The following is a 56328-nucleotide window of genomic DNA, read 5'->3' as shown; positions in this document are numbered from 1 at the left end:
AGGTTGAACCCGCCGAACACCAGCGACAGCACGCAGACCGCGAGCAGCACGCCGAACCCGATGTACCAGAGCTTCTTCCGGCCGACGATGTCGGCGCTCGCGGTGCCGGTGGTGAGCCGGGTCCAGCCCGACGTCCGCTCGGGGGCCGTCATGCTCCCGCTCCCTTCCCGCTGGTGGCACGCTGCCCGACGGCGGGTTTGTCCCGCCGGTGCCGGGCACCGATCCGGTCGACCGCCGCGAGCCCGGACAGGCCGGGCCTGCCCAGCGACTTCGACCGGGAGATCAGCACGACCAGCGGGAACGTCACCAGGAAGACCACGACCAGGTCGAGGACGGTGGACATGCCGAGGGTGAAGGCGAACCCGCGGACCTCACCGACGGCCAGGATGTAGAGCACGGCCGCGGCCAGGAAGCTGACCGCGTCGGCCGTGAGGATCGTCCGTCTGGCCCGTTCCCACGAGCGCGGGACCGCCGAGCGGAACGTCCGGCCCTCCCGCATCTCGTCCTTCAGGCGTTCGAAGAAGATCACGAACGAGTCCGCGGTGATGCCGATCGCGATGATGAAGCCGGCGACGCCCGCGAGATCGAGGGTGAACCCGATCCACCGCCCGAGCAGGATCAGGACGGCGTACACGACCACGCCGGACAGGACCAGCGACAGGATCGTCAGCAGCCCGAGCAGCCGGTAGTAGAACAGGCAGTAGACGAAGACCAGGGCGAGGCCGACCGCACCGGCGATCAGTCCGGCCTCCAACGAGGCCAGGCCGAGCGTCGCGGACACGGTCTGTGCGGTGCCCGGGTCGAAGGCCAGCGGCAGCGAGCCGTATCGCAGGGTCTGCGCCAGGTCCTGGGCGCGTTCCTGGTTGAACTGCCCGCTGATCTGGGTCTGGCCGTAGATCGGCTGGTTGATCGAGGGCGCGGACACCACGTCGCCGTCGAGGACGAACGCGACGTTCTTCCCGACGTTGGCGGTCGTGTACTGGCCCCACGTCTCGGCGCCCTGCGGCTTGAAGGTCAGGCCGACCGCCCAGCCGGCGGCGCCCTGGCTCTGCTGCGGCTGCGCGGACGCGATCTCGGTGCCCTCGAGGAAGGACGGGCCGAGGATGTACTTGGTCGTGCCGTCCTCACCGCAGGTGACCAGCGGCTGGGCCGGGTCGTCGTAGCCCTGCAGCGGATCCGGGCCCGCGCAGTTCAGCGCGAGCAGTGCCTGCACCTGGGTGGCCTGGTCGCTGCTCTGCCGGGTCGCGCGCAGCTGCTCGACCTCGGCGGCGACCCGCGGGTCGGTCGGGGTCGCGGCGCCGGTCGGGCCCGGGGGTTCGGGCGCGGGCGGCGGGTCCTGCAGCGGGGAGCTCTGCGCCACCGGGGCGACGGCGCGGCTCTGCTCGCCGGCCGCCCCCATCCCCTGCGGCTGCGGTGCCGCGGGAGCCTGGCCCGCCGGCGCCCCGGCCGGTTCCTGGCCGGGCTGCGCGCCGGGGGCGGGCTGGCCGCCGGGCGCCGGCTGCTGCTGCGCGGCCGGGTCCGCGGGGATCGGTCCCTCGACGACCTCGCGGAACCGCAGCTGGGCGGTCTGGCCGAGCGACCGGGCCTGCTCGCCCTGGTCGCCGGGGACGGTGATGACGATGTTGCTGCCGTCCAGCTGGACCTCGGCGCCGCTGACACCGAGCCCGTTGACGCGCTGCTCGATGATCGACTCGGCCTGGACCAGCTGGTCGCGCGGCGGCGGCTGCCCGTCGACGGCGCGGGCGGTGAGCGTGACGCGGGTTCCGCCCTGCAGGTCGATGCCCAGCTTCGGCGTGAGGTTCCCGCCCCCGGTGAAGAGCACCAGGGTGTAGAGGATCACGACGATGCCCAGGAAGGCGGTCAGGTAGCGCCAGGGGCGCACACGCTGCTGCCCCGACGACGTTGCCACGTGGTGTTCTCCCGAATCCGACTCGCGAGGCGGCCTCGGCCGGCCTGCCTCACGGCCTGCTCACCCGGCCAGGCCGGCCCGGGTGCCGGGCCCGGCCGTGGCGCCGGGGCCGCCGGAGCGGGCCTCGGGGCCCGCTCCCGACGTGCTCAGTGGATCGTCGGCTTGTTCTCCGACTGCTCAGACTGCTCGGTCTTCTCGGACGGTGCCGTCTCGGCCTGCTCGTCGGCGGGCTCGTCGGCGGCGACCTTCTCCCGGATCGCGGCGCGCAGCCACGTGGTGACCACACCGTCGGCGATCTCGAGGTCGATCGTGTCCTCGTACGAGGCGTCGACGATCGTGCCCCGCAGCCCGGACGTGGTGACGACGACGTCGCCGTCCTCCAGCGCCTGCTGCATCGCCTGCGTCTCCGCCATCTGCCTGCGCTGCTTGCGGCCGTTCAGGAACAGCGGCACGAACAGCAGCAGGATGATGAGGAAGGGCAGCAGGGACAGCAGGCCCGAACCACCGGCCTCCTGCGCAAGGTTCAGATCCATCGTGCGGGTTCTCCGTCTCGTCTCGTAATCGTGAGTGTGCCAGCCGGGGCGGACACCGACGGGCGGGGCCCTCCCGGGCCTGGACCGCTCGTCGCGGTGCACCGGGGCCGAGCGGCGCCCCGGGCGCCCGGCCCGCGAGGTAACGGGCCGGATGCCCGGATCGTTCCGGCGGCGTGTTCGCCGGACACCGGGGCTCCGCGCGCCGTCCGGGTGCTCCCGCGCGGTGTGCGGACGGTCCAGCATGCCCCCGGCGGCCCCGGACGTGTGCCCGATCCGTTCGGTCCGTCCGGATCCTCCCATGCGACCGCCGGACCCGGACGCCCGCTCTCACCCACACGCCGTAGCGGACCGGCACGGAGCCGGCCCGGAGCCGGCCCGGCCGGTGCCGGGAGGACCGGCGGGACCGTCAGAAGAGCGGGTCGATGCGGTGCCCGGCCGGGGCGTCGGCCGGCGGGGTGAGCCCGAGGTGCGTCCAGGCGAGCGGGGTCGCGACCCGGCCGCGCGGGGTGCGGGCGAGCATCCCGGCCCGCACCAGGTACGGCTCGCAGACCTCCTCGACGGTGCCCGCGTCCTCCCCCACCGCGACGGCGAGCGTGGAGACGCCGACCGGCCCGCCGTGGAACGAGCGGACCAGCGCGGACAGCACGGCGCGGTCGAGGCGGTCGAGGCCGAGCTCGTCGACGTCGTAGACGGCGAGGGCGGCGCGGGCGACCTCGCGGTGGATGACGCCGTCGGCCCGGACCTCCGCGAAGTCCCGCACCCGGCGCAGCAGCCGGTTCGCGACCCGCGGGGTGCCCCGGCAGCGCCCGGCGATCTCCTCCGCACCGTCGGCACGCAGGTCGATGCCGAGGATCCCCGCGGCGCGGTGCAGGACGTGCTCGAGCTCGAGGTCCTCGTAGAACTCCATGTGCCCGGTGAAGCCGAACCGGTCGCGCAACGGCCCGGTCAGCGACCCGGCCCGCGTGGTGGCCCCGACCAGGGTGAAGGGGGCGACGTCGAGCGGGATCGACGTCGCACCCGGTCCCTTGCCGACGACGACGTCGACCCGGAAGTCCTCCATCGCCAGGTACAGCATCTCCTCGGCGGGCCGGGCCGTGCGGTGGATCTCGTCGATGAACAGGACGTCGCCCGGCACGAGGTTGGACAGCATCGCCGCGAGATCGCCCGCGCGTTCCAGCGCGGGCCCGGAGGTGAGCCGGATCGAGGCGCCCAGCTCCTGGGCGACGATCATCGCGAGGCTGGTCTTGCCGAGGCCGGGCGGACCGGAGAGCAGGATGTGGTCCGGTGGGTCGCCGCGACGGCGTGCGCCCTCCAGCACGAGCTCGAGCTGCTCGCGGACCCGCGGCTGCCCGACGAACTCGTCCAGCGACCGCGGGCGCAGCGACGCCTCGACGTCGGCCTCCCCCGGCTGCGCGACGGCGTCGATCTCGCGGACCCGGTCGAACGCGTCGGCGTACGGGTCCGCCGCGGGCTCCGGCTCCGGTGTCACCGCGACCGGCCCAGCGACGACAGCGCCGTGCGCAGCAGCCCGCTCGCGGAGGTGTCGGGCTGCTCGGCCAGCACCCCGTCGACGGCCTGCTCGGCCGGTCGCTGCGGGAACCCGAGCCCGAGCAGCGCCTCGACGACCTGCTCCCGCACGCCGAGGACCGGCGACGGCGCCGCCGCGGAGGTGGCCCCGGCCGGGGCGGCGGCGGGTGCGGTCACCTTGTCGCGCAGCTCCACGACCAGCCGCTCGGCGCTCTTCCGCCCGACGCCCGGGATCCGGGTGAGGACGGCGAGGTCCCCGTCGGCGAGGGCGCGGCGCAGCGTGTCCGGCTCCAGCACGGCGATGGTGGCGAGCGCCAGCCGCGGCCCGATGCCCGAGACCGTCTGCAGGAGGAGGAAGAGCTCGCGCTCCTCGGTGTCGGCGAACCCGAACAGGGTCAGCGACTCCTCACGCACCACCAGGGTGGTGGCGAGCCGGGTCTCCTCGCCCCGGCGGAGCCCGCCGAGCGTCGACGGCGTGGCGTGCACCGCGAGCCCGACCCCGCCCACCTCGACGACGACGTGGTCGAGCCCGATCTCCAGGACCGGGCCGCGCACCGAGTGGATCACCGAGGGGTCCCCTTCCAGGAGTTCGTCCGCCGCGGGACGCTACCGGGGGCCTCCGGGGCGCCCGGCGCGGCCGTACCGCGCCGCGCACCGCCGGGTCCCCCACGGGCCGGGCGGGCCGCCGGGCCGCCGGGCCGCCCCGTGGACGCCTGCCAGGCACCGCCGGACCGCTCGGCCGCCGCCCGGGCCGCGGCCCACTGGGCGGCCGCCGTCGGTGCGGCACCGTCGTCGGCGGCCTGCGCCTGGGCCAGCCGGGCCCGGTGGGTCGCCGCCAGCTCGTCGGCCCGTGCCCGGGCCTGCGCCATCCGGTCGAGCATCGGCGAGCGCCAGCAGTGGCAGATCGCGAGCGCCAGGGCGTCCGCCGCGTCGGCGGGCTTCGGCGGTGTGTCCAGGCCCAGCACCTTGGTCACCATCGTCGTCACCTGGGCCTTCCCGGCACGGCCCTCGCCGGTCACCGCGGCCTTGACCTCGCTGGGGGTGTGGAACGCGACCGGCAGCCCCGCGCGCGCCGCGACCAGCGCGACGACGCCGCTGGCCTGCGCGGTGCCCATCACCGTGCGGACGTTGTGCTGGCTGAACACCCGCTCGACGGCGATCACGTCCGGCCGGTGGCGGGCGATCCAGCGCTCCACCTCGTCGGCCACGGTCAGCAGCCGGCGCTCCAGCGCGAGGTCGGTCCCGCTGCGCACGACCCCGACGTCGACGAACGAGACCGAGCGCCCCTCCCCCGACTCGACGACACCGATCCCGCACCGGGTCAGGCCGGGGTCGACCCCGAGCACCCGCACCGCGTCACACCCTTCCCGCACGTCCGTTCGAACCCCGCACGCTACCGGCCGTCCGCCGGCAGCCCGGCCGGGGCGCGCCGCGACTCGCCCGTCCGTGCCCGGCCCGCCGGTGGGAAAGACCCGGATGGCAGGGTGCGCGGGTGACGTCCTTCCTCCGCCGGTCCGCGCTCGTCTGGGCGGCGGTCCTGCTGGTGGTCCTGGTGGGTGCGTTCCGCCCGGAGACGCCGGTGATCGGGTTCGCCGGGTCGTTCGTCACCGGGCAGTACCCGCTGCACGCCGCGATCGCGGCCGTCCTCGGCATCCTGATCGGGCTGGCGGCGCGCAAGGCCGGGGCCCCGGTCGTCGGCTGGGCGACGGCGACGGTCGCCCTCGCCGTCACCGTCGGGATGGTGACGGTGCTCGCCGCGCAGGGCCGCGCCGCGGCCGGGGAGGGCGTGCGGCTGGACTGGACGTCCGCGCTCACCGGGATCGGGCAGCCGTCCGGGAACCCGGACCGCACCGTCGAGTACGCGCCGGGCCGCTCGATGGACCTCTACCTGCCCGCCGGGCCGGGCCCGCACCCGACGATGGTGTGGACGCACGGCGGCAGCTGGACCAGCGGCGACCGCACCGACCGGACGGCGATGCACCGCTGGCTGGCCGACCGCGGCTGGGCGGTCGCGGCGATCGACTACCGGTTCCCGCCGCCCGAGCCGATCGGCCGGGAGCAGCAGCGCGACGTGGCCTGCGCCGTCGACCGGATCCGGTCCGGCGCCGAGGGCGAGCTCGATCCGGGCAGGCTGGTCCTCGGCGGGCAGTCCGCGGGCGCCACGCTGGCCCTCGGCGCCGCGTCGGGCCTGCTCGACGGCACGCTCGCCTGCTCGGAGGCCCCTGCGGCGTTCGGCGGGACCGGTCCGGCCGACGCCCCGCCGCCGGCGCCGGGGCCGCCGCCGGTGGGCGTCGTCGCGTTCCACCCGCCGGTCGACCTCACCCTGATCGACCCCGGCCTGCAGCAGACCCTGCTCGGCGGTGCCGCCGCCGACGCCCCGGGCCTGCTGCGGCTGCTCTCCCCCGCCGAGCAGGTGCGCCCCGAGCTGCCGCCGACCCTGATCCTCCTGGGCTCCGCCGACCACTACGTGTTCCCGGACCGGGTCGTCGCCTACGACGCCGAGCTGCGCGCCGCCGGCGTGCCCGGCCGCCTGGTCACCGTCCCCTACGCCGACCACGTCTTCGACCGTCCCTTCGGCAGTCCGGGCGCCCAGCTCGCCCGGGAGGCCGTGCTCCGGTTCCTCACGGACCCGGACTGACCCGCCGATGGCCGGGACCCGGATCGAGATCGTCGCGCTGCTGGTCTCGCCCCAGCACGCGTACGAGGGACGGCCGTCCGACGGGCCCCGCCCGGACCCGGAGCCGCTGCGCCGCACGGAGGTGACCGTCCGCGCGGGGCACGGCATCGTCGGCGACCGCTACGCCGGCCGGCCCGCGCACCGCCGGGCCGCCGTGACCCTGTTCGCGGCCGAGGCCCTCGACCACACCGGTGCGCTCCTGGGCGTCGAGGCGACACCGGAGGCGGCCCGGCGGAACGTCGTGCTGCGCGGCGCCGACGTCGACGCCCTCGACGCCGTGGGCCGGGACGGCCACGGCGCGCTGGTCGCACTCGACTCCGGTGCGGGTCCGGTCCGGTTCCGGGTGCACCGGCCGGCTCGCCCGTGCCGCTGGATGGACACGGCGATCGGCGACGGCGCGTGGGCGGCGTTGCGCGAGCGGGGCGGGGTGCGCTGCGAGCCCCTCGACGACGGCGTCCTCCGCGTCGGCGGGGCCGTCCTGACCGTCCTCGAACCGGCTGCGGCCTGACGCGACGGCCGGCACCACCCGACGCCGTCGCGCGACCGCCCACCGGGGCCGTGGCACCGCCCGTCGGCGGGCGTAACGGCAGGCCGGGGCGCGGCGAGCCGGAACCCGACGTCCCCGACGGGAGGTACCCGATGTCGCCGGTCCTCGCCCCGCACCGCCCCGCCGACCACCGGCGGGCCGCCCCCGGCATCCGGATCGTGATGCTGCTCGGCCTGCCCGGTGGCCGCCCGGCGTGGACCACACGCTCGGCGCGGATCACCGGCCTGCTGCTCACCCTCGCCGGGATCGAGGCCGACGGCGTGACGCTGCCCGTCCCGCTCGCCGACCGGCACGCGCTGCGGGCCTGGGCCCGCTCCGCGGAACCGGCCCTGCTGGCCGCGGCCGCACCGGAGCACGGGTCCCGGGCGGTGTTCGCCGTCGACCTCGACGACGTCGACGTCCTCGCCGCCGCCGGGCGGGCGCTCGCCGACCTGCTGCGCCGGGAGCGGGCGCCGATGCTGCGGTGCGGCCACCACGCCGGCGACCCCGTCACCGGTGCGCTGCACCGCGAGGCGCTGCGGCAGGACGTCGCGGCCGAGCAGCTCGTCGCCGAGCTGGGGCGGGCGGCCCGCCTGCTCGCACCCGCCCACCTGCGGCCCCGTGCCCCGGAGTTCGCCGGGTCGTGACCGGTCAGTGCGCGGCGGCGTCCCAGCTGCGGCCGTAGCCGACCGACACCTCGAGCGGCACCGAGAGGTCGGCGGCGGCCGCCATCTCCCGCCGGACCAGCGCCTCGCAGGTCTCGCGCTCGCCGTCGGCCACCTCGAGCACGAGCTCGTCGTGGACCTGCAGCAGCATCCGGCTCCGCAGTCCCTCGGCCGACAGTGCCCGGCGCACCCCGAGCATCGCCACCTTGATGATGTCCGCGGCACTGCCCTGGATCGGCGCGTTGAGCGCCATCCGCTCGGCCATCTCCCGGCGCTGGCGGTTGTCGCTGGTCAGGTCGGGCAGGTAGCGGCGACGGCCGAGGATGGTCGCGGTGTAGCCGTCCTTGCGGGCCTGGTCGACGACGCCCGCCAGGTAGTCGCGCACCCCGCCGAACCCGGCGAAGTAGTCGTCCATCAGGCCCTTGGCCTCGTCGGTGGAGATCCGCAGCTGCCCGGACAGGCCGTAGGCCGACAACCCGTAGGCCAGGCCGTAGTTCATCGCCTTGATCTTGGCGCGCTGCTCGACCGACACCCCGGCCGCCTCGACGCCGAACACCCGGGCCGCGGTCTCGGCGTGGAAGTCGTGCTGCGAGCGGAAGGCCTCGATCAGCGCCTCGTCCTCGGACAGGTGCGCCATGATCCGCATCTCGATCTGGCTGTAGTCCGCGGTCATCAGCTCCGCGTAGGCCCCGCCCTCCGGCCCGGTCCCGACGACGAACGCGTCCCGGATGCGGCGGCCGGCCGCGGTGCGGATCGGCACGTTCTGCAGGTTCGGGTCGGTCGACGAGAGCCGGCCGGTCGCCGCGATCGTCTGCGAGTAGGTGGTGTGGATGCGGCCGTCGTCGGCGACGGACTTGATCAGCCCGTCGACGGTGACCTTCAGCCGGGTCGCGTCCCGGTGCTGCAGCAGGAACTGCAGGAACTCGTGACCGGTCTGCTCGTAGAGGCTCTGCAGCGCGTCCGCGTCGGTGGTGTAGCCGGTCTTGGTGCGCTTGGTCTTCGGCATCTCCAGCTCGTCGAACAGCACCACCTGGAGCTGCTTCGGCGACCCGAGGTTGATCTCCTTGCCGATCACCCGGTACGCGTTCTGCGCGGCCTCGCGGACCTGGCCGCCGAAGTCGGACTCCAGGTCCGAGAGCGTCTCGGAGTCGACCGCGATCCCGGCCGCCTCGCAGTCGGCGAGGACGAACGCCAGCGGGAGCTCCAGGTCGGCGAGGAGCTCGGTGCCGCCCCGCTCGGCGAGCTCGGTGTCGAGGGCGTCGGCCAGCTCGGCGATCGCCGACGCGGCCAACATCTCCTGCTGCGCGGCCTGCGCGTCCGCCTCGTCGGCCCCGCCGAGCAGGGACAGCTGCCCGTCGGCCGGCTCCTCGGTGCGCAGCTCGCGGCGCAGGTAGCGCAGTGCCAGGTCGGCCAGGTCGAAGGTCCGCTGCCCCGGCCGCGCCAGGTACGCGGCGAGCGCGGTGTCGCTGGTCAGCCCGGCCAGCGACCAGCCGCGGGACCGCAGCGCGTGCAGGACGGCCTTCACGTCGTGCGCGGCCTTGGGCACGTCGGCGTCGGCGAGCCAGTCGCCGAGTGCGGCCTCGTCGTCCGGGGTGAGACCGGCGAGACCGAGGTAGCCGGCCCGGGGGACGCCCGCCGTCGCCCCGGCCGCGCGCTGCTCGACCGTCGGCTCCCCGACCGCCAGCACGATCCCCGCGACGTCGCGGCCCGCGACCGGCCCGGCGACCCCGGCGAAGCTCAGCGCGATCCGCCGCCCGTCGCGGGCGTGGGCGTCGAGCCAGGACCGCACCGACCCCGGCTCGACGACCTCCGCGGAGATCTCGAAGCCCTCCTCGGCCTCCGGCTCGGCCGACGACAGCGTGGAGAACAGGCGCTCGCGCAGCACCCGGAACTCGAGCTCGTCGAACAGGCGGTGCACCGCGTCGCGGTCCCAGGCGCGCACCTCGAGCTGCTCCGGGCCCGCACCGAGGTCGACGTCGCGGACCAGCTCGGTGAGCTGCCGGTTCAGCAGCACGTTGGCCAGGTTGGCCCGCAGGTTGTCGCCTGCCTTGCCCTTCACCTCGTCGACCCGGTCGGTCAGCTCGGCGAGCGAGCCGAACTCGCGGACCCACTTCGCCGCCGTCTTCTCACCGACCCCCGGGATCGAGGGCAGGTTGTCCGACGGGTCGCCGCGCAACGCCGCGAAGTCGGGGTACTGGGTCGGGGTCAGCCCGTAGCGCTTGTCGACCTCGGCCGGGTCGATCCGGCCCAGGTCGGACACGCCGCGCTTCGGGTAGAGCACCGTGACGTCCTCGGTGACCAGCTGGAACGCGTCCCGGTCGCCGGTGGTGATGAGCACCTGGAAGCCCTGGCCCTCGGCCTGCGTCGCGAGGGTGGCGATGAGGTCGTCGGCCTCGAAGCCGTCGACCGCGAACACCGGGATGTTCAGCGCACCCAGGACCTCCTTGATGAGGTCGATCTGGCCGCGGAAGTCGTCCGGCGTGGTCGTCCGGTTCGCCTTGTAGTCGGCGAACCGCTCGGAGCGGAACGTCTTCCGGGAGACGTCGAACGCCACCGCCAGGTGCGTCGGCTCCTCGTCGCGCAGCAGGTTGATCAGCATCGAGGTGAAGCCGTAGACCGCGTTCGTGGTCTGCCCGGTGCCGGTGCGGAAGTTCTCCGCGGGCAACGCGAAGAACGCCCGGTAGGCCAGGGAGTGACCGTCGAGCAGCAGCAGGCGCGGCCGGTCCGGGGCCTTCCTGCCGGACGATCCCGGGGCCTTCTGCTGCGCCCCCTTCTTCGGGGTGCTCTCCGTCGCGGTGCTCATCGGCGGCGAGTGTAGAACCGACCCCCGACAACGAACGCGGCCGCGCCCGGTACGGGCACGGCCGCGGCTCGTGTAGTGCGGTGACCGGTGGCGCTCAGTCCACCTCGGCCATGACCTCGTCGGAGGCCTCGAAGTTCGACCAGACGTTCTGCACGTCGTCGGAGTCCTCGAGCGCCTCGATCAGGCGGATGATCTTCCGCGCGCCGTCGACGTCGACCTCGACGTTCATCGACGCCCGGAACTCCTGGTCCGCCGAGTCGTAGTCGATCCCGTTCTCCTGCAGCGCGGTGCGCACCGCGACGACGTCGGTGGCCTCGGAGAGGACCTCCCAGCTGTCGCCGAGGTCGCTGACCTCCTCGGCCCCGGCGTCGAGGACGGCCATCAGCACGTCGTCCTCGGACAGGTCGCCCTTGGGGAGCACGACGACGCCCCGCCGGGTGAAGAGGTAGGCCACCGAGTTGGGGTCGGCCATGGTCCCGCCGTTGCGGGTCATCGCCGTCCGGACCTCGGTCGCGGCCCGGTTCTTGTTGTCGGTCAGGCACTCGATCAGCACCGCGACGCCGTTCGGGCCGTAGCCCTCGTAGGTGATCGCCTGGTAGTCGGCGCCCCCCGCGTCCGCACCCGAGCCGCGCTTGACCGCACGGTCGATGTTGTCGTTCGGGACCGAGCTCTTCTTCGCCTTCTGGATCGCGTCGTAGAGCGTCGGGTTGGCGTCCGGGTCACCACCACCGGTGCGGGCCGCGACCTCGATGTTCTTGATCAGCTTGGCGAACATCTTGCCGCGGCGGGCGTCGATCACGGCCTTCTTGTGCTTGGTCGTCGCCCACTTGGAGTGGCCGCTCATCGGCTCGTCTGCCCACCTCTCGTGCTCGGGCCGCGCGCAGCCCGCGCGTGGCCGGGGCAGGCCCCGGGCGGGCAGCGCGAGCTGGGACCACCGGACCTGCGGGAACCCCACGATGCTACCGGCGGCACACCGCACCGCCCGGTCCGGCCCGCCGGGACCGCCGGGCCCGCACCGGCGCTCGTCCGGCGATCATGCGGGTCCCCGGGCCGCGCCGTCGTCGCGGCGGGATTACCGTGGAGGCTTGTCGACCACCGTTGTCACCCGGCTGGGTGGTCGCACCGGAGAGGAGCGGGCACGTGCTCGGAGCAGTGGTGGGAAAGGCCGCGGGCCTGGTGGCGAGCGGTCTGGCCGGAGCCGTCGCGTACGACGGCGTGAAGCGGGTCGCCCGCTCCGGCGCGGTCCGCGAGGCCGCCGTGACGGTGACCGGCTGGGGCCTGCGCGGCGCCCGCGCCGCCGAGACCGGCGCCGAGAAGGCCCGGCTGGCGACGGCCGACATCGTCAGCGAGGCGCGCGGCCGGATCGGCGAGGAGGCCCCCGCACCCGGCGACGGGCACGGCCACGAGCACTGAGCCGATCACCGAGTCGAGCACCGAGTCGAGCGAGGCGAGCATCCTGAGCACCGACCCCACCGGCCCGGACCTCACCGTCCTCAGCGACGCCGCCGGGCGCGTGCGCTTCGCCGCGCCCGCGCTGCGGGGCCGGGTCGCCCTGGCCGTCGCCGTCGAGGACGAGCTCGACCACGTCACCGGCGTCCGCCAGGTGCACGCCTACCCCCGCACCGGCAACGTGGTCGTCTGGTACCGGGCCGGGTGCGACCGGACCGAGCTGACCGAGGCGATCGGCAAGGGGCTCGGCGCCGACCCGGGGGCGACCGCGGCCCGCACCCCGCGCTCGGCGGACACGCACAACGGTGAGCTCGCCCGGCTCGTCGTCGGCGGGGTCGCACTGGCCGCGCTCGGGTTCCGCCGCTACGGCCTGCGCCGGCCACCGGTGCTCGGCACCGCCGGCCGGACCGTGGCCACCGGCGTCACGATCTTCACCGGCTACCCGTTCCTGCGCGGCGCCCTGCGCTCGCTGACCGGGGGCCGCGGCGCGGGGACCGACGCGCTGGTGTCCGCCGCCACCGTCGCCAGCCTCGTGCTGCGGGAGAACGTCGTCGCGCTCACCGTGCTGTGGCTGCTCAACATCGGCGAGTACCTGCAGGACCTGACCCTGCGCCGGTCCCGGCGGGCGATCTCCGAGCTGCTCACCGGTGCCACCACGACCACTTGGACCCGCCTCACCGACGGGACCGAGATCGAGATCGACATCGCCGACCTCGTGCTCGGCGACGAGGTCGTGGTCCACGAGCGGATCGTGCTGCCGGTCGACGGCGAGGTCGTCGACGGCGAGGGGGTCGTCGACCAGGCCGCCATCACCGGCGAGCAGCTGCCGGTCGCCGTCGCACCCGGCACCACCCTGCACGCCGGCTCGGTGCTGCTGCGCGGCCGGATCGTCGTCCGCGCGACGGCGGTCGGCCAGGACACCGCGATCGGCCGGATCATCGACCGGGTCGAGCAGGCCCAGGGCGACCGGGCGCCGATCCAGACGGTCGGCGAGAACTTCTCCCGCCGGTTCGTGCCGGCGTCGTTCCTGCTGGCCGGGCTCACCCTGCTCGTCACCCGGGACGTGCGGCGCGCCATGACGATGCTGCTGGTCGCCTGCCCGTGCGCGGTGGGGCTGTCGACGCCGACCGCGATCAGCGCCGCCATCGGCAACGGCGCCCGCCGCGGCATCCTGATCAAGGGTGGCGCCCACCTGGAGGCGGCGGGCCGGGTCGACGCGATCGTCTTCGACAAGACCGGCACCCTGACCCAGGGCCGCCCGGTCGTCACCAACGTCATCTCCTTCCACGACGACTGGACCCCCGAGCAGGTCCTGGCCTACTCGGCGTCCTCGGAGATCCACTCCCGGCACCCGCTGGCGCAGGCGGTCATCCGCTCCACCGAGGAGCGCCGGATCGAGATCCCGCCGCACGAGGAGTGCGAGGTGCTCGTCGGGCAGGGCATGCGGGTGCAGGCCGACGGCCGGGTGCTGCTGATCGGGTCCCGCGAGCTCCTGCGCGCCCAGGGTGTCGCCGTCGGGCGCAAGCCGGCCGACTGGGTGCGCAGGCTGCAGCGGGCCAGCGAGACACCGCTGCTGCTCGCGGTCGACGGGGCCCTCGTCGGGCTGGTCTCGCTGCGGGACACGGTCCGGCCGGAGGCCCGCGCGGTGCTGGAGCGGCTGCGCGCCGACGGCGTGGCACGGATCGTGATGCTGACCGGCGACCACCCGCGGACCGCGCAGGCGGTGGCCGAGGAGCTCGGCATCGACGAGTACCGCGCCGAGGTCATGCCCGAGCAGAAGCAGGACGTCGTGCGCGCGCTCCAGGAGGAGGGGCACACCGTCGCCATGATCGGCGACGGCACCAACGACGCCCCGGCGCTCGCGCTCGCCGACATCGGGATCGCGATGGGCGTCGCCGGGACCGACGTGGCGGTCGAGACGGCCGACGTCGCGCTCGCCGCCGACGACCTGGAGGCGCTGCTCGACCTGCGCGACCTGGGCCGTCGCTCGATCACCCTGATCCGGCAGAACTACGGCATGTCGATCGCGGTGAACGCGGCCGGTCTCGTGGTCTCCGCGGGCGGCGCGCTGTCCCCGGTGGTGGCGGCGATCCTGCACAACGCGTCGAGCGTCGCCGTCGTCGGGAACAGCTCCCGCCTCATCCGCTACCGGATCCCGGCCGGCGCCCCCGGTGCGGTGGCGGCTCCCGGGCCGGAGCCCGGCCGGGCCGCCTGACCGGCGCGCTCGGCCCGCTCCCGGATCCCGCGCAGCATCCGCCGCGTCATCACGGCGCTGACCGGCACGAGCGCCTCGGCGCCGAGCCGGGCGGCGGCGCCGCCCCCGGCGTAGCGCTCGCGGACCACCAGCCGGGTCCCGCCGGGCTCGGTCCGGAGGACGAACGCCCAGGAGAACCGCGGCGACGCCGCTCCGGGGCCCTCGGCCAGGACCAGGTGCGCCCGGGGACGCAGCGCGGCGACCCGGAGCGGCGTCCCCGGAGCGAGCCGGACCGGGTCGCCGACGGCGAGGTCCTGCCAGCACTGCTCGATCCGCTCGGCGCTGTGGACGTCCAGCCCGAACAGGTTCTCCACCGCGTCGTAGGAGTAGAAGCCGCCGCGGTCCTGCCCGATCTGCACCAGCCAGGGCCACACCCGCTCCGGCGGCGCCGCGATCGAGATCGCGCGGGTGACGCTCACCGGCGCGTCGGCCACGAGCCCGTCCCCGGGCAGCGGTGTCACCCTCTCGGCGGGGGTGACCCCGAGGGTGCGAGCCGCGAGGCGCCCGAGCGCGAGCCCGGCCACCACTCCCATCGCCGTGCGAGTCGTCATGGCCCGACCGTGCGCGACGGGACGGGCACGCGGCAGGGTCCTCCGTCCCGCCGCCGGACGCGGGACGCGCCCCTCCGCGGATCCTGAGAAACGGCTGTCCGGGCGGCGGTACGCGCTGTGCCGGAGGGAGCACCGGGCCCCCGCTCGTCGCCGGGGCGGGGCCGGAGACCGGTCGGGCGTCCAGGAACGGGGCCGGTCGCCGGCCCGCTCCCTACCGTCGTACCCGGTCGCGCCGCGGTCGCTCCCCCTCGATCCCGCGGCGCACCCCCCGAGGGCGGCGGACGCCCCGGGCCCCCGACACGGAAACGAACCATGCTGCGACTTCGACCCGCGCTGCCCCCGCGCGCTCCCCGCGCCCGTCCCACCCGCGCCGCGCCGGCCGGCGCGGCCGTCCCGGCCCTGGCCCCCGCCGCGGGCACGGGCCGGGTGGCGCTGCACGTCCTGCTGGCGGCGCTGCCGCTGCTGGCGATCTCGGCGCACGTGTTCGACCTGGTCCCGATGCAGCTCTCGGCGGCGCTGCTCGTCGTCCCCCTGGCGACGGCCGTGGCCGTGCTGACCCTGTTCGACCCGCATCCCGCCGACCGGATCGTCGCGCACGGCCTGGCGTGGGGCGTGGTCGCCTGCGCGGTCTACGACGTGTTCCGGCTCGACACCGTGTACATGCTCGGCCTCTGGGGCGACTTCATCCCCACCATGGGCACGTGGATCACCGGGCGCCCCGGTGACACGGCCGGCGGCGCCGTCGTGGGGTACCTGTGGCGGTACATCGGCGACGGCGGCGGCATCGGGCTGACCTTCTTCGTCGTCGCGTCGGCGTGCGGGCTGCACCGGCTCTCGCGGGCGCGGGTGGTGCTCGCCGCGGTCGGTTTCGCGGTGGCGCCGGTCTGGGCCGGGCTGGTCGGCACCGTCGCGCTGGCCCCGCGCGGCGAGGAGCTGATGTTCCCGCTGACCCCGGTCACGGTGTCGTTGTCCCTGGTCGGGCACCTGATCTTCGGCCTGGTGCTGGGGCTGGGGTTCTGGCACTCGCGGGCGGTGCAGTCGCACTGGCCGTGGCCCACGCCTGCCCTCCCGGCCCGGCTGAGGACGACGACAGGTGCACCCGGGGCGGACGCCACGCCGCCGCCGGCGCCCCGGGTCCCGCTCCCGCGTGTCCCGGTTCCCCACCTCCCGGCGCCGGACGCTGCGGTCCCGGACGCCCCGGCGCACCGGTCCCCCGCGCCGCAGGCATCGGGCCCACACCGTCGGGTGGCACGACCGGCGGAGGACGCCGGGCCGGGCGTGTTCGTACCCCGGCAGCGGACGTCGTCGACCCCACCCGCGGCGCGGACCCTCGATCCCGACACCTGGGAGCAGTGGCACCGCAGGCTGGAGTCGACCCAGCCGGGGCGCCGGGCCCACGGCCGCCGGGAGCCCGAGCCGGTGCGGCGCGGACCGGCGTGACGACCACCCCGCCACCCCGCCGGCCGTGCCCGGCGGGGTCAGGCGGGTCAGGCGGCGGGACGCACCGCCTCGCGGCCCGGAGCCACCGCGCCGGGCCGGAAGAACGCGTGGGAAGCGGGATGGAACAGCAGCGCCAGTGCGGCCAGCACCTCGGCGACGTGCAGCAGCCGTAGCCCCGCCGCCGCGAGCTCGGTCCCGGACGCGGTCACCAGGAACTCCCCCACCGACCCGCCGGCGAGCAGCGCTCCCGCCGGCTCGACGACCAGGGACAGCGTTCCCAGCACACCGAGCACGGCGACGACGGTCCAGCGGATCCCGTCGCGGCCGCTGCGCAGCTGGACCACGAGCACGGCGAGGACCAGGTAGATCCCGGCACGCGCGGCGATCTCCCCGCCGGTGGGCGGCACCTCCACGCCGAGCCGCACGAGGGTCTCCGCGAGACCGGCGAGGACGGCTCCCAGCCAGAGCGCGACGCTCAGGGTGACGACGGACGGCGGCACCGGTCGCGTCGCACGGGATGCGTCGACGGCGAACGTGCTCATGGGACCTCCTCGGGACGGCCCGTCCAGCCTCGTCCCGTCCGGCCCCGCGGCCCACACGGCGCTCCCCCGGCCGCGGTGGGGGACAGCCCCACCCCGGGTCAGGCGGCGCGCACCATCCCGACGAACAGATCGTGTACCCGGCCGTCGCCGGTCAGCTCCGGGTGGAACGACGTCGCCAGCACCGGGCCCTGCCGCACGGCGACGGCGCGGCCCGCGGCCTCCCCCGCCTCCGAGACGTGCGGGACGGTGGCCAGGACCTCGACGTCGCTGCCGGTCTTCTCGACCCAGGGGGCGCGGATGAACACCGCGTGCACCCCTCCGCCGGGGAGCCCGTCGAACTCCAGGTCGGTCTCGAACGAGTCGACCTGCCGGCCGAACGCGTTGCGCCGGACGACGACGTCGAGCCCGCCCAGCTGGTGCTGGTCCGGGCGGCCGTCGAGGATCTCGTCGGCCAGCAGGATCATCCCGGCACAGGAGCCGTAGGCGGGAAGCCCGGCCCGGAGCCGGGCACGCAGCGGGTCGAGCAGCTCGAACGCGTCCAGGAGCTTCGACATCGTCGTCGACTCCCCGCCCGGCAGGACGATCCCGTCGAGGGCGTCCAGCTCGGCCGCGCGACGGACCGGCAGCGCGCGCGCACCGGCCGCGGTGAGCGCGGCGACGTGCTCGCGGACGTTGCCCTGCAGGGCCAGCACACCGATGGTCGGGGAGGACATGTCCCGAGAATAACCCGGCCTTACCTGCGGTAACCGGCCGTCCGGGCGTGAGTCGCGGCACCGGCACGACTCCGTCCGGTGGTGCCGCCCGCCCGGTGCGACGGCGGATCCTGGACCGGCGGGGGGACGGCGCGGGGAGGCACGACGATGGACATCGGTCGCACGGTCCGGGTGTTCCGGGCCGAACCCCTGGTCGCTCCCGGCACCGGTCCGCCGGGGCCGGAACCGGTCGCGCGGACCGGCGTGGTCCCGGACGAGCGGGAGCCGCGCCCGGCGGAGCGGACCGAGGCCGTGCCGGTGGCCGCCGGGGCCGTGCCGCCGGCCGGGTGAGTGCGCCCGACGTCGCCGGCGTCGTCCCCGGATGGCGGACCTGGCGGGTCCGCGACCCCGCACCGGTGCGGCTGTGGTCTCCGGTGCACATCGCCACGGAGTGGCCGCCGGACGCGCCGCTGGACGCCGTCTGCGAGCTGGACGGCCACCGGGCGCCCGACCCGGGGTGCACCTGCGGGCTCTACGCCGCGCGGCGCCCCGCGGACGTCGGCGGGCTCGGGTTCGGCGGCCCGACGGTGCTCGGCTGCGTCGCGCTGTGGGGCACCGTGGTCGAGGGCGAGCGCGGGTGGCGGGCCGGCACCGGACGGCCGGTGGTCCTGTTCTGCGGACCCGCCCTGCCGGAGGCGGAGCGGACCGTGCTCGCGTCGGTCTACCGGATCCCGGTGCACCGCCTGCCGCTGCCCGTCGCCCCGGCCGTCGGGGTGCCCGGGATCGTCGAGGCGGCCGAGCGCGTCCGCAGCGCGGCCGCACGCACCCCGCCCGACCCGGCGGCGCTGGACGACGCGTCGCGCGGGTTCGTCGCCGCGGTCCCGCGTCCCGGGGTGGTGCTCCGGCGCCCCCGCAGGCGGTTCGCGGTCGGGTCCGCGGTGGCCGCCGCGGTCGCCGTCTCCGCCCTGCTGGTCCCGCAGCCGGAGCCCGCGACGCCCCCGGCCGGACCTGCCGCCCCCGCCCCGGGCACGGCGGTGCCCGGCACGGGGACGCCCTGAGCGGCCGGCCTCAGCCCGCGTCGACCTCGCCCTCGCGCGCCTGCTTCGCCGCGGCGGCCCGCAGCGCGTCGGCGACGGCCGGGGCCACGCTCTGGTCGAAGACGCTCGGCACGATGAACGACGGGTTCGGCTCGGCGACGACGTCGGCGATCGCCTCCGCCGCGGCCAGCATCATGCCGTCGGTGATGTCGTGCGCCTGGGCGTCGAGCAGGCCGCGGAACACGCCGGGGAACGCGAGCACGTTGTTGATCTGGTTCGGGTAGTCCGACCGCCCGGTGGCGACGACCGCGGCGTGCTGCATCGCGACCGTCGGGTCGACCTCGGGGTCGGGGTTGGCGAGCGCGAAGACGATCGAGTCGGAGTTCATCGTCGCCAGCTCCTCGGCACCGAAGAGGTTCGGCGCGCTGACCCCGATGAACACGTCCGCCCCGACGAGCGCGTCGGCCAGCGACCCCTGCTTGCCGTCGCGGTTGGTCTGCGCGGCGATCGAGCGGAGGTTGTCGTCGAGACCGGCGCGGTCGGGGTGGACGATGCCGTCGACGTCGACGGCGACCACGTCGGCGGTCTCCTCGGAGCCGAGCAGCCGGATGATCGCCGACCCGGCCGCGCCGACGCCGCAGACGACGACGCGGACGTCGGAGAACTTCTTGCCGACCACACGCAGCGCGTTGCGCAGCGCGCCGAGCACGACGACGGCGGTGCCGTGCTGGTCGTCGTGGAACACCGGGATGTCGAGCAGCTCCCGCAGCCGGCTCTCGATCTCGAAGCAGCGGGGCGCGGCGATGTCCTCCAGGTTGATGCCGCCGTAGCCGGGGGCGATCAGCTGGACGGTGCGGATGATCTCCTCGGTGTCCTGGGTGTCCAGACACACCGGCCAGGCGTCCACGTTGGCGAACTGCTTGAACAGCGCCGCCTTGCCCTCCATCACCGGCATCGCCGCGGCGGCGCCGATGTTGCCCAGCCCGAGCACCGCGGAGCCGTCGGTGACGACGGCGACGGTGTTCCGCTTGATCGTCAGCCGGCGGGCGTCGGACGGGTTGTCCGCGATCGCCATCGACACCCGCGCGACGCCAGGGGTGTAGGCGCGGGACAGGTCGTCACGGGTGCGGAGGTTGACCTTGGACCGCACCTCGATCTTCCCGCCGAGGTGCAGCAGGAACGTCCGGTCCGAGACCTTGCGCACGGAGAACCCGTCGAGCGCGTCGATCGAGGCCTTGATCTCCTCGACGTGCTCGGTGTTGCGCGCGTTGACCGAGATGTCGACGACGAGATGCTCGGTGCGTGCCTCGACGACGTCGAAGGCGGTCACGACCCCGCCGACCTGACCGACCGCGGCGGTCAGGTCACCGGCGGAGGTGGGGTGGGCAGGGGCGTCGACGCGTGCGGTGATCGCGTAACCGGGACCGGGAATGGACACGGGGCCGGACAGTACCGCCGGCCGTGTGGTTACCGGCGCGTCAACCGTGTGACGACGCGCGTCACGCGTCCTTGCGCGATCCCGGCACCGGGTGTGTGATCCAGGACACAGGAACGGGAGGTGGTCGCCGTGGCGGTCAAACCCGGCCGGGCCCGGGCCCGGACGACGCGGCTCGCCGCCGTCACGACCCCGGCCCGGGTGCGCAACGTGGCACTCGTCGGGCCGTCGGGCGGTGGGAAGACGACGCTCGCCGAGGCGCTGCTGGCCCACGCCGGCACCATCGACGCGCCGGGCAGCGTCGCCGAGGGCAGCACCACCCTCGACCACGACCCGGCCGCCGTGCGCCGGGGGCGGTCGGTCGGGATCGCGGTCGCGCCGCTGCTCTGGGACGGCGAGACCGTCAACCTGATCGACACCCCCGGGGACGACGACTTCCGCGGCGGCCTGCGCGCCGGCCTGCGCGCCGCCGACGCCGCGCTCTTCGTCGTACCGGCCACCGAGGGGCGGGACGGCGAGCTGGAACCGGGCACGGTCGCGCTGTGGGAGGAGTGCGCCGCGATCGGCATCCCGCGCGCCGTGGCGGTCACCCGCTGCGACACCGCCCGCTCCGACGTCGAGGCCACCGTGGCGGCCTGCCGGAGCTCGTTCGGCGAGGGTGTGCTGCCGTGCCACCTCCCGCTGCGTGACGCCGGCGGGGCGATGACGGGCCTGTACGGGGTGCTCTCCGGCGAGCCGGGTGGCGCGGCCCCGCCCGGTGCGGACGACGCCAGGACCACCCTGATCGAGGCGATCATCGAACAGTCCGAGGACGAGGACCTGATGGACCGCTACGTCGGCGGGGCGGACCTCGACGTCGCGACGCTGATCGACGACCTGGAGACCGCGGTCGCCCGCGGCACGCTCCACCCCGTCGTCCCGGTCTGCGCGACCGCGGGCACCGGGCTCGGGTCGCTGCTGGAGATCCTCACCCGGGGTTTCCCGGCACCTCCGGAGCGGACACCGCCCGCGGTCGTCGAACCGGGCGGGCCCACCCTGACCGCCGACCCGTCCGGCCCGCTCGCGGCGGAGGTCGTGCACACCGGGGCCGATCCCTACGTCGGGCGGGTCTGCCTGGTCCGGGTGTTCTCCGGGACGCTCCGTCCGGAGTCGACGGTCCACGTCGGGAGCCCCGCGCCGGGCCCGGGCACCGGCCCGGCGCCCGGCCACGAGCCCGACGAGCGGATCGGTCACGTGTACTCCCCGCTGGGCGCCGCGCTGCAGGAGACCTCCGCCTGCGTCGCCGGCGACCTGTGCGCACTGACCCGGCTGGAGGCCGCGGTCGGCGACACGCTGTCGGACCCCGCGGACCCGATCCACCTGACGCCCTGGGAACGGCCGGCGCCGCTGCTGCCGGTGGGGCTGGTCCCCCACACCCGCGCGGACGAGGACGCCGTCGCCCGCGGTCTCGCCCGGCTGGTCGCGACCGATCCGGGGCTGCGCCTGGAGCGCGATCCCGAGACGCACCAGACCGTGCTGTGGTGCACCGGCGAGGCGCACGCCGACGTGGCCCTCGGCCGGCTCCGCGACGCCGGGGCCGACGTCGACGTCGAGGAGGTCCGGGTGGCGTTCCGGGTGACCTTCGCCCGGGCCGCGCGGGTGACCGGCCGGCACGTCAAGCAGTCCGGCGGGCACGGCCAGTACGCGGTGTGCCACGTCGACGTCGCGCCGCTGCCCGCCGGCTCCGGGATCGGGTTCACCTCGGCGGTCGTCGGCGGCGCCGTCCCCACGCAGTACGTGTCGAGCGTGGAGAAGGGCATCCGGGCCCAGGCGGAGCGCGGCCTGCCGGTGGGCGACGGCGGCGCGACGCACCCGGTCGTCGACTTCCGGGCGACGCTGGCCGACGGCAAGGCGCACAGCGTGGACTCCTCCGACGCCGCGTTCCAGACCGCCGGGGCCCTGGCACTGCGCGCCGCGGCGGAGAGCTGCGGGCTGCGCGTGCTCGAACCGATCGACGAGGTGCGGATCCGGATCAACGACGAGCGCCTGGGTGCCGTCCTCGGCGACCTCGCGGCGCGCCGGGGCAAGGTGCTCGGCACCGATCCGGACGGGGCCGGGCACACCCTCGTCCGTGCGGAGGTCCCGCGCACCGAGCTCCTGCGGCACGCGGTCGACCTGCGCGCGCTCACCTCCGGCGCCGCGACGGTGACGCGGGCGTTCGCACGCTGGGCCGAGCGCCCGGCCTGACCGGCCGGTTCAGTCGGTGCTGCGCGGAAGCTGGTCGTCCCGCGTGTCGGCGACCGCCATCTTCGCCGCGGAGTCGGTCGGCGCCCGCCCGCCGAGCGCCGCGAGCGCGGCCTCGTTGCCGACGTCGGCCCCGGCCCTCTCGGACAGGAGCCAGCGCACCTCGAGCAGGTCGCAATAGGCCTGCACCTCGGAGCCGACCCCGCCCAGCGCCTCGTGCGCGGCCCGCATCCCCGGCTCCAGGCAGTGGTCGGCCCAGCTGCGCGCGGCGACCCGCTCGGAGACGTCCTGCCCCGTCCGCCCGCGCATCCACTCCCGGTGCGCGTTGAGGTCGCCGAGCAGGATCCGGGCCTGCCCCTCCCCCACCTCGACGCCGGTGAGCCGGCGCAGCAGCGTGCAGTGGAAGGTCCGGTCGCCGACGGAGACCTGCAGCCGGGACCGGCCGTCGCCGACCGGGCGCAGCGAGACCTCGTCGACGGCGAACCCGAGGTCGTTGAGCTCGCGGATCACGCCTTCGATCCGGTAGCGGTCACCGAAGGCGAACACCGGGGTGGTGTGCAGTGCGTCCCACAGCTGCCGGTAGCGGTCCGGCAGTGCGGTGGCCTCGTCGATCAGCTGCGGGACGATCTCCGGCGGGCGGTCCAGGGACTCCGCGAGATCGATCATCCCGGCGGCGACGTTCTCGACGAGGATCGACAGGTCGAGCTCGCGCTGCCCGTCCGACAGGCCGGTCGGGTGCACCTCGCTGGTCTCGGCGTCGACCAGGGAGGCCTGCAGGGTCTGGCCGTCCCGGACGAAGAGCGTGTTGTTCAGCGAGCAGTCGCCCCAGAACACGCCGTGCCGGTGTAGGTCGACGAGCAGCGAGATCATCGCGTCGAACAGCCGGGCGCGGTGCCGGGGCCGGTTCGGCGGCAGCCGCATGATCAGCCGCCGGTACTGCCAGGATCCGGTGAGGTAGCGGGTCACGAGGATCGCGGTCTCGTGCGCGGGCTGGTTCACGAACCCGGCCGGCTTCACCGCGGGCAGGCACTCGTCCTCCAGGTGGCGCAGCACCTCGTACTCCCGGCGCGCGATCCGCTCGGGGAGGTCCTTCAGCGCCCACAGCGCCCCGTCGGCCTCGACGAAGCGGACCAGGTGCCTGCTGGTGCCGACCTCGATGTCGCGCAACGGGACCTCGGTCTCGTCCCACTCCGCGAGCGGGAGCTCCCAGGGCAGCCCGATCAGCCCGGGACCGGGGGTGCGCAGCACCACCTCGGGCGGCCGCTCCGCGCCGGGGCGGGCCATTCAGGACACCCCCCGGGCCGGACGCCGGTCCGCGGGCGGCGCCGTCGATCCCCGGATGACCAGCCGGGTCGGGACCGTGACGACCGGCTCGACCGGCTCGCCCGCGATCCCGGCGAGCGCCGACCGCGCGGCCACGGCGCCCTGCTCGGCGGCCGGCTGGGCCACCGTGGACAGGTCGGTGAGCGCGGCGAGCGGGTGGTCGTCGATGCCGATCACCGAGACGTCCTCGGGCACGCGCAGGCCGGCCCGCCGCAGCGTGCCGACGGCACCGAGGGCCACCTCGTCGGAGTGGGCGTAGACGGCCGTCGGCGGCTCGGGCAGGCCCAGCAGCTCCCCCATCGCGCGGGCACCTCCCTCCGGGCTCCAGGGCACCGTCGCGACCAGCCCCGGGTCGGCCGGGACACCCGCGTCGGCGAGCGCCCGCCGGTACGCCGACGAGCGCCCCGCCGGCTGGACCGGGTCCAGCTCCGGATCGGTCGTCACGATCATCCCGATCCGCCGGTGCCCGAGGTGCAGCAGGTGGTCCACGGCCTGCCGGCCCGCCGCGTACTCGTCGATCGACACCGACGGGTGGCTGCCGATCCGGGTTCCTGCCGAGACGATCCCGACACCGATCCGGTCCAGCCGTCCGCGCTCGCGCTCGTCCACACCGAACCCGAGCAGGACGACGGCGTCGGCCCGCCGGCGGGCCGGCAGCTCGTCGAAGAACGCGCGCCGCGACTCCGTGTCCCCGAGCCGGTAGAGCAGGACGTCGGTCGCGGCGGCGCGGGCCACCTCGGACAGTCCCTCCAGCGCGGCGCCGAACCACCACCGCGCCAGGTGCGGGACGACGACCGCGATCCGCCCGGTGCGGCCGCGCGCGAGTCCGGACGCCTCCGGTGACACGACGTACTCCAGGGCGCGGGCGGCCGCCCACACGCGGGCCCGAGTGGCCTCGGCGACGTGCGGGTGGTCGCTGAGCGCACGCGACGCGGTCGCCGGCGACACGCCTGCCAGCCGGGCCACGTCGGCCAGGTTGACCGGTCCGGACACCGGACATGTATGACGAATACTGCAAGCGATTGCAAGCCCGGATGTTACCGGTCCGAGCTGGACCGAATCAGACCCGTCGGCCAGGATCGGGCACCGACCTGCGGCAACGGTGTGACCCTTGACACGATCGTGTCGCTGGCGCACAGTCTGTTTGCAAACGCTTCCAACGCCGTCGGCGGCATCGCGGTACGAACACAGGAGTTCGGAGTTGACCATGCGTCACGCACGGTGGAGAAGGGTGCTGGCCGCCGGTGTGGCCGCAGCCGCACTCGTCGGCCTGGCCGGCTGCGGGGGTGCACCCGCGGGCCCACCCGTCCTGAACTGGTACATCAACCCCGACGACGGCGGGCAGGCCGAGATCGCGGCCGCCTGCACCGCGGCGTCGAACGGGGCGTACCGGATCGAGGTCTCGACCCTGCCGCGCCAGTCCTCCGAGCAACGGCAGCAGCTGATCCGGCGGCTCGCCGCCAACGACAGCTCGATCGACATCATGTCGATCGACCCGCCCTACATCCCCGAGTTCGCCGAGGCCGGCTTCCTCGCCCCCGTCCCGCAGGACGTCGCGCAGCGCACCACGGCAGGCGTCGTGAACTCGGCGAAGGAGGGCGCGAGCTGGAACGGCGAGCTCGTGACGGTCCCGTTCTGGGCCAACACCCAGCTGCTCTGGTACCGCACGTCGCAGGTCGCGGCCACCGGTCTCGACATGTCGAAGCCCGTCACCTGGGACCAGGTGATCGCCGCGGCGCAGCGGCAGAACTCGACGATCGCCGCGCAGGGCATCCGCGCCGAGTCGCTCACCGTGTGGCTGAACGCGCTGGTGGAGTCGGGCGGCGGGGAGATCGTCACCAACCCGTCCCCTGAGGACCCCGAGGGGGTCGAGCTGGGGCTGGACTCGCCGGCCGCGACGAAGGCCGCCGAGATCATGAAGAACGTCTCCGCCGTCGGCGGGCCGGGCTTCTCGACCGCGTCGGAGGACGAGAACTCCAACGCGTTCCAGGCCGGTGACGCGATGTTCCAGGTGAACTGGCCGTTCGTCTGGGGCAAGGTGAAGAGCGCCGTCGAGGACGGCACCGTCGACCAGGCCACACTGGACGACTTCGGGTGGGCGATCTACCCGCAGGTCACCGCCGGCACCCGGCCGGCCCCGCCGTACGGCGGGATCAACCTGGGCGTCGGCGCGTTCAGCCCGCACGTCGACCTGGCCTACGACGCCACCGAGTGCATCGTGTCCGAGGAGAACCAGAAGCAGTACTTCCTCACCAACGGCAACCCCGCGGCCAAGACGTCGGTGTTCACCGACCCCGAGGTCGTGGAGGAGTTCCCGATGGCGCCGGTGATCGCGCAGTCGCTGCAGCAGGCGAAGCCCCGCCCGCAGACCGCGTACTACAGCGAGGTCTCGGAGTCGATCCAGCGCAACTACCACCCGACCGCGGGCATCGACCCGCCCGGCGTCGGCCCGGCGACCGCCGCCCTGATCAAGGCGGTCCTGGCGAAGGAGGAACTGCTGTGACCACGACGTCGGTGAAGCCCGGCACCGGGGACACCGCGGCCTCCCCGGCCGGTCGCGACCCGAGCGACCGGGCCCGGTCCGAGCAGCGGCTCGGCTGGATGCTGGCCGGCCCCGCGTTCGCCGTCATGCTGCTGGTCACCGCGTACCCGATCGTGCAGGCGGTCTGGTACTCGCTGTTCGACTACCGGCTGACCGACCCGGACAACATCTCGTTCGTCGGGCTGAACAACTACGCGGTGATCCTGACCGACGAGATCTGGTGGATCTCGTTCGGCGTCACCGTGTTCATCACCGTGGTCACGGTCGCGGTCGAGCTGGTGCTGGGCTTCGCCCTCGCCCTGGTGATGATGAACGCGCTCAAGGCCATCCGGCCGGTGCTGCGGGCCGCGATCCTCATCCCGTACGCCGTGATCACGGTCGTCTCGGCGTTCGCCTGGCAGTACGCGTTCTCGCTGGACTCCGGGTTCGTGAACTCGTGGTTCGACTGGGTGCCCGGCGTCGCCGCGGACACCGACTGGTTCGGCGGGACGTTCTCGTCGCTGTTCGTGATCTGCCTGGCGGAGATCTGGAAGACGACGCCCTTCATCTCGCTGCTGCTGCTGGCCGGCCTCGCCCAGGTGCCGGACGTCCTGCAGGAGGCCGCCCGCGTCGACGGCGCGACCTGGTGGCAGCGGATGTGGAAGGTGACCATCCCGAACATGAAGGCCGCCATCATGGTGGCCCTGCTGTTCCGCACCCTGGACGCGTTCCGGGTGTTCGACACGGTCTTCGTGATGACGAACGGCGCCAACGACACCGAGACGGTCTCGTTCCTGGCGTACCGGCAGACGATCGCCCGGGTGGAGATCGGGCTCGGCTCCGCGGTGTCGGTGCTGCTGTTCCTGTCGGTGGTCGTCATCTGCGTCGGATTCATCAAGGGCTTCAAGGTCGACCTGTCCCAGGCCCGAGGGGAGAAGTGATGTCCACCCGCGAGAAGGTCCTGTGGATCGTCGCCGGTGTCGCGATCGTGGTCTACGCGCTGTTCCCGGTGGGCTGGATCGTGTCGCTGTCGCTGAAGTCGTCCGACGACATCGCGAACGGCCAGTTCCTCCCGACGGCGCTGTCCTGGGAGAACTACGAGCAGATCCTGGTCGGTGACGCCGCCGAGCTGTTCCTGCCCGCGCTGCGGAACTCGTTCGGCATCGTGCTGATCGCGACGTTCATCGCCTGCGTGCTGTCGATGTTCGCCGCCTACGCGATCGCCCGGCTCGACTTCAGCGGCAAGAAGCTGATCCTCTCCACCGCACTCGCGGTGGCGATCTTCCCGGTCATCTCGATCGTCACGCCGCTGTTCAACCTGTGGCGCCAGATCGGGCTCTACGACACCTGGCCCGGCCTGATCATCCCCTACCTGTCGCTGACCCTGCCGCTGTCGATCTGGACGATGTCGGCGTTCTTCCGCGAGATCCCGTGGGAGATGGAGCAGGCCGCGCAGGTGGACGGGGCGACGACCTGGCAGGCGTTCCGGAAGGTGATCGTCCCGCTGGCGACACCCGGCGTGTTCACGACGGCGATCATCGCGTTCTTCATCGCCTGGAACGACTTCGCCTACGGGATCTCGCTGACCTCCACCAGCGCGTCCCGCCCCGTGCCCGCGGCACTGGGGCTGTTCTCCGGCGCCTCCCAGTTCGAGTCGCCGAACGGCCCGATCGCGGCCGCGGCGGTGATCGTGACCATCCCCGTCGTCGTCCTCGTCCTGATCTTCCAGCGGCGGATCGTCGCCGGTCTGACCAACGGCGCCGTCAAGGGCTGAGAACCCCGTACTCAGGAGAAAGGAACCGACCGGCCATGGCGTCGATCGAGATGAAGAACATCGTCAAGAAGTACGGGGACGGCTTCCCGGCCGTGAACGACGTGAGCATGGACATCGCCGACGGCGAGTTCATGATCCTCGTCGGCCCGTCCGGCTGCGGGAAGTCGACCCTGCTCCGCATGATCGTGGGCCTGGAGGACATCAGCTCCGGGGACATGGTCATCAACGGCACCCGGGTCAACGAGAAGGCCCCGCGCGACCGGAACCTGTCGATGGTGTTCCAGAACTACGCGCTCTACCCGCACCTGTCGGTCTTCGAGAACATCGCGTTCCCGCTGCGCCTGGCCAGGGCGCCCGAGGACGAGGTGCAGAAGAAGGTGAACGACGCCGCGGGCGTCCTGGAGCTGCACGAGCACCTGCAGCGCAAGCCGGCCAACCTGTCCGGCGGCCAGCGCCAGCGCGTCGCGATGGGCCGCGCGATCGTCCGGGACGCGGACGCGTTCCTCTTCGACGAGCCGCTGTCCAACCTGGACGCCAAGCTGCGCGGCCAGATGCGGACCGAGATCGCCCGGCTGCAGCGCCGCCTCGGCATCACCACGGTCTACGTCACGCACGACCAGACCGAGGCGATGACCCTCGGCGACCGGGTCTGCGTGCTGCGCAAGGGCGTCATCCAGCAGGTCGCCTCGCCGCGCGAGCTCTACGAGCAGCCGGTCAACCTGTTCGTCGCCGGCTTCATCGGGTCGCCCCCGATGAACTTCCTCCCCGCGACGGTCTCCGGGAACACCCTGGAGACACCGTTCGGGCCGATCGAGCTCGACGCCGCCCGCGCCGGGAAGGTGCAGGGCAAGGAGCTGGTGCTGGTGGGGATCCGGCCGGAGTACTTCGAGGACGCGTCGCTGGTCGACGACGCCAAGAAGCACGTCGGCTCGACCTTCACCGCGAAGGTCGACGTCACCGAGTGGCTGGGCGACTCGCAGTTCGCCTACATCCCGTACGAGGCGCCCGCCGAGGTCGACGCGAAGCTCAAGGAGCTGTCCCGCGAGCTCGACTCCGACCAGCTGCGGACCCAGGCGATCGTGTCGATCGACTCGACGAGCCGGATCCGGGAGGGCCGGGAGGCCGAGTTCTGGCTGGACGCGCGGAAGATCCACGTGTTCGACCCGGAGTCCGGCGAGAACCTCACCCGCGACTCCGACGCCGGTGCCGAGCTGACCCGGATCGCGGCCGAGGACCGCGCGGAGCAGGTGGCCCAGGCCCGGGGCGAGGCCTCCTGACGGGTCAGAGGGCGCGGACGGTCCGGCGGTAGCGGGTTCCGGCGACACCGGTCAGCGTCTGCGCCATCACCGCGAACACGAACCGCTGGGTCGGGTACGCCGCCAGCCACGCCAGCCGTCCGGCGAGCCCGTGCGGGCGGAACCGGAGGGTCTGCTCGTAGCGGCTGGTCAGGCGTCCGGTCGGGCGGACCCGCAGCTCCAGGTGTGCGGTGCCCGGCAGCCGGGACGCCGCGCGCAGCACCAGCCGGGCACCGGGCTCGACGGTCTCGATCACCCAGCGGTCCAGCGGTTCCCCGGTGACCAGGCGGGGCGGGCCGGTGGAGTGCCGGCGCGGCAGGTTCCCCGGTCCACCCGCGAGCACGTCGAGGACCCCGGTCAGGGTCGCCGTGCCGGGGACGGTGTACCAGCCGTGCTCGCCGCCCAGGGTCTCGACGACCGACCACACCGCCGCGGCCGGGGCGTCGACCTCCTGGGTGTCGGTCGTCTCCCAGGACACCGGCCCGCTGCCGGGGGCGTCGGCGGGGCCGGGACCGGCGTCGCCGACGCCGTCGAGCGCGCGGCGGACCGCCGTCCGGTACGGCGTGTGACCACCGGGCGGCGGGCCGATCAGGGCGTCGAGGGCGGCGATGTCGCCGGGGTCGGCGACGAGCTCGTGCCGCATGGACTCGACGAGCGGCTCGGCGAGCCCGCGGGCGACCGGGGTGAGCGCGGCGACGGCACGGGCGGTGAGCCGCGGCGCGGACAGCGGCACCGGCAGCGGGAACGGCCGCACCAGCCCGGCCTCGGCGGCGTAGCCGCTCATGAGGCCGCGGTAGGTGAGGACGTCCGGTCCACCGATGTCGAAGGCCCGGTCCACGTCGTCCGGCAGGTCGAGGCAGCCGGCGAGGGCGTGCAGCACGTCGTCGACGGCGACCGGCTGGATCCGGTTCCACGCCCGGTCCGGCAGCGGCAGCACCGGCGGGCCGCCCATCGCGGTCTCGGTGAGGTGGCGGATCATCTCGAAGCTCGCCGACCCGGTGCCGACCACGATCCCGGCCCGCAGGACGGCCGCGGGCACCGGTCCGGCCAGCAGGATGTCGCCGACCTCGCGGCGGGACCGCAGGTGCGTCGAGACGCGGCGGGCGTCGTCATCGGGCTGCAGCCCGCCCAGGTACACGATCCGGCGGACGCCCGCGGCGGCGGCGCCGTCGGCCAGCGCGTGCGCCGCCGCCCGGTCGCGGTCGGCGTAGCCGGGGCCGTCCATGGCGTGCACCAGGTGGACGACGGCGTCGGTCCCCGTGCAGGCACGGGTCACGTCGGCGGGGTCCTGGGCGTCCCCCGGGACGACGTCGACCCGCCCGGCCCACGGGTGCGCCGCGACCCGGCCCGGGGTGCGGGCCAGGACGCGGACGTCGTGACCGGCGTCGAGCAGGCGCGGGACGAGACGCGAACCGATGTAGCCGGTGGCGCCGACGACGAGGACGTGCATGCCGACGATCCTCGCCGCAGCAGGCCCACCGCGCGCGGTGGGGCCGCACCGGTGGCCCGCTCAGGGCAGGCCGGCGAGGCGGAGGACGGCCGTCGTCCCGGCGGCGAGCACCACGACCAGCACGAACGGCACCCGGCGCCAGATCGCGACGGCGGCCACCGCGACGCCGGCGGGCCGGGCCCAGCCGGCGAACTCCGCGCCCTCGAACCAGGTGCCGGTCGCGACGAGCGCGACCAGCAGCGCCACGGCGCCGAGCTCGACGAGCCGGACCGTCCGGCCGGAGAAGCCGACCCGGCCGTGCAGGAGCAGCGGGAGCAGCCGCATCGCGAAGGTGCCACCGGCCAGGACGAGCAGCGCGGTCGCGGTCATCGCCCACCACCGGGGACGGGCTCCTCGGCCGGACGCCCGGCCGCCCCGGCCCCGAGCAGCCCGGCGAGCACCGGGACACCCGCCGGAAGGAACGGCGCGCACGCCAGCGAGACGGCCGCGGCGGCACCCGCGACCCGTACGGCGTCGATCCGGCGCAGCATCGGGACGAGCATCGCGAGCAGCGCCGCCGGGAACGCCGCGTCCAGGCCGAACGCCGACGGGTCCGGCACCACGGCCCCCAGCAGCAGGCCACCGGCGGTGCCGAGCTGCCAGCACCCGTACTTGATCACACCGAGCGTCCAGAACGCCCGGCGTGCCCGCCCCTCGGATCCCGTGGTCCGGGCCAGGACGAACGCCGTCGACTCGTCGGTGATCACGTGCGCGGCCGGGACGCGGGACCAGCCGCCGCCGACGTGGCGGGCCAGCGCCAGCCCGAACGGCAGGTGCCGCAGGTTCAGCACGAGCCCGGCCGCGACGGCCGCCCAGATCCCGCCCCCGGCCGCCAGCACCCCGGTGACCAGCAGCTGCGCGCCACCGGCGAAGACCAGGGCCGACATCGCCATCGTCATGGCGGGCGACAGGCCCGCCGCCGGGGCGAGCGCACCGAACGACACCCCGACGACGCCGACCGCGACCGAGATCGTGACGGCGTCGCGGAGGTCCGACCGGGACTCCGCGCGCCGTGTTCGCTGCACCGAACGCATGGCCGCTACAGTGAACGCACTGCACGCCGTTCGTCAAGCCGAACGTGAGGACCGATGGAACGAACGCCACCACTGGCGGCGATCGCCGCCGCCATCCGCCGGGAACGCGAGCGCCTGGGGATCTCCTCGGCCGAGCTCGCGCGCCGCGCCGGGATCGCGAAGTCGACGTTGTCGCAGCTCGAGGCGGGGACGGGGAACCCGAGCGTGGAGACGCTGTGGGCGATCGCCGTCGTCGCCGGGGTGCCGTTCAGCACGCTGGTGGAGCCACCGTCGTCGCCGGTGCGGGTGGTCCGGTCCGGCGAGCGGCGCCTGATCCGCTCCGAGGACTCGCCGTTCGCCGCGGCCCTGCTGTCGCCCTGCCCACCGGGCGCCCGGCGGGACCTGCACGTGGTCACGTCCGGGCCGGGTGAGCCCCGCGAGGCGCACGCCCACTCCCCCGGGACGGTCGAGCACCTGATCGTCTCCGCGGGCCGGTGGCACGTCGGGCCGGCCGGCGAGGAGGTCGAGCTCGACCCCGGTGACTACGTCACCTTCCCCGCCGACCGGCCCCACGGCTACCGCGCCCTGACCGAGGGGGCGGCCGCCGTCCTGGTCATGGAGTACCGGTGATCAGGTCCCGCTCGGGCCGCGGGTCGCCGCCCCGGGCGCCCGGTCCGGGGTCCCCTCGGTGATCCGGTTCAGCAGACCGTCGACGAGCCCCTCGTCGTTGCCCGGGGCACCCCCGCCGGGCTCGGTCTCGGGCAGCGGGTACTGACGGACCCAGTCGACCTCCATCAGCGACGGCTTGACGTCGCCGCCGCCCTTCGGGAACCAGTCGAGCTGGATGGTCAGGTGCATCGGGCCGGGCGGCAGGATCGACGTGTCGTCGGTGTGCCACCACTCCTTGCCGTCGACGAACGCGGTGATCCCGTCCGGCCGCCACTCGACCGCCCAGTTGTGCCACTGCGTCGCGTCGATGTCGACCGAGCCCTGCACCTGGCTGTTGTCCTCGCCGTAGTGCAGGAACAGCTCGGTCTTCTGCCGGGTGTGGTCGGTCATCTCCATGAAGTCGACCTCGCCGCCGACCGGGAAGTTCTCGGCGGTCGGCCAGAGCAGGAGCAGCGCGTTGTACGACGGGTCCGACGCGGGAGCCCGCACCCGGCCCTCCCAGCGGCCGTACTTCTGGCTGCCCTCGGACCAGGCCATCCCGCCGGTGGTGCCCTCGGCGTCGCCGTTGATGGTGAGAATGCCGTCCTTCACCGACGCCGCCTCCGGGGAGCGACGGCCCTCGCCGCCGTGCCCCTCGCCGTCATACATGTTCCAGCCCTGGATGGTGTCGCCGTCGAAGTCGTCGACCTTGTTCGGCTGTCCCCAGTTCCGCGCGACGGCCGCACTGCTCTCGGCACCCGGGAACGCCGCGGCCGGAGGGGCGTTCGGGTCGGCCGGGGCGGGCGGGGCCGCCGGAGCGGGCGGAGCCGCCGGAGCGGCCGCGGCGCCACCGGTCCCGCAGTCGGCGGGATCGGAGCCGGCCTGGTCGTCGCCGCCCTGGTCACCGGACTTCTGGTCGGCCGGGGCTCCCTGGTCGCCGCCCGAACCGCTGTCGCCGCCGGAGGCCTGGTCACCGCCGCCCGAGCCCTGATCACCGCCCGCGCCGCCGTCGTCACCGGAAGCGCCGTCCCCGCCGGAGCCACTGTCCCCACCGGAAGCCTGGTCGCCGCCCGAGCCGCCGTCGCCACCCGAACCGCTGTCACCGCCGGAACCACTGTCGCCACCGGAACCGCTGTCGCCACCGCTGTCGCCGCCCGAGCCCTGGTCGCCACCCGAACCGCCGCTGTCGCCGCCGGAGTCGTCGCCGTCCGGACCGTCCGCCTCGGGCCGGGCCGGCGCGCCGGGAGCGGAGGCACCTGGCGCGGACACCCCGGGCGCAGCAGCCGAGCCGGCCGGACCGGGAGCAGCGTCGGGAACCGCAACGCCGGGAGCGACCCGTCCGGGCCCCTCTCCCGCCGCGGGAGCTCCGGGACCGCCGGCGGGCGCACCCGGCGCGACCGGCGACGCACCACCGGCAGCGGCGCCCTCACCGGACCCGGAGCCGCCACCCGAGCCGCCGTCATCCCCCGAGCTGCTGTCACCACCCGAGCCGTCGTCGCCACCCGAGCCGCCGTCACCGCCGGAGCTCCCCTGAGCCGAGTCCCCACCGGAGCCGCCGGAGCCCGAGTCACCGCCGGAACCGGAGTCGTCCCCGGACCCGGGGGCGCCGGGCTTCCCCGACCCGGCGCCCCCGTCGTCCCCGGAACCAGAACCGGAACCGGAGCTCCCCGATCCGGATCCGCCCGACCCCGGGTCCCCCGATCCCGAGCCGCCCGATCCGGGCGCACCGCCCGGGGCGGGGCACTCCACGGCCGCCGTCGTCGCGCCCGGTCGATCGGTCGTCCCGGTGTCGGCGAACGCCGCGGCCGGGATGCTGATCATCATCGCGGCGGCGACCGCCGCGACTCGCACAGAGCGTCCCATCAGGCTCCTCCGCCCCAGTGGTCTCGTGATTCGCATAGGAACGTAATCGCCACACAGTCACCACGCGCCCCGAGGTCATCACATCGAGTAGGCAAGCCTGCCCGCGAGTGAGTGCAGAACGTGCCCGAATCGGACACACCCCGCGACCGAGTGACGGAGTTGTTCACTCGGCCGGGTGTTCACCCCGCAACGGTCAGGTCGGAGCGGGCTCGGATCCGCCGGGAGAGACGCCCCGGGAACGACGAGAGCCCCGCCCGGCGTGGTGCCGGACGGGGCTCGTCGAGACGGTGCGGAGGACTACCAGCCGCGGGAGGCGTAGCGCTGGTCCTCCGGGATGTCCGGGATGTTGATGCCGACCATCGCCTCGCCCAGGCCGCGGGAGACCTTGGCGATCATGTCCGGGTCGTCGTGGAAGGTCGTGGCCTTCACGATCGCCGACGCACGCTGCGACGGGTTGCCGGACTTGAAGATGCCCGAGCCCACGAACACGCCCTCGGCGCCGAGCTGCATCATCATCGCCGCGTCGGCCGGGGTGGCGATGCCGCCCGCGGTGAACAGCACGACCGGCAGCTTGCCGGAACGCGCGACCTCGGCGACCAGCTCGACCGGGGCCCGCAGCTCCTTGGCCGCGATGTAGAGCTCGGCGGCGTCCAGCGACGCGAGCCGGCCGATCTCGGCGCGGATGGACCGCATGTGCCGGGTCGCCTCGACGACGTTGCCGGTGCCGGCCTCGCCCTTCGAGCGGATCATCGCCGCGCCCTCGGAGATCCGGCGCAGCGCCTCACCGAGGTTGGTGGCGCCGCAGACGAACGGCACCGTGTAGGCCCACTTGTCGATGTGGTGCGCCTCGTCGGCGGGCGTGAGGACCTCGGACTCGTCGATGTAGTCGACACCCAGCGACTGGATGACCTGCGCCTCGACGAAGTGCCCGATCCGCGCCTTGGCCATGACCGGGATGGACACCGCCTCGACGATGCCGGAGATCATGTCCGGGTCGGACATGCGGGCGACGCCGCCGTTCGCGCGGATGTCGGCGGGAACGCGCTCGAGGGCCATCACGGCCACCGCGCCGGCGTCCTCGGCGATCTTCGCCTGCTCCGGGGTGACCACGTCCATGATCACGCCGCCCTTGAGCATCTCGGCCATACCGCGCTTGACCCGCGCGGTGCCGTGCTGCGGACCGGCGTCGTCCAAGGTGTTATCGGCTGCGGACACGGGTGATCGGAGCTCCTCACATGACAGTCGGGTAACGCGCCGAGTCTACGTCAGAGACGTGCGGACCGGCCGCCGGTTCCGGGTCGGCGATCTCGAAGTACACCGGCTCCGGGGCGGTCCCGTACAGGCGCAGCCGGCGCACCATCCGGCGCGACCGCAGTGCCCGGGTGTCGCGGACGGCGTCGTTGTGCACCCGGCGCGCCAGGATCACCAGCTGCTGGGCGTCGCCGAGCTCCGCCTCCAGCGCCGGCGCCAGCCGCCCCGGCCCGACGACGGCGAGTTGCCTGGTCAGCGTGTTCTCCGCCGTCTCACGGGCGACCCGGCTCCCGGCGGGGTCGCGGCCGTCGGCGGCCGGGGCGGAACCCGCCGCAGCGGCCGTCGCGGCGTGGCGCAACCCGGGGGGCGCGGCCGGCCCGAGTGCGTCGGCGACCCGCAGCGCGACCGCCGCGCGTCCGTCGAGGGCCGTGCCGAGCCCGGCCCGGGCGGCGTCGACGCGGACGTGCAGCCGGTGCAGCCGGGCGACACGTGTCCGGCACCACACGGTGAGGGCCGCCACGACCAGCACCGTCGCGACCACCAGCGTCCACAGCAGCGGGCTCACGACGGCGCGCTCCCCCACCGGGCCGGGACGGACCGGCCGCCGCCGTCCGGCGCGGGCGGCGCTGCGGCGAGCGCCGCCCGGTACACCCGCAGCACGTCCTGCGTGACCACGCCCCAGTCGTACCGCGCGGCCCGGGACCGTCCGGCGGCGGCCGACGCGGCGCGGGCCGCGTCGTCGTCGAGGAGGCCGGCCAGTGCACGGCCGAGGGCGGCCGCGTCCCCGGCCGGGACGAGCCGGCCGGCGCCGCCGAGCACCGGGCGGAACGACTCGATGTCGCCGGCGACGACCGGGGTGCCCGCGGCCATCGCCTCGGTGAGCACCATGCCGAAGCTCTCCCCGCCCCGGTGCGGCGCGCAGAACACCTCCGACGCGCGCAGCGCCGCCGCCTTGGTGGTCTCGTCGACGGGGCCGAGCAGGTCGATGCGGTCGGCCAGACCGGGCCCGGCGGCGCGGAGCAGGGCGTCGCCGTCGCCGCGCCCGACGACGAGCAGCCGCAGACCGGGCCGGTCCGCGGCCAGCGGGCGCAGGGCGTCGAGCAGCACCGGCATGCCCTTGCGGGGCTCGTCGTAGCGCCCGACGAACCCGATCCGGCGGCCGGGCGGGAGGCCGGGGACGAGGTCGTCGAGGGCGGGGCCGTCGGCGAACCGCGCGACGTCGACGCCGTTGGGGATCTCCGTCGCGTCGCCGCCGAGGTGCTCGACCTGCACCCGCCGCGCGGTGGCCGACACCGCGATCCGGGCCGTCACCTTCTCCATCAGGGGGCGCAGGAGCCCGCCGAACGCGGCCAGCGCGCGGGAGCGCTCGGTGGAGGTGTGGAAGGTCGCGACGATGGGGCCGCGGGCGGCGAGCAGGGCGAGCACCGACACCGAGATCGTCGTGGGTTCGTGCAGGTGCAGGACGTCGAAGTCGTGCTCGGCCAGCCAGCGCCGGGCGCGCAGGTGGGTGCGCGGGCCGAACGTGACGCGGGCGACCGAGCCGTTGTAGGGGACGCCCAGCGCCCGGCCCACCGGGGTCACGAACTCCGGCGCCGGGCCGGCCGACGGCGCCAGCACGTGCACCCGGTGCCCTCTGGCCCGCAGCGCGGCCGCGAGGTCGAGGACGTGGTGCTGCACTCCCCCGGGCACGTCCAGGGAGTACGGGCAGACCATCCCGATCCGCAGCGCCGTCATGCCCGCACGCCCCGGATCGGCTGGAGCATGTGCCAGTCCTCCGGGCGCCGGGCGATCAGCTCACCGAACGCGTCCGCCAGTGCCTGCACCGCCTTCGCCTCGGCGGCCCGGTCGGGGACCGGGATCTCGGGGCCGACGTGCACGCCCCACGCGTCACCCGCGAACACCGCGTACGCCGGGTGCAGGGCGGCGCCGGTCGCGCGGGCCAGCCGGGCCGGCCCGGCGGGGAGGCGGGCGGGGCGGCCGAGGAACGAGACCTCGACGCCGGTCCCGGACAGGTCGCGGTCGGCGACCAGGCACACGACACCGCCCGAGCGCAGGCGCGCGGTCAGCGCCCGGTGCGCCGTCCGCGGGTCGTCCGCCGTCACCACTTCGAAGCCGAGCGAGCGGCGGTAGTCGAGGAACCGCCGGAACAGCGACTCGGGGCGCAGCCGCTGCACGACCGTCGTGATGGCGGGCTCCAGCCCGAGCCGGGCGAGCTCGCGCACCATGTAGACGCCCGCGACGTCCCAGTTGCCGGAGTGCGGCAGCGCGTAGAGCACGCCGCGACCGGCCCGCAGCGTTTCCAGCGAGGGCCCGATGCCGTGCACGTGGGGGTGCATCGCGTCGTGCACCGCGTCCGGGTCGAGCGACGGCAGCGCGAACGCCTCCCGCCAGTAACGGGCGTAGCTCCGCATCCCCCTGGCGACCAGGTCGTCGAGCTCGGCGGGGGTCGCACCGGGGCGGACCCTGGCCAGGTTCTGCCGCAGCCGTCGCACCCCCGGGCCGTCGCGCCGGGTCGCGAGGTCGGCGGCGGCGTCGGACACCCGCCCGACGACGCCGGCCGGCAGCCGCCCGGCCACCGCCCAGCCCGCCGCGTACCCGGCCCCCGCCAGCGCCTCCCGGACCCGCTCGACCGCGCCGGGATCGGCGGCGTCAGGCACGCGGCACCTCGCGGGAGCTCCGCCGCACGGCCAGGATCCGCTGGCCCAGGGTCACCACCGTCCCGATCGCCAGCACGAGCAGCGCGACGGTCAGCGCGTACGGCACACCCAGCCCGGCCAGGAACGCGCCGAGCAGTCCGAGGATCAGCCGCTCCGCCCGCTCGACCAGCCCACCCTCGGCGGTGAGCCCGACCGACTCGGCGCGGGCCTTCACGTACGACACGATCTGCCCGCCGACGAGGGCGACCAGCGCGGCACCCGCCGCGATCGGCTCGTCCCCCGCGGTCAGCGCCCACCAGGCGAGTCCCGCGAAGAGGGCACCGTCGACCATCCGGTCACAGGTGGAGTCGAGCACGGCCCCGAACGGGGTGCCGTGGCCGCGGGCGCGGGCCATCGCCCCGTCGATCAGGTCGGTCAGCACGAACAGCGTGACCAGCACCGATCCGATGACGAGCCATCCGGCGGGCAGGAACCCCACCGAGCACGCGACGGCGCCGACGGTGCCGAGCACCGTCACCGTGTCCGGGCTGACGCCACGCGCGACGAGTGCGCGCCCCACCGGGTCGGTGAGCCGGTTGACGTGCCCGCGGGCGAACAGATTGAGCATCGTGGGCGACGTACTCCCTCACGGACGGGCCGATGCGACCAGCCTAGTCGGCCCCGGGGGTCGCGCGCCGTGGTGGTTCCCACGCCGCGGCGAGCTGCGACCGGGTCTCCGCGAGCAGCTGCGGGATCACCTTCGTCTGACCGACGACCGCGATGAAGTTCGCGTCGCCGCCCCACCGCGGCACGACGTGCTGGTGGATGTGCTCGGCGAGCGACCCGCCCGCCACGTGGCCGAGGTTCAGCCCGACGTTGAACGCGTGCGGCGCCGCGACCTTCTTCATCGTCACCACGGCCTGGCGGGTGAAGTCCATCAGCTCCGCCGTCTCGGAGTCGGTGAGCTCCTCCAGATCCGCGACGTGCCGGTACGGCAGCACCATCAGGTGCCCCGGGTTGTACGGGTGCAGGTTGAGCAGCGCGAACACCTCGGCACCGCGGGCGACGACGAGGTTGTCCGCGTCCGCATCGGCCTCCGTGCCGGTCCCGGCGCCGTCGCCGGGCTCACCGATCGTCTCGCCCCGGCCGATCCGGCAGAACGGACAGCCGGTGTCCGAGGCGCCCTTGATGTAGGCCAGCCGGTGCGGGGTCCAGAGCCGGGCGAACCCGTCGGGCGTCCCGACCCCCTCCTGCGGGACCCACTCCTGCTCCATGGGCCGATCCTATGGGTCGGTGGCCGGGACGCGGTCCGGGGTTCGGGCGGGGGTTCAGGCGGGCTGGAAGGACTCCGCGCCGGGCGAGGTGTTGGTCCGCGACCGCACCCACGCGACGATCGACCGGACGGCGTCGTCGACCGGCACGCCGTTGGTCTGCGAGCCGTCGCGGAACCGGAAGCTGACCGCGCCCGCCTCCACGTCGCGGCCGCCCGCGAGGAGCAGGAACGGCACCTTCTGCAGGGTGTGGGTGCGGATCTTCTTCTGCATGCGGTCGTCGCCGGCGTCGACGTCGATCCGGATGCCCTCCGCACGCAGCCGCGCCGCGATCTCGCGGACGTAGTCCTCCTGGGTGTCGGTCACCGGGATGCCGACGACCTGCACCGGGGCCAGCCAGGCCGGGAACGCGCCGGCGTAGTGCTCGGTGAGCACCCCGAAGAACCGCTCGATCGAGCCGAACAGCGCACGGTGGATCATCACCGGGCCCTGCCGGGAACCGTCGCCTGCGGTGTACTCCAGCTCGAACCGGTCCGGCAGCATCAGGTCGACCTGGATGGTCGACATCTGCCAGTAGCGGCCGATCGCGTCGCGGGCCTGCACGGAGATCTTCGGCGCGTAGAACGCGGCGCCGCCCGGGTCGTCGCGGAGCTCCAGCCCGAAGTTCCCGGCGGCCTCCCGCAGCGCGTCGGTGGCCTCCTCCCAGAGCTCGTCGGAGCCGATCGACTTCTCCGGGTTGCGGGTGGAGAGCTCCAGGTAGAAGTCGTCGAGGCCGTAGTCGCGCAGCAGGTCCAGCACGAACTGCAGCAGCGAGCGGATCTCGTCCTGCATCTGGTCGCGGGTGCAGTAGATGTGCGCGTCGTCCTGGGTGAAGCCGCGGGCCCGGGTGAGGCCGTGCACGACGCCGGACTTCTCGTAGCGGTAGACGGTGCCGAACTCGAACAGCCGCAGCGGCAGCTCCCGGTACGACCGCCCGCGCGACGCGAAGATCAGGTTGTGCATCGGGCAGTTCATCGGCTTGAGGTAGTAGTCGACCGCCGGCCGCTTGAGCTGCCCCTCGGCGTCGTACTCGGCGTCGAGCTGCATGGGCGGGTACATGCCGTCGGCGTACCAGTCGAGGTGCCCGGACAGCTCGAACAGCTGTCCCTTGGTGGCGTGCGGGGTGTAGACGAACTCGTAGCCCGCCGCCGCGTGCCGCTCCCGGGAGAGGTCCTCCAGCTCCTTGCGGACGACGCCGCCCTTCGGGTGGAAGACCGGCAGGCCCGAGCCGATCTCGTCCGGGAAGCTGAACAGGTCCAGCTCGGAGCCGAGGCGCCGGTGGTCGCGGCGCTCGGCCTCGGCGACCCGCTCCAGGTAGGCGTCCTGCGCCTCCTGCGACTCCCACGCGGTGCCGTAGATGCGCTGCAGCTGCGCGTTGCGCTGGTCCCCGCGCCAGTACGCGGCCGCGGACCGGGTGAGGGTGAAGGCCGGGACGAACTTCGTGGTCGGCAGGTGCGGGCCGCGGCACAGGTCGGACCAGACGACGTCGCCGGTGTGGGCGTGCACGTTGTCGTAGACGGTCAGCTCGCCCGAGGAGTCGACCTCCATGACCTCGGAGTCGTCGCTGCCCTTGAGGTCGACCAGCTCCAGCTTGTAGGGCTCGTCCGCCAGCTCGGCACGGGCCTCGTCCCGGTCGGCGAACCGGCGCCGGGAGAACTTCTGCCCCGCCTTCACGATCTTCTTCATCGCCGACTCGATCTTCTTCAGATCCTCGGGGGTGAAGGGGGTGTCGACGTCGAAGTCGTAGTAGAAGCCGTCGGTGACCGGCGGGCCGATGCCCAGCCGGGCCTTCGGGAACAGCTGCTGGACGGCCTGGGCCAGCACGTGCGCCGCCGAGTGCCGGATGACGCTGCGGCCCTCGTCGGTGTTCGCCGCGACCGCGACGACCTCGGTGTCGGCCTCGGGTGCCCAGGCCAGGTCGCGCAGGGTCCCGCCGGCGTCGCGGACGACGACGATCGCCTCCGGGCCGCTGGTCGGCAGCCCGCCCTCCCGGATGCGCGCACCGGCGGTCGTCCCGGCCGGCACCCGGATCGGGGCGGACGCGGGCGGGGCGGGCGGTGCGGACACGGTGCGGCCTCCAGGGCTGTCACGATCGGTGGGCTCCCCGGGGAGCCCGGTGGAGTGGCGTCGATGCTAGTAGGGCGCTGCGACCGGGTTCCGCGGGCGGTGACGTTCGGCGGGAGCGGTCCCGCGGGAAGACGCACGGCGCGGGTGGCGTTGGGCCGACCGTGGTCCCCCTCTCCGTGCTCGATCTCGTCCCCGTGTCCGACGGCTCGTCCGCCACCGACGCGCTGGCCCACAGCACCCGGCTGGTGCAGCGTGCCGAGGAGCTCGGCTTCACGCGCTACTGGGTGGCCGAGCACCACGCGATGCCGGGGATCGCGAGCTCGTCGCCACCGGTCCTGATCGCGCACCTGGCCGGGGCGACCGAGCGGATCCGGGTCGGCTCGGGCGGGGTGATGCTGCCCAACCACCGGCCCCTCGTCGTCGCCGAGCAGTTCGGGACGCTGGAGGCGCTGCACCCGGACCGCATCGACCTCGGTCTCGGGCGCGCGCCGGGCACCGACCCGGCGACGGCCGCGGCGCTGCGCGGGATCGACGCCGCGCAGCTGAACGCCCCCGACGACTTCCCCGACCAGCTCGTCGAGCTGGCCTCGTACTTCCGGGGCGACGCCGACGTGCTCGCGGTGCCCGCGAAGGGCAACGCGCCGTCGCTGTGGCTGCTCGGCTCCTCCGGCTACTCGGCGAAGGTCGCGGGCATGCTGGGGCTGCCGTTCGCGTTCGCGCACCACTTCTCGGCCCGCAACACGATGCCGGCACTCGAGCTGTACCGGGAGCACTTCCGGCCCTCGGCGATGCTGTCCGAGCCGTACTCGATGATCGCCGCATCGGTGTTCTGCGCCCCGACCGGCGACGCCGCCCGCGAGCTCGCCCTGCCCTCCGCGCTGCAGTTCCTGCACCTGCGGCTCGGTGACCCGCGCGAGCTGCCCGGCCCCGAGGAGGTCGCCGCCTTCGAGTGGACGGACGCGGCGCGCGCGTTCGTCGAGCAGCGGCAGGCCGACCAGATCATCGGGGATCCGGCGACGGTGCGGGCCGGGGTCGAGGAGCTGGTGTCGCGCACCGGCGTCGACGAGCTGATGGTGACGACGGCGACCTACCGCGGCGAGGACCGGCTGCGGTCCTACGAACTGCTGGCCGACGCCGTCGGCGTGCCGGGGGCCACGACCGCGGCGTGAGCACGGCATCATCGGGCCCATGACCGACACCGCCGCCCGGTTCCGGTCCGCGATCGAGGCCGGTGACCCGGACACCGCCGTGGACCTGTGCACCGACGACGTCGAGTTCCGCTCCCCCGTCGTCCACCGTCCCTACCGGGGTCGCGCGCCGCTGCGCGCCGTCCTCGGCGCGGTCGTCACGGTGTTCGAGGGCTTCCACTACGTCGGGGAGTTCGCCGGCGAGGACGGGCACGTCCTCGAGTTCGCCGCGACCGTGGGCGACCGCGAGGTGCAGGGCGTCGATCTCCTCCGGTTCGACGACGACGGCCGCGTCCGGGAGCTCACCGTCCTGGTCCGGCCGCTGTCCGCCGCCGAGGCGCTGCGTGACCGGATGGGCCCGCTCCTCGGCGGGTGACCGTGCGAGTCCGGCGCCGGGTGCAGCTCACCGTGTCCGGACGCCCGGTGGTCCGGTGGCCGCGTGCGTGCGCGGCCGTCCGGCCCGCGGGGCCCGGCGCGTCGTCGCAGTCAGACGTCCGTTGCCCGACGGAGTGATCGACGGCGTCGTCCTGGTCCACCCGGCGCAGGCACGATGGTGCGAGCGGCGGACACCGGCCGAGGCGTTCGGTCACGCGCTGCCGCACCACCCTGATGACGTGCCGACATTCGAGTGACGTCGATCAGGTGGGCACATCGCAACCCGCCGGTAACTCGTTCACCCGGCGAGCACGCACGTGCCCGGACCCCGTGACCGACGGCCCCCACCGGCCGGAACCGTGAGAGGAGAGGCGGTTGACCGCAGGCCCGCCCCCGCCCCCGCGGTCCCGACGCTCCGCCGACGAGTCCGATCCGTACGGTTTCGCCCGATCCGTCCGCACCGAGGAACGCCCGGGAGGACGGCACGGCAGTGACCAGGTCGCCCGGGAGGACTCGGGCCGCCCGCCCCGGCACGGTCCCCCTGCACCGTCCGGCGGGCCCACGTCCGGTGGCGCCGGGCGGCACGGGCGTCCGTCCGAGGGGCCGCAGTCCTTCGAGGACGTCGTGCGCGGCAGCGGGAACGGCTCCGGGCGGCGCGCGGCGGGCGACCGTCCCGCCCCCCGTGCCGACGAGGGCCCGGCCGGCGCGGGCGCGGCGGACTCCGCGCGGACGTCCCGCCGCCGTCCCGACGGCGACGGACCCGACGGCGCACCGGCGCGGACCGGCGCGGCCGACGGAGCCGCTCCGACCACCGGCACCAGCGGTACGACCAAGGTGGGCCTGCGGGTGCGCGGCGGGACGGTGCCGCGTGACCCTGGCACCGCGTCCCCGCCGCCGCCCGCGCCCGGCCAGGGATCGGGGCCGGTCCGCCGGCCGGCGACACCGCCGCCCGGACCCGCCGCGCCGCCGCCCGCCCGGCCCGGCCCGGCCGCAGCGGGCCCCGCTGCGCCGGCCGGTCCCGCACCCGCGGGCCCCGCGCCCACCGGACCCGCGCCCACGGGTCCCGCACCCAGCGGTCCGGCGGGCGCCGGTCCGGCACCCGCGCGCGGCCCGCGCACGCCCGGCGCCCCCGTGCCCCCCGAGCGCCGCGAGCCCGCCGTCCCCGACACCGGACGCCACGGCAGCGGCCCGGTCCCCCGCGGCGGTCCGCCGGCACCCGGTACCGCATCGTCCGGCCCGGTCACCCGTGGTGCGGCGGCCCCCGCACCGCCCGTTCCCGGGGCACCGCAGACAGCTGGCGGACCCGGCGGACCGTCCGCGCCCGCCCCCGGCCGACCCGGCCACGGTGCGCCCGGTCCGGGCACGCCCGGTCCCGGTGCGTCCGGCACCGGAGCAGTGGTGCCCGGCGCGGGCGCCCCGGCCGAGCCTCCCGCCCCGCGCACCGGACGCCGCCGCCGTCCCGAGCCCGAGACCACCCCCGGCGACGACGCCGGCCCCGTCACCCCGGCCGGGTCCGGACCGCCCGGCGACGACCGGGTTCCGCACGACCGGGACGAGCCGGACCACCGGCGCGACGGGGACGACGCGACGGCGCTCGTCGCCGCCGACGTACTCCCCGGCGCGCCGCGCCGCCGTCGCCGCGCCGAACCGGCCGGACCGCTGGAGAAGGCGCTCGCGGTCGTCGGGCCGCGGGTCGACACCGTGCGCCGCCGGCTCGGCATCCTCGACTCCGAGCAGCGCGCCGCGCTCACCCCGGAGGAGCGCCGCACCCGCCGCCGCACGCAGGTCCGCTGGTCGCTGATCGGCACCGCCGCGTCGGTCGTGCTGCTCCCGCTGCTGGTGCTGGGGATCGGCTGGCTGGTCTTCCCGATCCCCACCACCGACGAGGCCGTCCAGAACCAGATCGCGACCGTGTCCTACGCCGACGGCGGCCAGCTCGCCCGGCTGGTCCCCGAGCAGGGCAACCGGATCAAGGTCGGGATGGACGCGATCCCGCCGCACGTCCGGGAGGCCGTGCTCGCCGCGGAGGACCGGAGCTTCTACTCGAACCCCGGGTTCGACATCACCGGCATCCTGCGGGCGGCGCTCAACCAGGTCCTCGGCGGTGCGGGCGGCGGATCGACGATCACCCAGCAGTACGTCAAGAACACGCTGGTCGGCAACGACGCGACGTACTGGCGGAAGTACAAGGAACTGATCGTCTCGCTGAAGGTGTCCGGGCAGAAGTCGAAGGACGAGATCCTCAACGACTACCTGAACGCGATCTACTTCGGACGCGGCGCGTACGGCATCGAGTCCGCCAGCCTCGCCTACTACGGCAAGCCCGCCGCCCAGCTGACCCCCAGCGAGGGCGCGCTGCTCGCCGGGATCATCCAGTCGCCGTCGAACTGGGACCCGGAGAACTCCCGGGAGAAGGCGGAGTCGCGCTGGAACTTCGTGCTCGACGGCATGGCCCAGCAGGGCTGGATCTCCCGGGCCGACCGGCAGGCGGCCGTCTTCCCGGAGACGATCCCGGCGGAGAACACGTCGCGCTCGTCGTCGCTGACCGACGAGCGCGGGCACGTCCTCAACGCCGTCCGCTCCGAGCTGGGCTCGCTGGGCATCTCCGAGCAGGCGTTCGCACAGGGCGGCCTGCAGGTCACGACGACGATCGACCCGCAACGCCAGCAGCAGCTCACCGACGCGGTCCGCGCCCGGATGGAGGGCCAGCCCGAGGTGCTGCGGTCCGGCGCGGTCGCGATCGACCCGCGCACCGGCGGCATCGTCGGCTACTACGGTGGCGCCAACGGCGCCGGTCTCGACTACGCCCAGGTCATGAAGCAGCCGGGCTCGACGTTCAAGCCGTTCGCGGTGCTCGCCGGGCTGCTGGAGGACCCGCCGGTCGGCCTCGGCACCCAGTTCGACGGCTCCGAGCGACCGGGCCTGCGCAACGCCGACGGGGCGAACTGCCCGCGCTGCGACCTCAAGCAGGCCATGACGATCTCCAACAACGTCGTCTTCACCAAGCTCGCCGGTGAGGTCGGCCCGCAGAAGGTCGCCGACGCGGCCCGGCTCGCCGGGATCACCGCCCCCCTGGAGAACCCGGACGCCCGGCTGCCGCTCGGCAACAAGGAGGTGACCCCGGTCCAGCTGGCGTCGGCGTACGCGACGATCGCCGCCGGCGGGGTCTGGCACGCGCCGCACCTGGTGTCGCGGGTCGTCGACTCCGACGGCCGCGTCCTCTACGAGTACTCCCCCGGCGAGGGCGAGCAGCGCTTCCCCGAGCAGGTCGCCCGCAACGTCTCCGAGGCCATGATGGACGTCGTCTCCAACGACGACCTCACGCTGCCGGGCGGCCAGCAGGCGGCCGCGAAGACGGGGACCGTCCAGTCCCGCTTCGAGGGCCAGAACAACGACGCCTGGTTCGCCGGCTTCACCCCCGAGCTCGCCACGTCGGTCTGGGTCGGGACGGACCGCAACGACCCGATCCAGGACGCCACCGGCGCACCGATCAGCGGCAAGGACCTGCCCGGCTCGATGTGGCAGGAGTTCATGGCGAGCGCGGTGCGCAGCACCGAGGTCGTCGACTTCCCGACCTTCCGCGCTCTCGGCGACGAGCCGTCGGAGCTGGCCCCGAACGAGCCGACCGCCACCCCGACGCCCGCACCGACCAGCAGCAGCGCGCCGCCGTCGCCGACTCCGGAGCCGCAGGAGCAGGCGCCGCCGCCACCGGTCCAGGAGGCGCCGCCCCCGGAGCCGACCAGCACCCCGGAGCAGACGGTGGACCCGCTGTTCGGGTCCGACGGCGACAGCCGTCCCGGCGAGGACGCCGGCCAGGACGGCGAACCCACCTTCGGCTGACCGGCGGCGAGGCGAGCGGGGCGAGGCAGGCAGGGCGAGGCGCACGGCACCGTGACGGAGCCTGCCCGGACCTCCGTGACCGGGCTACCGTGGATCCGTGACCGGACACCATCACTTCGAGGTGGTGGCCTGGCGGGCGGACCGCAGGCTCACCCTCTACGTGCCCGGGATCGAGGCGTCCACCACCGTCGACGACCCCCGCGCGGCGGAGGACGCGGTCCGCGACCTGATCGCCGACCTGACCGGCGTCGACCCGGGCGAGATCACCTGCGACATCCGGCTCGGGCGGCCCTGGCGTTCCGGCATCTGACCGGGCCGGGTCACGACGGCGGCACGAGTGTCCGCGCCGACACCTCCTGCACCGCGGCCGTCAGGGCGTCGAGCACCTCGGTGCTCAGCTTCCAGTGCTGCCAGTAGAGCGGCACGTCGAGATGGCGTTCCCGGTCGAGCAGGACGAGGCGTCCGGCGTCGGCGGCCGCCCGCGCCGGGGCGTCGGTGAACATGCCCCAGCCCAGGCCGGCCCGCACGGCGTCGTGGTAGCCGTCGGCGGCCGGCACCCGGTGCGCCGGCCCGGTGCACGGGCGATGGGTCAGCCGGCGCACGAAGCGGGTCTGCAGCCGGTCCTTCGGACCGAAGTCGACACGCGGCGCAACCGGGAACGCCTCGGCCGGGTCGCGCCCGGCGAACCACCGGTCGTAGACCGGGCGGGCGGCGACCGGGCGGTACCGGGTGGCACCGATCGGACGGACCGCGCAGCCCTGGACCGGGGTCGCCGACGTCGTCACCGCCCCGACGACCGCGCCCTCCCGCAGGAGCTCCGCGGTGTGCTCCTCGTCGTCGACGTGCAGGTCGAGCCGCATGCCGTGGCGCTGCGCGAGGGGCACCACGGCGTGCAGGAACCAGTGCGTGAGCGAGTCGGCGTTCACCGCGATCGGGAGGTGCACGCCCCCGCCTGCGTCGTCGCCGAACGACCGGGACACCTCGCCCTCCAGCACCGCGACCTGCCGGGCGAGCCGCAGGAGGGTGCGGCCCGCCTCCGTGGGGACGCACGGGCGCGACCGTCGCACCAGGACCTGGCGGGTCTGGCGCTCCAGCGCCTTGATCCGTTGCGACACCGCGGACGGCGTGATCGACATCAGCTCGGCGGCCGCCTCGAAGCTGCCCTCCTCGACGACGGCGCTGAGCGTCGCGAGCCGGTCCCGGTCGTACATGAGCACAGCTTAAGTTCCTGACCGATCCTGAACGAGATCGTGGATCCGGCTGGTCCCTGCCTACGGTCGCCCGGTGAGTGTGGTGGTGGGGTTCGGTACCGGGTTGTCCCTGATCGCGGCGATCGGCGCGCAGAACGCGTTCGTGCTGCGCCAGGGCCTGCGCCGCGAGCACGTCCCGGCGGTCGTGGTGTTCTGCGTCCTGGCCGACCTGGTGCTGGTGACGGCGGCGGTGGCGGGTGTCGGTCTGGCGCTGTCGGGTGTGCCGGGGCTGGCCGAGGTGGTGCGCTGGGGCGGGGTCGTCTACCTGGTCGCCTACGGGCTGCTCGCCGCCCGGCGGGCGGTGCGGCCGGGCACGCTCACGGCCGACGCCCGCGGCGGGGCGCGGCGCCTCGCCCCGGTGCTCGGCAGCGCGGCGGCCCTGACCTTCCTCAACCCGCACATGCTGCTCGACCTGCTGGTCCTCGGCTCACTGGCCGCCGCGCACGGCGACGACGGACGGTGGGCCTTCGCCGCCGGGGTGATGGCGGCCAGCCTGACCTGGTTCGCCGGGCTCGGGTTCGGGGCCGCCCGGCTGGCCGGGCTGTTCGCGCGACCGGTGGCCTGGCGGGTGCTCGACGGCGTCGTGGCCACCGTGATGCTGGGGCTCGCCGCCGGTCTGGCCCTGACCTGACCGGGCCCGGCCTGGCACGATGCCGTCGTGGACGATGCCGGTCGGGAACCGGCCGTGTTCGTGCCGGCGCGGCCGCCCGCCGCGCTGCGCCCGTACGTCACCCGCTACCTCGGCTACCGCGAGCACGCGTCCCGCCCGCTGCGCCGCAGGCAGGCCCCGGCCGACGCGGTCGCGCTGATCCTCGGCTTCCATCCGCTGGCCCTGTCCGGCCCGGCGGTCGGTGCGGGGAGTGCGGCGGCGTTCGTGGGAGGGCTCAGCGACACCTGGGTGCTCACCGAGTTCACCGGCCCCCAGGCCGGGGTCCAGGTGGACCTCACACCGCTGGGGATGTTCACCGTGCTCGGCGGTCGTCCGGTCGCGGGTGGCGCGGTCCCCGCGCTCGACGAGCTCGACGACCCGGTGCTGGCCGCGCTCCCCGGCAGGCTCGCCGAGCTGCCCACCTGGTCGGCGCGGTTCGCCCTGGTGACCGGGGTGCTGGCGGGACGGCTGCTCGACGGGCGGGCCCGCCGTCCGGCTCCCGAGGTCGCGCACGCCTGGGGCCGGCTGCACCGCACCCGCGGCGCGGTCACCGTCCGCGCGCTCGCCGCGGAGACCGGCTGGAGCCGCCGGCACCTGCAGGACCGGTTCGGCACCCAGATCGGGCTGACCCCGCGCACCGCGGGGCGGGTGCTGCGGTTCGCGGGCGCCGCCCGGCTCGTCGGCGGGTCCACGACGCCGCTGGCCGAGGTCGCCGCGGCCTGCGGCTACGCCGACCAGCCCCACCTGAGCCGGGAGTTCCGGGCGCTGGCCGGGACGACGCCGTCGGCGTACCGCAGGGAGTGGGAGTTCCCGTTCGTCCACGACACCGCGGCCGGACCGGTGCAGGATCGTGCGCCATGAGCATCCACACCACGCTGCGCTACGACGACCCGCGGGCCGCCATCGACTTCCTCACCGGCGCGCTCGGCTTCCGCGAGCTGCGGTGCCACACCGACGACGCCGGCCGGATCGCCCACGCCGAGCTCGCCTGGGACGACCACGGCGACACCGGCGTGCTCGCACTCGGCACCCGCCGGGTGGACGACCCGTTCGACACCGGACGCGCCGTCACCTACCTGACCTGCGACGATCCCGACGCACTGCACGACAGGGCGGTCGCGGCCGGCGCCACGGTCGTCATGGGCCTCACCGACCAGGACTACGGTTCCCGGGAGTTCGCCGTCACCGACGCGGAGGGCAACGTGTGGTCGCTGGGGACCTACCGGATGGGCACGTGACCGGCCTCCCGCGTCACCCCGACCCGGCCGACCCGCTGCCCTGGCTGCGGGAGATCTGCCGGGCGCTGCCCGGGGTGACGGAGAAGGTCAGCTACGGGTCGCCGTCGTGGTTCGTGCAGCGGATGTTCGTGACCTACGCCGACCACCACCACGGACACCCGCACGTCGCGTTCTGGTGTGCGGCACCGCCCGGCGTGCAGGAGGACCTGGTCGACACCGACCCGGCCCGGTTCTTCCGGCCCGCCTACGTCGGGCACCGGGGCTGGCTGGGCGTCGTACTCGACGGCACCGGTGACGACGCCGCCGAGCTCGACGAGATCACCGGCATCGTCACCGACGCCTACCGCTGCGTCGCCCCGAAACGGCGGCTCGCCGAGCTCGACGGCGTCTGAGACCCGGTCAGGCCCCCGCGCCGGCCCCCGCCGCGACACCGGCCGACGGCTGCGGCGCCGACGCGGGCGCCGCCGCCCGGCGGGCGCGGAGCTTCGTCAGCAGGCTCGACCCCGGCCGCTCGGCCAGCGCCGAGGTGAACCGGTCGAGGAAGATCGCCACGATGACGACGGCGAGCCCGCCCTCGATGCCCGACGCGATGTCGAGCTGGGTCACCGCCGACACCACGACGGTCCCGAGCCCGTCCGCACCGGCCAGACCGGCGACGACGACCATCGACAGCGCCAGCATGATCACCTGGTTGACACCGGCCATGATCGAGGGCAGTGCCATCGGCAGCTGCACCTCGCGCAGGATCTGACGGGGGTGCGCGCCGAACGCGTGGGCGGCCTCCACCACCTCGGAGTCGACACCGCGGATGCCGAGCTCGGTCAGCCGCACCGCCGGAGCGATCGAGAACACGATCGTCGCGACGATGCCGGGGACCACCCCGATGCCGAACAGCAGCACCACCGGGATCAGGTAGACGAAGGCCGGGATCGTCTGCATGGTGTCGAGCACCGGGCGCAGTACCCGGCTGGCCGCCCGGCTGCGCGCGGCCCAGATGCCCAGCGGGACGCCGATCGCGACCGCGATCAGCGCCGCGACCAGCACCAGGCCGAACGTCTCCATCGTCTCGGTCCAGAGGTCGAACGACGAGACCAGTGCGAAGCCGAGCAGCGTGAACACCGCGAAGCCCCAGCCCCGCACGAGCAGCGCGAGCGCGACCAGGAGCACCAGCCACACCCACCACGGCGGCGTCGTGAACAGCGCCGTCACCGCCTCGACCACCGCGGTGATCACGGCGCCGATGCCGTCCAGCAGGCCGGCCGCGTTCTGCAGCAGCCAGAGGATGAACGCCTCGACGTAGCTACCGAGCTCGATCCTGGGCATCAGACGGTCCCGTTCGCGTCGTCGTGGGTGGAGTCGGGGTGCGAGGAGAGTGCCGCGAGCACCGCGCCGCGGGGGACGACGCCGGTGAGCCGGCCCTCGTCGACCACCGCGAGCGGCACCGGGTTCCGGCCGACCTGGTGCAGCAGGTCGATCAGCGGACGGTCGGGCTCGGTGGTGCGGTACTCGTCGACCAGCGCGGACTCGTCGATGCGGCCTGCCTGCCTGCCTGCGGCGTTGCCCAGCCAGTCGTCGCGGACGACGCCGAGGATGCGGTGCTCGTCGTCGACGACGTAGGCGCCGGTGGCCTCGGCCCGGCCCAGCCGGACGAGCACCTCGGACGGGCGCTCGTCGAGCCGCACGGTGATCCGGGGCTCCCGGATCACGTCGGCGGCGGTCAGCACCCGGCTGCGGTCGACGTCGGAGACGAACTCGGCGACGTAGTCGTCGGCCGGGGACTCGAGGATCTCCGGCCCGGTGCCGACCTGGACCAGCCGGCCGTCCTTGAGCAGCAGGATCCGGTCGCCCAGCAGCATCGCCTCGTTGAGGTCGTGCGTGATGAACACGATCGTCTTGCGCAGGTCCTTCTGCAGGCGGACCAGCAGCTGCTGCATGTCCCGGCGGATCAGCGGGTCCAGCGCCGAGTACGGCTCGTCCATCAGCAGGACGTCGGTGTCGCTGGCCAGCGCGCGGGCCAGCCCGACCCGCTGCTGCATGCCGCCCGAGAGCTGGCTGGGGTAGGCGTCGGCCCGCTCGGCCAGCCCGACCTGCTCCAGCGCCCACTCCGCCTTGCGGCGGCGCTCGCCGGCATCGACGCCGCGGATCTGCAGGCCGTACTCGGCGTTCTGCCGGATCGTGCGGTGCGGCAGCAGCGCGAAGTGCTGGAACACCATCGCGATCCGCTCGTTGCGCAGCGTCCGCAGCTCGGCGTCGCCGAGCGACCCGAGATCGCGGCCGTCGACGCCGATGCTGCCGGAGGTGGGCTCGATCAGCCGGTTCAGCAGCCGCACGAGCGTCGACTTGCCCGACCCGGACAGGCCCATGATCACGAACAGCTCGCCCTGGGCGATGTCGAACGACACGTCGTGCACGGCCAGCGTGGCGCCGGTGCGCTTCTGGATCTCGCTGCGCCCCACACCCTCGCGGGCCAGCGCGACCGCGTCGTCGACGGCGTCGCCGAACACCTTGGTGAGGTTCTTGACCTCGATCATCGTGTCGCTCACGGCGTTCCCACCCATTCCCGTACCCGGTCGGGGTTCGCGGCGACGTAGTCGCGCGCGACCGTCTCGACGTCGGCGTTGTCCACGTCCACCCGCTTGAGCATCTTCTCGACGTCGTCGAGCGGGAGCTCGAACCGGCGCAGCAGGGCGTCGAACCGCGGTGCCGTCGCGCCCAGGTCACCGGCCGCGGCGGTCCACGCGGAGTAGTCCGGCATGGCACAGGCGCCGTCGCCGGTGGTGTAGCAGTCGTCGCGCGGCGGGTTCGGTTCGCTCAGCCGGGTCAGCTCCATCTCCTCGAAGACGTAGTGCGGCCGGTAGAGGTAGACCAGGATCGGCTGCCGCCGCTCGTAGGCCCGGCGCAGCTCGGCGATCTGCGCGGCCTCGCTGGAGGTGACCTGCTCCAGGTTCAGCCCGTACCCGGCGAGCCGCTTGGTGTTGTACTCGGTGGTGAGGAAGCTCGGGTCCGAGTCGACGAGCCGGTTGCCGAGGGCGTCCGCGTAGTCGTTCAGCTGGGAGACGCTCGTCAGACCGGCGAGCGGACCGCCCGGTTCGAGCGCGTAGCTGGGGACGTACCAGCCCTGCTCGGCGCCGTCGTAGGTCGGGTGGACCAGGCCGACCCGGTCCTCGGCCTTCGCCGCGAGTTCGGACTGGTTGGGCATCGCGACCTCGGTGAGGGCGTCGACGTCGCCGCGCTGCGCCCCCGCCCAGGCGGTGGCCGGTCCGACCTGGATGGTCTTCAGCTCGCCGACCCCGAGCTCCGGGTGCCCCGCGACGACCTCGGCGAGGATCGCGTTGGTCACCTTCGCCGCGCTCCACGGGAACTGCATGAGCCGCACGGTCGGGCCTTCCGAACCGGACGCGGCACAGCCCGTCGCGGTGACCAGCACGGCCACCAGGGCGGTGACCAGCCGGGCGGTCCGGTGCGGTCGTCGCCCGGCGGCGGGTACGACGCGATGTGGCGGATCGGCCACGCGGGCACGTCCTCTCGGGGTGGGTGCGCGATCGGCGCCGCCGAGCCGGCGCGCCGGATCACGACGACGGTCGCGGTGAGCGCGGAGGGGTCTGCCGACCCGGTCTCAGCGACAGGCGGACGAGCACATCCGGCACAGGTCGACGTGCAGGCGCGTCACCAGCCGGGGGTCCACGATCACGGACGAAGCTTCCATCACGGGCGGTGACGGTGCAACCGGACGGACTACGATCTTCCTCCGTGCCCGCTGCTGTGCCCGCTCCCGTGACGATCCGGCTGGAACCGGACGGCCCGCGCTACGAGTACGACGACGTCCCGGGCGCCGCCGACCGCGCCCCCCTGCTGTTCCTGCACGAGGGACTCGGCTCGGTCGGGCTCTGGCGCGGGTTCCACCACCGGATCGCCGCGGAGACCGGACGGCGGACGGTCGCCTACTCCCGGCTCGGGCACGGGCGGTCGGACCGGCCGGACACCGCGCCCACGACGTCGTTCATGGCGACCGAGGCGGCGACCGTCGTCCCCGCGCTGTGTTCCGCACTCGGCCTGGACCGGCCGGTGCTCGTCGGGCACTCGGACGGCGGGACGATCGCGCTGCTGGCCGCGGCGTCGATGCCGGTGACCGGGGTCGTCGTGCTGGCGCCGCACGTCCTGGTCGAGGACTTCGCACTGGCTGCGATCCGGTCGGCCCGCTCCGCGTTCGACGAGGGCGACCTCCGCACCCGGATGGCCCGCCACCACGACGACCCCGACGCCGCCTTCCGCGGCTGGAACGACATGTGGCTCGCCCCGGACTTCCGCGGGTGGGACGTCCGCGACCGCCTGCCGGGGATCACGGCCCCGGTGCTGGGCATCCAGGGCGACGACGACCCGTACGGCAGCATCGTGCACGTCCGGTCGGTCGCCGAGCGGGCGGCGGGCCCGGTCACGGTGACGGAGCTGCACTGCGGGCACGCACCGCACCTGGAGCTGCCCGACGAGACCGCCGGGGCGATCACCGGGTTCCTCGCCGGCCTGCGCTGAGGCGGCGCGGCCCCGGGTGGACCTTCTCGCGAGATCGCTGCCTGAGGCAGCGATTCGGCAACAGAGACCCCGGTGGCCCGGCGACCAAGCGGCCCGGCGGCCAAACGGCCCGGCGACCCGGGCGACCTGGCGACCAATCGGCCCGGCGCGACCGGCGCGGTCCGGCGGACCGGATGCCCGGCATCCGAGCGGCTCGGCGATCACCGCGCCGACCACCCCGTCCACCGGTCCGGCGCGAGGACCACGACCGGGCCGTCCGGCGGCTCGGCCCGGTACGGCTCGTACTTCGCCACCAGCGCGTCGACCGCCCGGGCGCGCAGGTCGCCGGTCTCGTGCACCGACGCCGTCGCGTCGAGGCGGACCCACCACAGCTGCGACCAGTCGTCGTCGTAGTGGTCGGCGAGCAGGCCCACCCGCGGGTCGCCATCGATGTCGCGCAGCCGGGCCAGCCTCGTGTGCCGCTTCGGCTTGACCCGGTCGACGGCCGACACGACGAGGCCGTCGACCAGGGCGAACGTGATCGGCACCAGGCGCGGGCTGCCGTCGGTGGCGCGGATCGTGGCCAGCCGCGCGACCCGCGCTGAGCCGAGCAGCGAGCGGGCCGCGGTGTCGTCGAGGGAGGGCATCGGCTCCTCAGGCTGCCGGAACCGGCACCCGGACGGCCAGCAGCTCGGCCACCCGGGTGTCGCGGCGCTCGTGCTCGGCGAAGCCGGGCGCGGTGCAGAGGAACAGGGTGCGCCCGTCGTCACCGCCGAGCTGGCAGGCGTAGGTGCCGACCTCGCCGGTGGAGACCTCGTCCGCGATCTCCCCGCCCGGCCGGACCCGGATCGCGCGGTTCCCGGCGGCGTCGGCCACCCAGATCGCGCCCTCGGCGTCGGGCGCGGAGATCCCGTCCGGTGCGACGGTCAGCCGGGCGATCGCCGCGAGCGGGTCCTCCTCGACCGGCACCTCGCCGAACCGGGCCCAGTCCCGGCGCTCCCCCAGCGTCCCGTCCGGCCCGACGGGGAAGGCGGACAGCCGGTTCCCGAAGGTCTCGGCGACGACGAGCTCGCCGCCGGTCAGCGCCGGCCCGTTCGCGAAGTGCAGCGGCTCGGTCGCCGTCGTCACCGTGCCGTCCGGGTCCACCCGCAGCAGCGGCGCGGCGGCCCGCGGCGCGCCGTTCATGAGATCGAAGCCGAAACTGCCGACCCAGGCCCGCCCGCCGGCGTCGACGATCATGTCGTTGAGCACGTGCGCGGAACGACCGGACAGGTCGGCGTGGACGGCGAGCGCGCCGTCGCTCTCGCGGCGCAGGATCCGCCGGTCCCGCATGGACACGATCAGCAGCCGACCGTCGGGCAGCCACCCCAGGCCGGACGGCTGTTGCGGCACCTCCGCCTCGGTGCGCACGTCCGACCCGTCGGCCCGGGCGGAGAGCACCCGGTGGGTGTAGAAGTCGCTGACCCAGATCCGGCCGTCGCGCCAGCGCGGCCCCTCCAGGAACGACATCCCGGTCAGTACCGGCTGCGGTTCTCCCGGCGTCTCCGCCATGTCCCTGCTCCGTCCTCGTCGACTCGGGGGTGGCACCCGGGAACATAGCCGCTACCGTAGTGGTTGAGCGTGCAACAACTCTGGATCCGAGGAGGACCCGATGCCCGCCGTCACCGTCTCCGACACCGCCACCCTGCCGCGCGTGCCCGTCCCCGGTCCGACCGAACTGGACCGCGGCGTCCGCTCGGTCACCACCGCACCGGCCGGGTACGAGGGCGAGGGCTTCCCGGTCCGCCGCGCGTTCCAGGGCGTCGACCTGCGCGACCTCGACCAGTT

Annotated in this window: 54 protein-coding genes and 1 pseudogene (2 of these 55 cut by a window edge); 24 read left to right on the top strand and 31 right to left on the bottom strand. The window is 74.7% G+C overall.

Features of this window, described 5'->3' with window-relative positions; all coding sequences use genetic code 11:
- The 6 genes and pseudogenes from secF to ruvC form a co-directional block, all read right to left on the bottom strand.
- Positions 1-152, bottom strand: the 5' portion of a protein-coding gene (gene secF, locus AD017_RS24405; RefSeq protein WP_060575688.1) for a protein translocase subunit SecF. The gene continues 1015 nt to the left of window position 1, outside the view; only the first 152 of its 1167 coding nucleotides appear in the window; its start codon is at positions 150-152; its stop codon lies beyond the left edge, outside the window.
- On the bottom strand, positions 149-1909 hold the full coding sequence (secD, locus tag AD017_RS24400; protein ID WP_060575687.1) for a protein translocase subunit SecD: 1761 nt from the start codon (positions 1907-1909) through the stop codon (positions 149-151). The genes secF and secD overlap by 4 nt, the downstream gene beginning before the upstream one ends.
- A 146-nt stretch (positions 1910-2055) precedes the next feature.
- A complete protein-coding gene (gene yajC, locus AD017_RS24395) occupies positions 2056-2442 on the bottom strand; it encodes a preprotein translocase subunit YajC (RefSeq protein WP_010236957.1) in 387 nt (128 codons plus the stop codon).
- A 406-nt stretch (positions 2443-2848) separates the two neighbouring features.
- Positions 2849-3868: a Holliday junction branch migration DNA helicase RuvB gene (gene ruvB / locus AD017_RS24390; protein WP_060576590.1), complete on the bottom strand. Its 1020-nt coding sequence runs from the start codon at positions 3866-3868 to the stop codon at positions 2849-2851.
- Positions 3869-3927: 59 nt separating this feature from the next.
- Complete coding sequence (gene ruvA, locus AD017_RS24385) at positions 3928-4536, bottom strand: Holliday junction branch migration protein RuvA (RefSeq protein WP_060575686.1); 609 nt, start codon at positions 4534-4536, stop codon at positions 3928-3930.
- Between the two features lie 194 nt (positions 4537-4730).
- Positions 4731-5321, bottom strand: a pseudogene (ruvC, locus tag AD017_RS24380) (crossover junction endodeoxyribonuclease RuvC); the annotation flags it as partial.
- 140 nt (positions 5322-5461) lie between these two features.
- Between ruvC and AD017_RS24375 the strand changes: the two are divergent.
- The 3 genes from AD017_RS24375 to AD017_RS24365 all read left to right on the top strand — a co-directional run bounded on the left by AD017_RS24375 (position 5462) and on the right by AD017_RS24365 (position 7819).
- The gene (locus AD017_RS24375; protein WP_060575685.1) at positions 5462-6607 is read left to right on the top strand and encodes an alpha/beta hydrolase; all 1146 of its coding nucleotides are present in this window, start codon (positions 5462-5464) and stop codon (positions 6605-6607) included.
- Positions 6608-6614: 7 nt separating this feature from the next.
- Positions 6615-7154: an MOSC domain-containing protein gene (locus AD017_RS24370; RefSeq protein WP_060575684.1), complete on the top strand. Its 540-nt coding sequence runs from the start codon at positions 6615-6617 to the stop codon at positions 7152-7154.
- Positions 7155-7285: 131 nt separating this feature from the next.
- Positions 7286-7819: a hypothetical protein gene (locus AD017_RS24365; RefSeq protein WP_060575683.1), complete on the top strand. Its 534-nt coding sequence runs from the start codon at positions 7286-7288 to the stop codon at positions 7817-7819.
- A 4-nt stretch (positions 7820-7823) separates the two neighbouring features.
- Here AD017_RS24365 and polA read toward each other — a convergent pair whose 3' ends face one another.
- The gene (polA, locus tag AD017_RS24360) at positions 7824-10640 is read right to left on the bottom strand and encodes a DNA polymerase I (RefSeq protein WP_082538298.1); all 2817 of its coding nucleotides are present in this window, start codon (positions 10638-10640) and stop codon (positions 7824-7826) included.
- Between the two features lie 94 nt (positions 10641-10734).
- Positions 10735-11484: a YebC/PmpR family DNA-binding transcriptional regulator gene (locus AD017_RS24355; RefSeq protein ID WP_010232547.1), complete on the bottom strand. Its 750-nt coding sequence runs from the start codon at positions 11482-11484 to the stop codon at positions 10735-10737.
- Positions 11485-11780: 296 nt separating this feature from the next.
- On the opposite strand from AD017_RS24355, the gene AD017_RS24350 reads away from it, so the two are divergent.
- Positions 11781-12053, top strand: coding sequence for a DUF1490 family protein (locus tag AD017_RS24350; protein ID WP_227012573.1), 273 nt, complete (start codon positions 11781-11783; stop codon positions 12051-12053).
- Positions 12054-12153: 100 nt separating this feature from the next.
- Positions 12154-14304 (top strand): cation-translocating P-type ATPase, encoded by a 2151-nt coding sequence (locus tag AD017_RS24345; RefSeq protein WP_304438051.1) that lies wholly within the window; start codon positions 12154-12156, stop codon positions 14302-14304.
- Here the strand turns inward: AD017_RS24345 and AD017_RS24340 are convergent.
- Positions 14235-14894: a hypothetical protein gene (locus AD017_RS24340; RefSeq protein ID WP_075314394.1), complete on the bottom strand. Its 660-nt coding sequence runs from the start codon at positions 14892-14894 to the stop codon at positions 14235-14237. The genes AD017_RS24345 and AD017_RS24340 overlap by 70 nt on opposite strands.
- Before the next feature lie 312 nt (positions 14895-15206).
- Here AD017_RS24340 and AD017_RS24335 point away from each other — a divergent pair, with 312 nt between their 5' ends.
- Entirely contained in the window at positions 15207-16334 is a 1128-nt protein-coding gene (locus AD017_RS24335; RefSeq protein ID WP_060575680.1) for a hypothetical protein, read from the top strand.
- Positions 16335-16381: 47 nt separating this feature from the next.
- Here AD017_RS24335 and AD017_RS24330 read toward each other — a convergent pair whose 3' ends face one another.
- Complete coding sequence (locus tag AD017_RS24330; RefSeq protein ID WP_060575679.1) at positions 16382-16876, bottom strand: hypothetical protein; 495 nt, start codon at positions 16874-16876, stop codon at positions 16382-16384.
- Between the two features lie 98 nt (positions 16877-16974).
- Positions 16975-17589 carry a pyridoxal 5'-phosphate synthase glutaminase subunit PdxT gene (gene pdxT, locus AD017_RS24325; protein WP_010238012.1) on the bottom strand — a complete coding sequence of 205 codons (615 nt, stop codon included), beginning with the start codon at positions 17587-17589 and terminating at the stop codon, positions 16975-16977.
- 147 nt (positions 17590-17736) lie between these two features.
- Here pdxT and AD017_RS24320 point away from each other — a divergent pair, with 147 nt between their 5' ends.
- Positions 17737-17919, top strand: coding sequence for a hypothetical protein (locus AD017_RS24320; RefSeq protein ID WP_139316804.1), 183 nt, complete (start codon positions 17737-17739; stop codon positions 17917-17919).
- Positions 17916-18626, top strand: coding sequence for a hypothetical protein (locus tag AD017_RS24315; RefSeq protein WP_060575677.1), 711 nt, complete (start codon positions 17916-17918; stop codon positions 18624-18626). The genes AD017_RS24320 and AD017_RS24315 overlap by 4 nt, the downstream gene beginning before the upstream one ends.
- A 10-nt stretch (positions 18627-18636) precedes the next feature.
- Here AD017_RS24315 and AD017_RS24310 read toward each other — a convergent pair whose 3' ends face one another.
- Complete coding sequence (locus AD017_RS24310; protein ID WP_060575676.1) at positions 18637-20043, bottom strand: NAD-dependent malic enzyme; 1407 nt, start codon at positions 20041-20043, stop codon at positions 18637-18639.
- Positions 20044-20163: 120 nt separating this feature from the next.
- Here AD017_RS24310 and AD017_RS24305 point away from each other — a divergent pair, with 120 nt between their 5' ends.
- Complete coding sequence (locus AD017_RS24305; protein WP_010224907.1) at positions 20164-22266, top strand: elongation factor G-like protein EF-G2; 2103 nt, start codon at positions 20164-20166, stop codon at positions 22264-22266.
- 9 nt (positions 22267-22275) lie between these two features.
- On the opposite strand, the gene AD017_RS24300 is transcribed toward AD017_RS24305, so the two are convergent.
- Together AD017_RS24300 and AD017_RS24295 are read right to left on the bottom strand one after the other, a co-directional pair.
- Positions 22276-23547, bottom strand: a complete 1272-nt coding sequence (locus AD017_RS24300; protein WP_060575675.1) for a DUF4032 domain-containing protein — start codon at positions 23545-23547, stop codon at positions 22276-22278.
- Positions 23548-24579 carry a LacI family DNA-binding transcriptional regulator gene (locus AD017_RS24295; protein WP_060575674.1) on the bottom strand — a complete coding sequence of 344 codons (1032 nt, stop codon included), beginning with the start codon at positions 24577-24579 and terminating at the stop codon, positions 23548-23550.
- Between the two features lie 214 nt (positions 24580-24793).
- Here AD017_RS24295 and AD017_RS24290 point away from each other — a divergent pair, with 214 nt between their 5' ends.
- Genes AD017_RS24290 through AD017_RS24275 form a run of 4 tightly spaced genes read left to right on the top strand, consistent with a single transcriptional unit; the run spans position 24794 to position 29158 of the window.
- Positions 24794-26089 carry an extracellular solute-binding protein gene (locus tag AD017_RS24290; RefSeq protein WP_060575673.1) on the top strand — a complete coding sequence of 432 codons (1296 nt, stop codon included), beginning with the start codon at positions 24794-24796 and terminating at the stop codon, positions 26087-26089.
- A complete protein-coding gene (locus AD017_RS24285; protein ID WP_010224899.1) occupies positions 26086-27048 on the top strand; it encodes a carbohydrate ABC transporter permease in 963 nt (320 codons plus the stop codon). Before AD017_RS24290 ends, AD017_RS24285 begins: the two co-directional genes overlap by 4 nt.
- Complete coding sequence (locus AD017_RS24280) at positions 27048-27881, top strand: carbohydrate ABC transporter permease (protein ID WP_060575672.1); 834 nt, start codon at positions 27048-27050, stop codon at positions 27879-27881. Before AD017_RS24285 ends, AD017_RS24280 begins: the two co-directional genes overlap by 1 nt.
- Positions 27882-27916: 35 nt before the next feature.
- Positions 27917-29158 carry an ABC transporter ATP-binding protein gene (locus tag AD017_RS24275; RefSeq protein ID WP_060575671.1) on the top strand — a complete coding sequence of 414 codons (1242 nt, stop codon included), beginning with the start codon at positions 27917-27919 and terminating at the stop codon, positions 29156-29158.
- A gap of 4 nt (positions 29159-29162) precedes the next feature.
- Here AD017_RS24275 and AD017_RS24270 read toward each other — a convergent pair whose 3' ends face one another.
- The 3 genes from AD017_RS24270 to AD017_RS24260 are packed head-to-tail and all read right to left on the bottom strand — an operon-like array spanning position 29163 to position 31699.
- On the bottom strand, positions 29163-30626 hold the full coding sequence (locus tag AD017_RS24270) for a DUF2867 domain-containing protein (protein ID WP_060575670.1): 1464 nt from the start codon (positions 30624-30626) through the stop codon (positions 29163-29165).
- A 60-nt stretch (positions 30627-30686) separates the two neighbouring features.
- Positions 30687-30995, bottom strand: a complete 309-nt coding sequence (locus AD017_RS24265; RefSeq protein WP_060575669.1) for an AzlD domain-containing protein — start codon at positions 30993-30995, stop codon at positions 30687-30689.
- The gene (locus AD017_RS24260) at positions 30992-31699 is read right to left on the bottom strand and encodes an AzlC family ABC transporter permease (protein ID WP_010240435.1); all 708 of its coding nucleotides are present in this window, start codon (positions 31697-31699) and stop codon (positions 30992-30994) included. The genes AD017_RS24265 and AD017_RS24260 overlap by 4 nt, the downstream gene beginning before the upstream one ends.
- Positions 31700-31753: 54 nt before the next feature.
- Here AD017_RS24260 and AD017_RS24255 point away from each other — a divergent pair, with 54 nt between their 5' ends.
- Positions 31754-32308, top strand: a complete 555-nt coding sequence (locus AD017_RS24255; protein ID WP_010240436.1) for a helix-turn-helix domain-containing protein — start codon at positions 31754-31756, stop codon at positions 32306-32308.
- Here the strand turns inward: AD017_RS24255 and AD017_RS37265 are convergent, their stop codons facing one another.
- From AD017_RS37265 to thrS, 8 genes are all read right to left on the bottom strand, one after another.
- Positions 32309-34189: a family 16 glycosylhydrolase gene (locus AD017_RS37265; protein ID WP_168172834.1), complete on the bottom strand. Its 1881-nt coding sequence runs from the start codon at positions 34187-34189 to the stop codon at positions 32309-32311.
- Between the two features lie 297 nt (positions 34190-34486).
- Positions 34487-35335 (bottom strand): pyridoxal 5'-phosphate synthase lyase subunit PdxS, encoded by an 849-nt coding sequence (gene pdxS / locus AD017_RS24245; protein ID WP_238592021.1) that lies wholly within the window; start codon positions 35333-35335, stop codon positions 34487-34489.
- Positions 35336-35420: 85 nt separating this feature from the next.
- Entirely contained in the window at positions 35421-36005 is a 585-nt protein-coding gene (locus tag AD017_RS24240) for an NUDIX hydrolase (protein WP_227012572.1), read from the bottom strand.
- On the bottom strand, positions 36002-37165 hold the full coding sequence (locus tag AD017_RS24235) for a glycosyltransferase family 4 protein (RefSeq protein WP_060576587.1): 1164 nt from the start codon (positions 37163-37165) through the stop codon (positions 36002-36004). Before AD017_RS24235 ends, AD017_RS24240 begins: the two co-directional genes overlap by 4 nt.
- A 5-nt stretch (positions 37166-37170) precedes the next feature.
- Complete coding sequence (locus tag AD017_RS24230) at positions 37171-38097, bottom strand: phosphatidylinositol mannoside acyltransferase (RefSeq protein WP_060575667.1); 927 nt, start codon at positions 38095-38097, stop codon at positions 37171-37173.
- Positions 38090-38704 carry a phosphatidylinositol phosphate synthase gene (gene pgsA, locus AD017_RS24225; protein ID WP_060575666.1) on the bottom strand — a complete coding sequence of 205 codons (615 nt, stop codon included), beginning with the start codon at positions 38702-38704 and terminating at the stop codon, positions 38090-38092. Before pgsA ends, AD017_RS24230 begins: the two co-directional genes overlap by 8 nt.
- 43 nt (positions 38705-38747) lie before the next feature.
- A complete protein-coding gene (locus AD017_RS24220) occupies positions 38748-39350 on the bottom strand; it encodes an HIT domain-containing protein (protein WP_010232723.1) in 603 nt (200 codons plus the stop codon).
- Between the two features lie 54 nt (positions 39351-39404).
- Positions 39405-41453 (bottom strand): threonine--tRNA ligase, encoded by a 2049-nt coding sequence (gene thrS, locus AD017_RS24215; RefSeq protein ID WP_060575665.1) that lies wholly within the window; start codon positions 41451-41453, stop codon positions 39405-39407.
- 161 nt (positions 41454-41614) lie between these two features.
- Between thrS and AD017_RS24210 the strand changes: the two genes are divergently transcribed.
- From AD017_RS24210 to AD017_RS24195, 4 genes are all read left to right on the top strand, one after another.
- Positions 41615-42622 carry an LLM class flavin-dependent oxidoreductase gene (locus tag AD017_RS24210; RefSeq protein WP_033199891.1) on the top strand — a complete coding sequence of 336 codons (1008 nt, stop codon included), beginning with the start codon at positions 41615-41617 and terminating at the stop codon, positions 42620-42622.
- A gap of 19 nt (positions 42623-42641) precedes the next feature.
- Positions 42642-43016 carry a nuclear transport factor 2 family protein gene (locus AD017_RS24205; protein ID WP_060575664.1) on the top strand — a complete coding sequence of 125 codons (375 nt, stop codon included), beginning with the start codon at positions 42642-42644 and terminating at the stop codon, positions 43014-43016.
- A gap of 1397 nt (positions 43017-44413) precedes the next feature.
- The gene (locus tag AD017_RS33610; protein WP_227012571.1) at positions 44414-46855 is read left to right on the top strand and encodes a transglycosylase domain-containing protein; all 2442 of its coding nucleotides are present in this window, start codon (positions 44414-44416) and stop codon (positions 46853-46855) included.
- A 97-nt stretch (positions 46856-46952) separates the two neighbouring features.
- Complete coding sequence (locus AD017_RS24195; protein WP_010231085.1) at positions 46953-47165, top strand: hypothetical protein; 213 nt, start codon at positions 46953-46955, stop codon at positions 47163-47165.
- 10 nt (positions 47166-47175) lie between these two features.
- On the opposite strand, the gene AD017_RS24190 is transcribed toward AD017_RS24195, so the two are convergent.
- On the bottom strand, positions 47176-48066 hold the full coding sequence (locus tag AD017_RS24190; RefSeq protein ID WP_060575662.1) for a LysR family transcriptional regulator ArgP: 891 nt from the start codon (positions 48064-48066) through the stop codon (positions 47176-47178).
- A 73-nt stretch (positions 48067-48139) separates the two neighbouring features.
- Between AD017_RS24190 and AD017_RS24185 the strand changes: the two genes are divergently transcribed.
- Genes AD017_RS24185 through AD017_RS24170 form a run of 4 tightly spaced genes read left to right on the top strand, consistent with a single transcriptional unit; the run spans position 48140 to position 50384 of the window.
- Positions 48140-48736 carry a LysE/ArgO family amino acid transporter gene (locus AD017_RS24185; RefSeq protein WP_060575661.1) on the top strand — a complete coding sequence of 199 codons (597 nt, stop codon included), beginning with the start codon at positions 48140-48142 and terminating at the stop codon, positions 48734-48736.
- 27 nt (positions 48737-48763) lie between these two features.
- Positions 48764-49615 (top strand): AraC family transcriptional regulator, encoded by an 852-nt coding sequence (locus AD017_RS24180; RefSeq protein ID WP_082398905.1) that lies wholly within the window; start codon positions 48764-48766, stop codon positions 49613-49615.
- On the top strand, positions 49612-49992 hold the full coding sequence (locus AD017_RS24175) for a glyoxalase/bleomycin resistance/extradiol dioxygenase family protein (protein ID WP_010235373.1): 381 nt from the start codon (positions 49612-49614) through the stop codon (positions 49990-49992). The genes AD017_RS24180 and AD017_RS24175 overlap by 4 nt, the downstream gene beginning before the upstream one ends.
- On the top strand, positions 49989-50384 hold the full coding sequence (locus tag AD017_RS24170) for an MmcQ/YjbR family DNA-binding protein (protein WP_060575660.1): 396 nt from the start codon (positions 49989-49991) through the stop codon (positions 50382-50384). Before AD017_RS24175 ends, AD017_RS24170 begins: the two co-directional genes overlap by 4 nt.
- 7 nt (positions 50385-50391) lie before the next feature.
- Here AD017_RS24170 and AD017_RS24165 read toward each other — a convergent pair whose 3' ends face one another.
- Genes AD017_RS24165 through AD017_RS24155 form a run of 3 tightly spaced genes read right to left on the bottom strand, consistent with a single transcriptional unit; the run spans position 50392 to position 53503 of the window.
- Complete coding sequence (locus AD017_RS24165) at positions 50392-51315, bottom strand: proline/glycine betaine ABC transporter permease (protein WP_060575659.1); 924 nt, start codon at positions 51313-51315, stop codon at positions 50392-50394.
- Positions 51315-52535 carry a glycine betaine/L-proline ABC transporter ATP-binding protein gene (locus AD017_RS24160; RefSeq protein ID WP_349675480.1) on the bottom strand — a complete coding sequence of 407 codons (1221 nt, stop codon included), beginning with the start codon at positions 52533-52535 and terminating at the stop codon, positions 51315-51317. The genes AD017_RS24165 and AD017_RS24160 overlap by 1 nt, the downstream gene beginning before the upstream one ends.
- The gene (locus AD017_RS24155; protein WP_060575657.1) at positions 52532-53503 is read right to left on the bottom strand and encodes a glycine betaine ABC transporter substrate-binding protein; all 972 of its coding nucleotides are present in this window, start codon (positions 53501-53503) and stop codon (positions 52532-52534) included. Before AD017_RS24155 ends, AD017_RS24160 begins: the two co-directional genes overlap by 4 nt.
- Positions 53504-53742: 239 nt before the next feature.
- Between AD017_RS24155 and AD017_RS24150 the strand changes: the two genes are divergently transcribed.
- Positions 53743-54522 carry an alpha/beta fold hydrolase gene (locus AD017_RS24150; RefSeq protein ID WP_227012570.1) on the top strand — a complete coding sequence of 260 codons (780 nt, stop codon included), beginning with the start codon at positions 53743-53745 and terminating at the stop codon, positions 54520-54522.
- A 200-nt stretch (positions 54523-54722) separates the two neighbouring features.
- Here the strand turns inward: AD017_RS24150 and AD017_RS24145 are convergent, their stop codons facing one another.
- Both AD017_RS24145 and AD017_RS24140 read right to left on the bottom strand, forming a co-directional pair.
- Positions 54723-55148, bottom strand: coding sequence for a TIGR03668 family PPOX class F420-dependent oxidoreductase (locus tag AD017_RS24145; RefSeq protein ID WP_060575655.1), 426 nt, complete (start codon positions 55146-55148; stop codon positions 54723-54725).
- Between the two features lie 7 nt (positions 55149-55155).
- Positions 55156-56052 carry an SMP-30/gluconolactonase/LRE family protein gene (locus tag AD017_RS24140; RefSeq protein WP_060575654.1) on the bottom strand — a complete coding sequence of 299 codons (897 nt, stop codon included), beginning with the start codon at positions 56050-56052 and terminating at the stop codon, positions 55156-55158.
- Positions 56053-56152: 100 nt separating this feature from the next.
- Here AD017_RS24140 and AD017_RS24135 point away from each other — a divergent pair, with 100 nt between their 5' ends.
- Positions 56153-56328, top strand: partial view of a pirin family protein gene (locus AD017_RS24135; protein ID WP_060575653.1) — the 5' end (the start) only. It continues 811 nt past the right edge of the window; only the first 176 of its 987 coding nucleotides appear in the window; it begins with the start codon at positions 56153-56155; the stop codon falls past the right edge of the window.

It is taken from the genome of Pseudonocardia sp. EC080619-01 (genome assembly GCF_001420995.1).
Lineage (GTDB): Bacteria > Actinomycetota > Actinomycetes > Mycobacteriales > Pseudonocardiaceae > Pseudonocardia.
This window is presented reverse-complemented; position numbering and strand designations above follow the sequence as displayed.

Bases quoted from the DNA above. Each gene is read 5' to 3' on its own strand.
- AD017_RS24355 (WP_010232547.1), bottom strand. From the start codon at position 11,484: ATGAGCGGCCACTCCAAGTGGGCGACGACCAAGCACAAGAAGGCCGTG.
- AD017_RS24290 (WP_060575673.1), top strand. From the start codon at position 24,794: ATGCGTCACGCACGGTGGAGAAGGGTGCTGGCCGCCGGTGTGGCCGCA.
- AD017_RS24340 (WP_075314394.1), bottom strand. From the start codon at position 14,894: ATGACGACTCGCACGGCGATGGGAGTGGTGGCCGGGCTCGCGCTCGGG.
- AD017_RS24275 (WP_060575671.1), top strand. From the start codon at position 27,917: ATGGCGTCGATCGAGATGAAGAACATCGTCAAGAAGTACGGGGACGGC.
- AD017_RS24175 (WP_010235373.1), top strand. From the start codon at position 49,612: ATGAGCATCCACACCACGCTGCGCTACGACGACCCGCGGGCCGCCATC.
- polA (WP_082538298.1), bottom strand. From the start codon at position 10,640: ATGAGCACCGCGACGGAGAGCACCCCGAAGAAGGGGGCGCAGCAGAAG.
- pgsA (WP_060575666.1), bottom strand. From the start codon at position 38,704: ATGCTCAATCTGTTCGCCCGCGGGCACGTCAACCGGCTCACCGACCCG.
- AD017_RS24255 (WP_010240436.1), top strand. From the start codon at position 31,754: ATGGAACGAACGCCACCACTGGCGGCGATCGCCGCCGCCATCCGCCGG.
- AD017_RS24190 (WP_060575662.1), bottom strand. From the start codon at position 48,066: ATGTACGACCGGGACCGGCTCGCGACGCTCAGCGCCGTCGTCGAGGAG.
- AD017_RS24140 (WP_060575654.1), bottom strand. From the start codon at position 56,052: ATGGCGGAGACGCCGGGAGAACCGCAGCCGGTACTGACCGGGATGTCG.
- AD017_RS24220 (WP_010232723.1), bottom strand. From the start codon at position 39,350: ATGGAGCAGGAGTGGGTCCCGCAGGAGGGGGTCGGGACGCCCGACGGG.
- AD017_RS24265 (WP_060575669.1), bottom strand. From the start codon at position 30,995: ATGACCGCGACCGCGCTGCTCGTCCTGGCCGGTGGCACCTTCGCGATG.
- AD017_RS24330 (WP_060575679.1), bottom strand. From the start codon at position 16,876: ATGAGCACGTTCGCCGTCGACGCATCCCGTGCGACGCGACCGGTGCCG.
- AD017_RS24300 (WP_060575675.1), bottom strand. From the start codon at position 23,547: ATGGCCCGCCCCGGCGCGGAGCGGCCGCCCGAGGTGGTGCTGCGCACC.
- AD017_RS24270 (WP_060575670.1), bottom strand. From the start codon at position 30,626: ATGCACGTCCTCGTCGTCGGCGCCACCGGCTACATCGGTTCGCGTCTC.
- AD017_RS37265 (WP_168172834.1), bottom strand. From the start codon at position 34,189: ATGGGACGCTCTGTGCGAGTCGCGGCGGTCGCCGCCGCGATGATGATC.
- AD017_RS24260 (WP_010240435.1), bottom strand. From the start codon at position 31,699: ATGCGTTCGGTGCAGCGAACACGGCGCGCGGAGTCCCGGTCGGACCTC.
- AD017_RS24280 (WP_060575672.1), top strand. From the start codon at position 27,048: ATGTCCACCCGCGAGAAGGTCCTGTGGATCGTCGCCGGTGTCGCGATC.
- AD017_RS24335 (WP_060575680.1), top strand. From the start codon at position 15,207: ATGCTGCGACTTCGACCCGCGCTGCCCCCGCGCGCTCCCCGCGCCCGT.
- AD017_RS24205 (WP_060575664.1), top strand. From the start codon at position 42,642: ATGACCGACACCGCCGCCCGGTTCCGGTCCGCGATCGAGGCCGGTGAC.
- AD017_RS24145 (WP_060575655.1), bottom strand. From the start codon at position 55,148: ATGCCCTCCCTCGACGACACCGCGGCCCGCTCGCTGCTCGGCTCAGCG.
- yajC (WP_010236957.1), bottom strand. From the start codon at position 2,442: ATGGATCTGAACCTTGCGCAGGAGGCCGGTGGTTCGGGCCTGCTGTCC.
- pdxT (WP_010238012.1), bottom strand. From the start codon at position 17,589: ATGTCCTCCCCGACCATCGGTGTGCTGGCCCTGCAGGGCAACGTCCGC.
- AD017_RS24165 (WP_060575659.1), bottom strand. From the start codon at position 51,315: ATGCCCAGGATCGAGCTCGGTAGCTACGTCGAGGCGTTCATCCTCTGG.
- AD017_RS24365 (WP_060575683.1), top strand. From the start codon at position 7,286: ATGTCGCCGGTCCTCGCCCCGCACCGCCCCGCCGACCACCGGCGGGCC.
- AD017_RS24320 (WP_139316804.1), top strand. From the start codon at position 17,737: ATGGACATCGGTCGCACGGTCCGGGTGTTCCGGGCCGAACCCCTGGTC.
- pdxS (WP_238592021.1), bottom strand. From the start codon at position 35,335: ATGGCCGAGATGCTCAAGGGCGGCGTGATCATGGACGTGGTCACCCCG.
- AD017_RS24370 (WP_060575684.1), top strand. From the start codon at position 6,615: ATGGCCGGGACCCGGATCGAGATCGTCGCGCTGCTGGTCTCGCCCCAG.